The organism is Streptomyces sp. NPDC027962 (assembly GCF_055566095.1).
Genome location: NZ_JBVHTA010000042.1, coordinates 1 through 57,671 on the forward strand (window position 1 = coordinate 1; position 57,671 = coordinate 57,671).

47 protein-coding genes and 2 pseudogenes (1 of these 49 running past the window's edge) are annotated in these 57,671 nt (G+C 70.6%); 16 read left to right on the forward strand and 33 right to left on the reverse strand.

Going from position 1 to position 57,671, the window contains the following annotated elements:
* Positions 1-99: 99 nt before the first annotated feature.
* A complete protein-coding gene (locus ACZ4SA_RS29690) occupies positions 100-327 on the reverse strand; it encodes a hypothetical protein (RefSeq protein WP_468280635.1) in 228 nt (75 codons plus the stop codon).
* 58 nt (positions 328-385) lie between these two features.
* Here ACZ4SA_RS29690 and map point away from each other — a divergent pair, with 58 nt between their 5' ends.
* Together map and ACZ4SA_RS29700 are read left to right on the forward strand one after the other, a co-directional pair.
* Positions 386-1,243 (forward strand): type I methionyl aminopeptidase, encoded by an 858-nt coding sequence (gene map / locus ACZ4SA_RS29695; RefSeq protein WP_468280637.1) that lies wholly within the window; start codon positions 386-388, stop codon positions 1,241-1,243.
* A gap of 131 nt (positions 1,244-1,374) precedes the next feature.
* A complete protein-coding gene (locus ACZ4SA_RS29700) occupies positions 1,375-2,037 on the forward strand; it encodes a biliverdin-producing heme oxygenase (RefSeq protein WP_468280639.1) in 663 nt (220 codons plus the stop codon).
* Here the strand turns inward: ACZ4SA_RS29700 and ACZ4SA_RS29705 are convergent.
* Positions 2,027-2,839, reverse strand: coding sequence for a PhzF family phenazine biosynthesis protein (locus ACZ4SA_RS29705; protein WP_468280640.1), 813 nt, complete (start codon positions 2,837-2,839; stop codon positions 2,027-2,029). The genes ACZ4SA_RS29700 and ACZ4SA_RS29705 overlap by 11 nt on opposite strands.
* Positions 2,840-3,070: 231 nt before the next feature.
* On the opposite strand from ACZ4SA_RS29705, the gene ACZ4SA_RS29710 reads away from it, so the two are divergent.
* Complete coding sequence (locus ACZ4SA_RS29710; RefSeq protein ID WP_468280642.1) at positions 3,071-4,063, forward strand: SCO2278 family lipoprotein; 993 nt, start codon at positions 3,071-3,073, stop codon at positions 4,061-4,063.
* 136 nt (positions 4,064-4,199) lie between these two features.
* Here the strand turns inward: ACZ4SA_RS29710 and ACZ4SA_RS29715 are convergent, their stop codons facing one another.
* From ACZ4SA_RS29715 to ACZ4SA_RS29730, 4 genes are all read right to left on the reverse strand, one after another.
* Positions 4,200-4,958: a bifunctional DNA primase/polymerase gene (locus tag ACZ4SA_RS29715; protein WP_468280644.1), complete on the reverse strand. Its 759-nt coding sequence runs from the start codon at positions 4,956-4,958 to the stop codon at positions 4,200-4,202.
* A gap of 151 nt (positions 4,959-5,109) precedes the next feature.
* Positions 5,110-5,748 (reverse strand): TetR/AcrR family transcriptional regulator, encoded by a 639-nt coding sequence (locus ACZ4SA_RS29720; protein WP_468280646.1) that lies wholly within the window; start codon positions 5,746-5,748, stop codon positions 5,110-5,112.
* Positions 5,749-5,812: 64 nt separating this feature from the next.
* The gene (locus ACZ4SA_RS29725; protein ID WP_468280647.1) at positions 5,813-6,808 is read right to left on the reverse strand and encodes a small ribosomal subunit Rsm22 family protein; all 996 of its coding nucleotides are present in this window, start codon (positions 6,806-6,808) and stop codon (positions 5,813-5,815) included.
* 35 nt (positions 6,809-6,843) lie between these two features.
* Positions 6,844-8,181: a multidrug effflux MFS transporter gene (locus ACZ4SA_RS29730; RefSeq protein ID WP_468280649.1), complete on the reverse strand. Its 1,338-nt coding sequence runs from the start codon at positions 8,179-8,181 to the stop codon at positions 6,844-6,846.
* A gap of 478 nt (positions 8,182-8,659) precedes the next feature.
* On the opposite strand from ACZ4SA_RS29730, the gene ACZ4SA_RS29735 reads away from it, so the two are divergent.
* Positions 8,660-9,454, forward strand: coding sequence for an SDR family oxidoreductase (locus tag ACZ4SA_RS29735; RefSeq protein WP_468280651.1), 795 nt, complete (start codon positions 8,660-8,662; stop codon positions 9,452-9,454).
* 93 nt (positions 9,455-9,547) lie between these two features.
* Here the strand turns inward: ACZ4SA_RS29735 and ACZ4SA_RS29740 are convergent, their stop codons facing one another.
* Positions 9,548-10,480: a slipin family protein gene (locus tag ACZ4SA_RS29740; RefSeq protein WP_468280653.1), complete on the reverse strand. Its 933-nt coding sequence runs from the start codon at positions 10,478-10,480 to the stop codon at positions 9,548-9,550.
* Positions 10,481-10,663: 183 nt separating this feature from the next.
* On the opposite strand from ACZ4SA_RS29740, the gene ACZ4SA_RS29745 reads away from it, so the two are divergent.
* Positions 10,664-11,653 (forward strand): TerC/Alx family metal homeostasis membrane protein, encoded by a 990-nt coding sequence (locus ACZ4SA_RS29745; protein ID WP_468280655.1) that lies wholly within the window; start codon positions 10,664-10,666, stop codon positions 11,651-11,653.
* 653 nt (positions 11,654-12,306) lie between these two features.
* Here the strand turns inward: ACZ4SA_RS29745 and ACZ4SA_RS29750 are convergent.
* From ACZ4SA_RS29750 to brxD, 6 genes and pseudogenes are all read right to left on the reverse strand, one after another.
* A pseudogene (locus tag ACZ4SA_RS29750) lies at positions 12,307-12,432 on the reverse strand (IS5 family transposase); the annotation flags it as partial.
* Between the two features lie 92 nt (positions 12,433-12,524).
* Complete coding sequence (locus ACZ4SA_RS29755) at positions 12,525-12,662, reverse strand: hypothetical protein (protein ID WP_468280657.1); 138 nt, start codon at positions 12,660-12,662, stop codon at positions 12,525-12,527.
* A 51-nt stretch (positions 12,663-12,713) separates the two neighbouring features.
* On the reverse strand, positions 12,714-13,211 hold the full coding sequence (locus ACZ4SA_RS29760) for a transmembrane transport protein (RefSeq protein ID WP_468280659.1): 498 nt from the start codon (positions 13,209-13,211) through the stop codon (positions 12,714-12,716).
* Positions 13,208-13,771, reverse strand: coding sequence for an RNA polymerase sigma factor (locus ACZ4SA_RS29765; RefSeq protein ID WP_468280660.1), 564 nt, complete (start codon positions 13,769-13,771; stop codon positions 13,208-13,210). The genes ACZ4SA_RS29760 and ACZ4SA_RS29765 overlap by 4 nt, the downstream gene beginning before the upstream one ends.
* A 144-nt stretch (positions 13,772-13,915) precedes the next feature.
* Complete coding sequence (locus ACZ4SA_RS29770) at positions 13,916-16,114, reverse strand: DEAD/DEAH box helicase (RefSeq protein WP_468280662.1); 2,199 nt, start codon at positions 16,112-16,114, stop codon at positions 13,916-13,918.
* Positions 16,114-17,463, reverse strand: coding sequence for a BREX system ATP-binding protein BrxD (brxD, locus tag ACZ4SA_RS29775; RefSeq protein ID WP_468280664.1), 1,350 nt, complete (start codon positions 17,461-17,463; stop codon positions 16,114-16,116). Before brxD ends, ACZ4SA_RS29770 begins: the two co-directional genes overlap by 1 nt.
* Before the next feature lie 181 nt (positions 17,464-17,644).
* Between brxD and ACZ4SA_RS29780 the strand changes: the two genes are divergently transcribed.
* The gene (locus ACZ4SA_RS29780; protein ID WP_468280666.1) at positions 17,645-19,462 is read left to right on the forward strand and encodes a GmrSD restriction endonuclease domain-containing protein; all 1,818 of its coding nucleotides are present in this window, start codon (positions 17,645-17,647) and stop codon (positions 19,460-19,462) included.
* The gene (locus ACZ4SA_RS29785) at positions 19,459-20,505 is read left to right on the forward strand and encodes a CBS domain-containing protein (protein WP_468280668.1); all 1,047 of its coding nucleotides are present in this window, start codon (positions 19,459-19,461) and stop codon (positions 20,503-20,505) included. Before ACZ4SA_RS29780 ends, ACZ4SA_RS29785 begins: the two co-directional genes overlap by 4 nt.
* Before the next feature lie 148 nt (positions 20,506-20,653).
* Here the strand turns inward: ACZ4SA_RS29785 and pglZ are convergent, their stop codons facing one another.
* Entirely contained in the window at positions 20,654-23,575 is a 2,922-nt protein-coding gene (gene pglZ / locus ACZ4SA_RS29790; protein WP_468280670.1) for a BREX-2 system phosphatase PglZ, read from the reverse strand.
* Positions 23,572-27,459 carry a BREX-2 system ATPase PglY gene (gene pglY / locus ACZ4SA_RS29795; RefSeq protein ID WP_468280672.1) on the reverse strand — a complete coding sequence of 1,296 codons (3,888 nt, stop codon included), beginning with the start codon at positions 27,457-27,459 and terminating at the stop codon, positions 23,572-23,574. The genes pglZ and pglY overlap by 4 nt, the downstream gene beginning before the upstream one ends.
* A 110-nt stretch (positions 27,460-27,569) precedes the next feature.
* Between pglY and ACZ4SA_RS29800 the strand changes: the two genes are divergently transcribed.
* Positions 27,570-27,866 carry a hypothetical protein gene (locus ACZ4SA_RS29800; protein ID WP_468280674.1) on the forward strand — a complete coding sequence of 99 codons (297 nt, stop codon included), beginning with the start codon at positions 27,570-27,572 and terminating at the stop codon, positions 27,864-27,866.
* On the forward strand, positions 27,863-28,261 hold the full coding sequence (locus ACZ4SA_RS29805; RefSeq protein ID WP_468280676.1) for a hypothetical protein: 399 nt from the start codon (positions 27,863-27,865) through the stop codon (positions 28,259-28,261). Before ACZ4SA_RS29800 ends, ACZ4SA_RS29805 begins: the two co-directional genes overlap by 4 nt.
* A gap of 180 nt (positions 28,262-28,441) precedes the next feature.
* On the opposite strand, the gene ACZ4SA_RS29810 is transcribed toward ACZ4SA_RS29805, so the two are convergent.
* Positions 28,442-30,148 (reverse strand): hypothetical protein, encoded by a 1,707-nt coding sequence (locus ACZ4SA_RS29810; protein ID WP_468280677.1) that lies wholly within the window; start codon positions 30,146-30,148, stop codon positions 28,442-28,444.
* A 145-nt stretch (positions 30,149-30,293) separates the two neighbouring features.
* On the opposite strand from ACZ4SA_RS29810, the gene ACZ4SA_RS29815 reads away from it, so the two are divergent.
* The 4 genes from ACZ4SA_RS29815 to ACZ4SA_RS29830 all read left to right on the forward strand — a co-directional run bounded on the left by ACZ4SA_RS29815 (position 30,294) and on the right by ACZ4SA_RS29830 (position 33,396).
* Positions 30,294-30,818, forward strand: a complete 525-nt coding sequence (locus tag ACZ4SA_RS29815; protein ID WP_468280679.1) for a toll/interleukin-1 receptor domain-containing protein — start codon at positions 30,294-30,296, stop codon at positions 30,816-30,818.
* A 147-nt stretch (positions 30,819-30,965) separates the two neighbouring features.
* On the forward strand, positions 30,966-32,285 hold the full coding sequence (locus ACZ4SA_RS29820) for a helix-turn-helix domain-containing protein (protein WP_468280681.1): 1,320 nt from the start codon (positions 30,966-30,968) through the stop codon (positions 32,283-32,285).
* Positions 32,286-32,491: 206 nt separating this feature from the next.
* On the forward strand, positions 32,492-32,911 hold the full coding sequence (locus ACZ4SA_RS29825) for a hypothetical protein (protein ID WP_468280683.1): 420 nt from the start codon (positions 32,492-32,494) through the stop codon (positions 32,909-32,911).
* A gap of 95 nt (positions 32,912-33,006) precedes the next feature.
* Positions 33,007-33,396, forward strand: coding sequence for a hypothetical protein (locus ACZ4SA_RS29830; protein ID WP_468280685.1), 390 nt, complete (start codon positions 33,007-33,009; stop codon positions 33,394-33,396).
* A 24-nt stretch (positions 33,397-33,420) separates the two neighbouring features.
* On the opposite strand, the gene ACZ4SA_RS29835 is transcribed toward ACZ4SA_RS29830, so the two are convergent.
* Positions 33,421-34,212, reverse strand: a complete 792-nt coding sequence (locus tag ACZ4SA_RS29835; RefSeq protein WP_468280687.1) for a hypothetical protein — start codon at positions 34,210-34,212, stop codon at positions 33,421-33,423.
* An 18-nt stretch (positions 34,213-34,230) separates the two neighbouring features.
* Positions 34,231-35,490, reverse strand: a complete 1,260-nt coding sequence (locus ACZ4SA_RS29840; RefSeq protein ID WP_468280689.1) for a glycosyltransferase family 4 protein — start codon at positions 35,488-35,490, stop codon at positions 34,231-34,233.
* Between the two features lie 211 nt (positions 35,491-35,701).
* On the opposite strand from ACZ4SA_RS29840, the gene ACZ4SA_RS29845 reads away from it, so the two are divergent.
* The 3 genes from ACZ4SA_RS29845 (at position 35,702) to ACZ4SA_RS29855 (ending at position 40,852) form a co-directional block, all read left to right on the forward strand.
* The gene (locus ACZ4SA_RS29845) at positions 35,702-38,551 is read left to right on the forward strand and encodes a tetratricopeptide repeat protein (protein WP_468280691.1); all 2,850 of its coding nucleotides are present in this window, start codon (positions 35,702-35,704) and stop codon (positions 38,549-38,551) included.
* 350 nt (positions 38,552-38,901) lie between these two features.
* Positions 38,902-39,303 (forward strand): hypothetical protein, encoded by a 402-nt coding sequence (locus ACZ4SA_RS29850; RefSeq protein WP_468280693.1) that lies wholly within the window; start codon positions 38,902-38,904, stop codon positions 39,301-39,303.
* Positions 39,304-39,754: 451 nt separating this feature from the next.
* Positions 39,755-40,852, forward strand: a complete 1,098-nt coding sequence (locus ACZ4SA_RS29855; protein ID WP_468280695.1) for a hypothetical protein — start codon at positions 39,755-39,757, stop codon at positions 40,850-40,852.
* Between the two features lie 739 nt (positions 40,853-41,591).
* Here ACZ4SA_RS29855 and cas2 read toward each other — a convergent pair.
* The 15 genes and pseudogenes from cas2 to ACZ4SA_RS29930 form a co-directional block, all read right to left on the reverse strand.
* A complete protein-coding gene (cas2, locus tag ACZ4SA_RS29860; RefSeq protein WP_468280697.1) occupies positions 41,592-41,876 on the reverse strand; it encodes a CRISPR-associated endonuclease Cas2 in 285 nt (94 codons plus the stop codon).
* 11 nt (positions 41,877-41,887) lie between these two features.
* Positions 41,888-42,895, reverse strand: a complete 1,008-nt coding sequence (cas1, locus tag ACZ4SA_RS29865) for a CRISPR-associated endonuclease Cas1 (protein ID WP_468280740.1) — start codon at positions 42,893-42,895, stop codon at positions 41,888-41,890.
* Between the two features lie 92 nt (positions 42,896-42,987).
* A pseudogene (locus ACZ4SA_RS29870) lies at positions 42,988-43,827 on the reverse strand (reverse transcriptase domain-containing protein); the annotation flags it as partial.
* A gap of 748 nt (positions 43,828-44,575) precedes the next feature.
* Positions 44,576-45,433: a CRISPR system precrRNA processing endoribonuclease RAMP protein Cas6 gene (cas6, locus tag ACZ4SA_RS29875; protein ID WP_468280699.1), complete on the reverse strand. Its 858-nt coding sequence runs from the start codon at positions 45,431-45,433 to the stop codon at positions 44,576-44,578.
* Position 45,434: 1 nt separating this feature from the next.
* Entirely contained in the window at positions 45,435-46,697 is a 1,263-nt protein-coding gene (gene cmr1, locus ACZ4SA_RS29880; protein WP_468280701.1) for a type III-B CRISPR module RAMP protein Cmr1, read from the reverse strand.
* Positions 46,698-46,699: 2 nt separating this feature from the next.
* Positions 46,700-48,184, reverse strand: a complete 1,485-nt coding sequence (locus ACZ4SA_RS29885; RefSeq protein ID WP_468280703.1) for a hypothetical protein — start codon at positions 48,182-48,184, stop codon at positions 46,700-46,702.
* Positions 48,181-49,119, reverse strand: coding sequence for a hypothetical protein (locus ACZ4SA_RS29890; protein WP_468280705.1), 939 nt, complete (start codon positions 49,117-49,119; stop codon positions 48,181-48,183). The genes ACZ4SA_RS29885 and ACZ4SA_RS29890 overlap by 4 nt, the downstream gene beginning before the upstream one ends.
* A gap of 7 nt (positions 49,120-49,126) precedes the next feature.
* The gene (cmr6, locus tag ACZ4SA_RS29895) at positions 49,127-50,107 is read right to left on the reverse strand and encodes a type III-B CRISPR module RAMP protein Cmr6 (RefSeq protein WP_468280707.1); all 981 of its coding nucleotides are present in this window, start codon (positions 50,105-50,107) and stop codon (positions 49,127-49,129) included.
* A gap of 92 nt (positions 50,108-50,199) precedes the next feature.
* The gene (locus ACZ4SA_RS29900; protein WP_468280709.1) at positions 50,200-50,640 is read right to left on the reverse strand and encodes a type III-B CRISPR module-associated protein Cmr5; all 441 of its coding nucleotides are present in this window, start codon (positions 50,638-50,640) and stop codon (positions 50,200-50,202) included.
* The gene (gene cmr4 / locus ACZ4SA_RS29905) at positions 50,637-51,638 is read right to left on the reverse strand and encodes a type III-B CRISPR module RAMP protein Cmr4 (RefSeq protein ID WP_468280711.1); all 1,002 of its coding nucleotides are present in this window, start codon (positions 51,636-51,638) and stop codon (positions 50,637-50,639) included. Before cmr4 ends, ACZ4SA_RS29900 begins: the two co-directional genes overlap by 4 nt.
* Positions 51,635-52,699: a type III-B CRISPR module-associated Cmr3 family protein gene (locus ACZ4SA_RS29910; RefSeq protein ID WP_468280713.1), complete on the reverse strand. Its 1,065-nt coding sequence runs from the start codon at positions 52,697-52,699 to the stop codon at positions 51,635-51,637. Before ACZ4SA_RS29910 ends, cmr4 begins: the two co-directional genes overlap by 4 nt.
* A complete protein-coding gene (locus ACZ4SA_RS29915) occupies positions 52,696-54,591 on the reverse strand; it encodes a Cas10/Cmr2 second palm domain-containing protein (RefSeq protein ID WP_468280715.1) in 1,896 nt (631 codons plus the stop codon). The genes ACZ4SA_RS29910 and ACZ4SA_RS29915 overlap by 4 nt, the downstream gene beginning before the upstream one ends.
* Positions 54,592-54,924: 333 nt before the next feature.
* Entirely contained in the window at positions 54,925-55,128 is a 204-nt protein-coding gene (locus ACZ4SA_RS29920; protein WP_468280717.1) for a hypothetical protein, read from the reverse strand.
* Positions 55,129-55,607: 479 nt separating this feature from the next.
* Positions 55,608-56,234 (reverse strand): restriction endonuclease, encoded by a 627-nt coding sequence (locus tag ACZ4SA_RS29925; RefSeq protein WP_468280719.1) that lies wholly within the window; start codon positions 56,232-56,234, stop codon positions 55,608-55,610.
* 102 nt (positions 56,235-56,336) lie between these two features.
* Positions 56,337-57,671 carry the 3' portion of a hypothetical protein gene (locus tag ACZ4SA_RS29930; RefSeq protein ID WP_468280721.1) on the reverse strand. The gene runs 9 nt beyond the window's last position, so the window shows 1,335 of its 1,344 coding nt (coding positions 10-1,344); its start codon lies off the right edge, out of view; the stop codon is at positions 56,337-56,339.

Consider the following 57,671-nt stretch of genomic DNA (forward strand, 5'->3'; position numbering starts at 1 on the left):
TACGTCCAGTACGAGGATGATCCTCCGCCTTGCGATTGCACGCACCAGACGCCGCGGGCCCCGCCCTGCGGGCGGACGACGCTACTTTCGAAACATGCCCTAGTCGTCGGACGGGCGGGGCGCCCCGTCGTGCCAGCGGGGGTCGGTCTCCCACTCCAGGTTGCGTTCCTGCGCCGTCTCCATCGCCCGCGTCGCCTCCTCGCGGGACGCGTACGGCCCGAAGCGGTCCTTGGCCGGGCACTCCGGCCCCTCCTCGACCTTCTTGTGCTGCAGGCAGTAGTACCACTCGCCCGGCTTGCCCGCCGTGCGCTTCTTGAACAGGGCCATCGTCGGCTCCTTCCTCTCAGGCCATGCTGCCCCAGCAGGCCTGGTTAGACTCGCTGCCATGTCTGGCCAGTCGCTGCTCGTACCAGGGGAGCTCTCTCCCACCCGCTCCGTTCCCGGCACCATCCGGCGCCCCGAGTATGTCGGGAAGCCCGCGCCGACCCCGTACTCCGGGCCGGAGGTCCAGGACTCCGAGACCATCGAGCGGATGCGCATCGCGGGGCGCATCGCCGCGCAGGCGATGGAGGAAGCCGCCAAGCACATCACCCCGGGTGTGACGACGGACGAACTGGACCGTGTCGCGCACGAGTTCATGTGCGACCACGGCGCCTACCCGTCGACGCTCGGCTACCGGGGGTTCCCCAAGTCCCTGTGCGCCTCGATCAACGAGGTGATCTGCCACGGGATCCCCGACTCCACCGTCCTGCGGGACGGCGACATCGTGAACCTGGACGTCACCGCGTACATCAACGGCGTGCACGGCGACAACAACGCCACCTACCTCTGCGGCGACGTCGACGAGGAGTCCCGGCTGCTGGTCGAGCGCACCCGTGAGTCGCTGAACCGTGCGATCAAGGCGGTCAAGCCGGGTCGCCAGGTCAACGTCATCGGCCGGGTCATCGAGTCGTACGCCAAGCGCTTCGGCTACGGGGTCGTCCGCGACTTCACGGGGCACGGCATCAACTCCTCGTTCCATTCCGGGCTGATCATCCCGCACTACGACGCCGCACACGCGACCACCGTCATCCAGCCGGGGATGACCTTCACCATCGAACCGATGCTCACGCTGGGTACGCACGAGTACGACATGTGGGACGACGGCTGGACGGTCGTGACGAAGGACCGCAGGCGCACGGCGCAGTTCGAGCACACGCTGGTGGTGACGGCGACGGGGGCCGAGATTCTCACGTTGCCCTGAGCCCCGGGGTGGGTACCGTTTTACCGACAGGTCGTCGGGAACCCATTGACTTAGGCAAGCCTAAGTAGCAGGATCGGTGGTGGCAACAGCAGCCGAGCGTTCCCGTCCTCTTCGGTCCCTGGAGGCCCGCCTTGGATGCAACCGGCACGCCCTTCTCGACACTGATCCGTCTCGCCTCGCACGAGCGGCACACCACGGTGCAGATGTCGCCCTTCATGGACCACCTGATCGGCGGCCGGCTGGGCGTCGCGGCGTACGCCCGCTACACCGAGGAGCTGTGGTTCGTGTACCGGGCGCTGGAGGACGCGGCCGGGTCGCTGGGCGACGACCCGGTCGCCGGTCCGTTCATCAGGCCCGAGCTGATGCGCACCGCGGAGCTGGAGCGCGACCTCGTGCACCTGCGGGGCGCGGGCAGCAGCCCGGAGGATCTCGTGCCACTGCCGGCCACCGCCGCGTACGCCGCGCGGATAGAGGAGTGCGCGCGGACCTGGCCCGCCGGGTATGTGGCGCACCACTACACCCGCTATCTCGGCGACCTGTCCGGCGGCCAGGTGCTGCGCGACATGGCGGAGAAGACCTGGGGCTTCGACCGCAAGGGCGACGGCGTCCGGTTCTACGTCTTCGAGCAGATCTCCAACCCGGCCGCTTTCAAGAGGACTTACCGCGAGCTGCTGGACAAGGTGGACGCCGACGACCTGGAGAAGCAGCGCATGGTCGAGGAGTGCCGGCTCGCCTTCGACCACAACGTCGCCATACTGCGGGCGCTCGAGAGGGAGTTCCCGCTCAGCGCGTGAGGCCGGGCCCGGTCACGGCGTGGGGCAGCCGGGTCCTCTCGCCGCGCGGGAGAGTCATCCGCGGGGCCGAGGACGCGGCTGCGGCAGCGCCGAGATCGCGCCCACCCGCAAGAGCGGGCGAGACCGCGGGCGCCGCGAGCCGTACGCGACCGCCGATCTCGACGATGCCGTCAGGACCGGGGGCGGTCAGAATCTGCGACCCCCGACCTTGGGCGATGTTCAGGGCGCGGCCCAGCCGGTCGGTCAGCAGCAGCGCCGCCGCGCCGGTCGCCTCGTCCTCCACGATGCCGTCCCCGCGCCGCGGAAACGCCCTGGCCCGCACCCTGCCCGCCGCCTCGTCCTGCCATGCCCAGGCGTACAGCCACCCCTCACCGGGCGGCGGCGCGGGCAGCGCGTCGACCTCCTCCGGTGACGCGTACTGCTCGAGCCGCCGCTGCGCCGTCCATTCGGCGCGGGCGGTGATCCAGGTGAACTCGCCGTCGTGACGCGCCCACACCTCCCCGGCGGGCGGGTTGACCGCCTCGAGGTCCAGCAGCCAGGCGGTGCCGACGAGGGGGTGTCCGGCGAAGGGCAGCCGCACCGAGGGGGTGTAGATGTCGACGACGCCACGCTCCGGGTCGTCGACGAACACCGTCTCGCTGTAGCCGAGTTCGGCGGCGAGCGCCTGCCGGGACTCCCGGTCCGGGTAACGCAGGGGGTCGCGTACGACACCGAGGGCGTTGCCGTGCCGCCCGTCGCCGCCGCAGAAGACGTTCAGGACGTCGAGTACGCCGCGTACGCCAAGCGCGTCGAGTTCGTTCACACAGGCATTCAAGCATCCCGGTCCGACAACGGGCGGGCTCCCGGCGGCGGACCGGGACGGCCACGGCAGTGCCGGAACACCGCCCGCCTGCCGGAACGACCGTTGGGCCGCGGTCGCACGCAGTCGCGAGATCACGGGTGTGGGCGCTGTATCCGGTCCCCGCGCTCGGCCTGTTGCGGGCCCCGGTAGGGTTCGGACGGTCCATGGGGGTCGAGGAGCAGAAGGCAACCGATGAGAAGGCTGGGTCGGGCGGCGACGGGGCTCGCGGCGACGGCGGTGCTGTCCCTGACGGCGAGCGCGTGCGTGACGGTGCACGGGGAGCGGGAAGTTGTCCCGGCGGCGACGCAGGACGAGGCCGCGAAGGCACTCGCGGCGTTCACGAACGCCTACAACAAGGCCGACAAGGCCTACGATCCCGCGCTCGACGCGGCCCATGTCACCGGGGCCCTGGGGGCGATCAACCAGGCCGGCCTCAAGGCCCGCCAGGTCAACTTCCCGAACGGCAACCCCAGGCATGTGCCGCTGGAACTGACGGACGCGAAGTTCACGATCCCCAAGAAGGCGGGCTGGCCGCGCTGGTTCGTGGCGGACACCGACTCCAACCGCGACCAGGACGCCGGTACCGGGGACAACCGCTGGGTGCTCGTCTTCGTGCGCAACGGCGTCAAGGAGGGGTGGCAGGCCGCGTACCTGAACATCCTGACTCCCCGCCAGATACCGGCCTTCAAGACGGACAAGGACGGATACGCCGAGCCGGTCGCCCCGGACAGCGCGGCGCTGGCGGTCGCCCCCCGGAACCTGAGCGAGGAATACGCCTCGTACCTCCAGAACGGCAAGCCGGAGCACTTCAAGGACGGTCCGCACACCTCCGTGCGGCGCGACAACCGCAAGAAGAGCGCGAACGTGCGCGGCATGACGACCCAGTACATCGACCAGCCCCTGGACACGGGCGACTACGCACCGCTGGGCCTGGCCACGCGGGACGGCGGGGCGTTCGTCTTCTTCTCGATGCGCCACTTCGAGCGCCAGACGGCCGCGAAGGGTGTCCGGCTGAAGGTCGTACCGGACGTCAAGGCGCTGCTGACCGGCGAGGTGAAGTCCACGATCACCAAGGAGCGGGTCTCCAACCAGGCGGTGATCGTCCCCCAGGGCGGCGGTGAGGCCGGCCCCGTGGTGGAGGTACTGAGCCGTCTGACGGGGATGACCGCGGCGAAGGGGTCGTAGCCGTCCGGAGGCGTGACCGCCCGGGAGCCGCGACCGCCCGGGCGGTGCGTCAGCGGCCCGGGGACCGTAACCGCCCGGGAGCCGTGAACGCCCGGAGGCGCAACGGCGCGGGGACCGCGACCGCCCGGGCGGTGCGTCAGCGGCCGAGTGGCCACGCCGCGGCGTGGTGGTCCACGTGCTCGTTCTCGCCCGCGTACCGCGCGCACGCGTCCGTCAGCGTCTCCAGCAGCGTCAGCGGGTCCGGCAGCGGATGCTCGAGGCCGCGGATCCAGGCGACGTCCAGGTCGCCGTCACCGGGGAGGCGGGCGGGGGGCACGAGGACATAGCTGCCGCGGCAGTGCCAGCGCAGGCCGGGATGCTCGTCCATCGTCTCCGGGTGGCAGTCCAGTGCACAGGGCCACCACTCGTCCTCGTCCTCGGGCGTGCCGCGGGTGGCGGTGAAGAAGAGCATCCGGTCCTCGCCGGACTCGGCGACCGGGCCGACGTCGATGCCCCGCTCGAGCAGCCGGGCGAGCGCCTTGCGCCCGGCCTCCAGGGGTACGTCGAGCACGTCGTGGACCATGCCGGTGGCGGTGATGAAGTTCGCCTCCGGCTGGCCCTGTGCCCAGCGCTGGATCTGCGCCTTGTCCGTGGTGGACTGCGTCTGCCAGGCGAAGGAGATGGGGTGGGTGGCCGGCGTCGGACAGCCGATGCGCTCACAGGAGCAGCGGTAGCCGAGCGGGTGTGCGGCGGGCGCGAGCGGCAGTCCCGCGTCGGCGGCGGCCAGGAGCAGGGTCTCGCGCTGCGAGTCGTCCGCACCGCTGTCCCGATTGCGGCGGCGCAGCCACTGCGCCAGCCTGCTCTCCTTGGAAGGCCTGCCCTCCGTGCCGCGGAAGCGGCCGATACCGTCGCCCATCTATCCCCTCACACTTCACGCTCGCCCCACGCGGACACCCCATGGTCCCACCATCCTGCTCCCCGGGTGGCCACAGTCCCCAACCGGGGTGGCACCCGATGTCCTCCCGGCCGCCCGGCAGCAGCCCGGCCGCGCCGGGGCAGGGGCGTGCTCAGTCGCGCGGGGCGAGGCCGTTCACGGCGTAGTCCACGACCTTGTCCGCGTACTCGTGGGTGAGCGGCAGGGTGCGCAGCAGCCAGCGGTGCGCGAGCGGTCCGGTGAACAGCTCGAGGGCGACGCGCAGGTCGATCGCGGCCCGCACCTGCCCGGCCTCCTGGGCGGCGCGCAACCGCGTGACGTACAGCTGGAGCTGGGGCTCGAGAAGCCTTTCGACGAACTGGGCACCGGCATCGGCGTTGGCCACGCCTTCGGCGGCGAGCGCGCGGGCGGGGGCGTCGTAGACGGGGGTGTTCATCTCGTCGACGGTGGCGCGCAGGACCGCGCGGAGGTCGGCCTCGAGGTCGCCGGTGTCGGGGAGCGCGTACCCGTCGGGGCCGGCGGCCTCGGCCGCCTGCTCCGCCATGTCGAGGAAGGCCTCCAGCAGGACGGCGCCTTTGGAGGGCCACCAGCGGTAGATGGTCTGCTTGCCCACGCCGGCGCGGGCGGCGATGCCCTCGATGGTCGTCTTCGCGTAGCCGATCTCGCCGACGAGGGCGAGGGCGGCGTCGTAGATCGCGCGGCGGGAACGTTCACTGCGTCGGGTCGGGAGGAGTCGGGTGCCTTCGTCTCGGACATGGCGGCAATCCACCACCAACGAGACGCAACGTCTCGCCTGCCGGTCGGCTGCCCGGCCCCCGGGGGATCCGGTCGCAGCGTCAGTCCGTCGGCCAGGCGTCGCCCCACGCCGCGTCGCGGGCCTCCTTGTAGAGCGCCCCGTGCCGCTTGGTCACCGTGTCCCGGCGCAGTCCCTCCCTCTCGGTGCAGAGGTCGAGCAGCACCAGGCCCTTGCGGATCTGGGGCTTACGGATCACCCGGGCGCCGGCCGGTTCCACCGGGAAGCGGGTCGCGGCGACGTAGCTGAACTTCTCGTCCTCGTAGGGCAGCGAGCCGCCCTTGATCTGCCGGTGCAGGGAGGAACGGGAGACGCGGGCGGCGAAGTGGCACCAGTCGGAGCCGGGCTCGATGGGGCATGCGGCGCTGTGGGGGCAGGGCGCGGCGATGCGCAGCCCGGCGGCGATCAGAGCGTCGCGGGCCTCGATGATCCGCTGGTAACCGTCCGGGGTGCCGGGCTCGACGATGACAACGGCCCGGGCGGCGCGGGCGGCCTCGGTGACGACCGCGGCGCGGTCGGCGGGGGTGAGCTCCTTGAGGACGTACGAGACGGTCACGAGATCAGTGCTCTCGATGCGGAGCGCCGAGCTGATACGTGAGCGCTGCCAGGTGGCGGCGTTCAGGGAGGGCACGTGGGAGGCGACGGCCAGTTCCCGGCCGAGCGCGAGCGCGGGCTCGGCCCAGTCCAGCACCGTCGTGCTCGGCGCCGCCTCCCCCCACGCGTCGGCGACCGCCCAGCTCGCCGCACCCGTACCGCCGCCGATGTCGGTGTGCGTGCCGGGTGTCCACTCGGGTGCGGCCGCCCGCAGCCCCGCGAGCGCCGCCCGTACCGCCTCGAACGTCGCCGGCATGCGATACGCGGCGTACGCGGCGACGTCCGACCGGTCCCGCAGCACGGGGGCGTCGGTCGGCGTGGTGCCCCGGTAGTTGGCGATCAGCCGCTCGACGGCCTGTGCGGCCTGCGTGGGCGGCAGCCCGTCCAGCAGCCCGGCGAGGGCGCTGCGCAGGGTCTCGGCGGTGGGGGCGGCGACGGCGTTCACCGGGAGAGTCTACGCGGGGCCACTCCCCCGCCGCTTCAGACCGCCTCCGGCCTCTCACGCCACGGCCTGCACAGGAGCACGAAGCACGCCACCGCCCCCGTCGCACACGCCATCTGGACCACGGCCATCGGCACCGCCGTCCCTTCACCCGCGATCCCCACCAGCGGCGACGCGATCGCGCCGATCAGGAACGACGACGTGCCGATCAGTGCCGACGCGGACCCCGCCGCGTGCGGCGTGCGCAGCAGCGCCAGGGCGTTCGTGTTGGGCATCACAAGCCCCATCGCCGACATCAGCACGAACAGACCCGCCGCCACCGGGAACAGGCCCACCTCTCCGAAGACGCCGGACGTCAGCAGCAGCAGCGCCGTCGCCGCGAGGACGATCACCGCCAGGCCGAAGCCGAGCGCCTTGTCGAGGCTGACCCGGCCGACGAGCAGTTTGCCGTTGATCTGGCCGACGGCGATCAGGCCGACCGAGTTGAGCCCGAAGAGCAGACTGAAGGTCTGTGGCGAGGCCCCGTAGATCTCCTGCACCACGAACGGCGACGCCGAGATGTATGCGAACAGCGCGGCGAAGGCGAGCCCGCCGGTGAGCACATAGCCGGTGAAGACCCGGTCGGCCAGCAGTCCGCGCATGGTGCGCAGCGCCTCGACGACACCGCCGCTGTGTCGCTTCTCCACGGGCAGGGTCTCGTCGAGCCACTTCACCGCCACGAGCGTGAGCAGGACACCGACGCCGGTGAGCACGATGAAGATGCCGCGCCAGTCGGTGATCCGCAGCACCTGGCCGCCGATGAGCGGGGCGATGATGGGCGCGGCGCCGGAGATCAGCATCAGGGTGGAGAAGAACCGGGCCATCTCCACGCCGTCGTAGAGATCGCGCACCACGGCGCGGGCGATGACGATGCCGGCCGCTCCGGCGAGACCCTGCAGCAGGCGGAAGCCGATGAGCATTTCGGCGGTCGGGGCGAAGGCGCAGATCGCGGTGGCGACGACGTACACGAGCATGCCGGCGAGCAGCGGCCGGCGGCGGCCCCACTTGTCGCTCATCGGGCCGACGACGAGCTGTCCGAGGGCCATACCGGCGAGGCATGCGGTGAGGGTGAGCTGGACGGTCGCGGCGGGTGCGTGCAGCGAGTCGGTGACGGCGGGCAGCGCCGGGAGGTACATGTCCATGGACAGCGGGGGCAGCGCGGTGAGGCCGCCGAGGACCATGGTGACGACGAGTCCGGCCCGGCGGGCGGCAGCGACTCCCACCGCCACGGGAGCGGCGGGGGCCGAAGGCGCAGCAGGCGCGGGAGGGGGCGAGGGGTCGGATGCCGGTCCGGTGTCGGGTATGTGTCCTTGTGTGGTCTGGCCGCTCTCCGGCATCAACAGCTCCTCGTCCTCTTGTCGCACCAATGCTCTCAGCTCATCCGGACCGATCGAGACCTTTCCGGCCCGAACGCGTGAACCGTGAACAGGTGAGGGCGGGCGATGAGCAGCAGGCGGGACACGGACGCCCGACGCGGTCCCGCACCGCGTCGCGCGTCCGCCACCCGAGCGAACGCCGCCCGAGCGGGGGTCACACCTGACGACCGGTCGCACCTGTTCGAGACCGGGGTTGCCCGCCTCGGTCACGAACGAGACCGTCGTGGAGATGGGCGCGCCCGGTGTCGTGACGGCCCCGACCGTGCGGAGGTCGGCGCGCGCCTGCTGCTCGCCGAGGGTGTGCCGTGCGGCCCTCCCCTGACGGCTGTTGTCAGTCGCATTGGAGTCGGAGCCGACGAATCCACGCTGTCAAGGACACGACATCCGTATGGCGGTCGGGTGAGATCCGTGCAGGTCACATACGCGTACGCTGCGGGCCATGAACGCTGCACGAAGGGTTGCTGTGGTGACGGGTGCCGGCTCCGGCATCGGCCGGAGCGTGGCACTGGAACTGACGCGAAGCGGGCAGGACACCGGCACCGGTTCGCGCATTGGTCCGAAATGGGCCGTGGTACTCGCCGGACGGCGCAGTGCGACGCTCGAGGAGACCGCGGCGGCGGCCGGTCCGGACGCCGACTTGCTGTGCGTGCCGACGGACGTGACGGACCCTGAGGCGGTGACCGCGCTGTTCACGGCGGCCCGCGAGCACTACGGCCGCGTGGACCTGCTCTTCAACAACGCGGGCACGTTCGGCCCCGGCGGCATCCCCTTCGAGGACCTGCCGCACTCGGCGTGGCGCAAGGTGGTCGACACCAACCTGACGGGCGCCTTCCTGTGCGCGCAGGCGGCGTTCCGCCAGATGAAGGACCAGAGTCCGCAGGGCGGCCGGATCATCAACAACGGCTCGGTCTCGGCGCACACCCCGCGCCCCGACTCGGCGCCGTACACCGCGACCAAGCACGCGCTGACAGGCCTGACCAAGTCGCTGTCGCTGGACGGCCGGCCGTACTCGATCGCCTGCGGCCAGATCGACATCGGCAACGCGGCCACGGACATGACGGTGGCCATGCAGGCGGGCGTCCTCCAGGCGAACGGCGAACTGGCGCCGGAGCCGGTGATGGACGCGGACGACGTGGCGCGGACCGTACGCCACATGGCGGAGCTGCCGCTGGAGGCGAACGTGCAGTTCGCGACGGTGCTGGCGACGAACATGCCGTTCATCGGGCGGGGCTGAGCGGGCGGCGGGCAATGCCGGGCTCGCTCCGGGTCCGTACCTCCTCGGGCAGCTTCCTCGGGCACTTCCTCAGGCACTTCCTCAGGCACTTCCTCAGGCACTTCCTCGGGCGGAGGCGAGGCGCCCCTTGTCAGGCGCGGCCTCGGAGCCCTGGGCCTCGGGAGCGGGTTCCTCGAAGGCGGTCGGGAGGCTCTCCTGCTCCGGGGCTGCGGCCTGGGCGGCGGCGTGTGCGGCCTGTGCCGCCTGTGCCGCCTGCGCCACCTGGGGCGGCGTGGCCTTTTCGAGGAAGCGCAGCAGCTCGACGGGGAAGGGCAGGACCAGAGTCGAGTTCTTCTCGGCGGCGACGGCCACCACGGTCTGCAGCAGCCGCAGTTGCAGCGCCGCGGGCTGATCGGCCATCACACCGGCCGCCTCCGCCAGCTTCTTGGACGCCTGCAGCTCCGCGTCGGCGTTGATGACGCGGGCCCGGCGCTCACGGTCCGCCTCCGCCTGCCGGGCCATCGACCGCTTCATCGTCTCCGGCAGGGAGACGTCCTTGATCTCGACGCGGTCGATGGTGACGCCCCACTCGACGGCGGGGCTGTCCATCATCAGCTCCAGGCCCTCGTTGAGCTTCTCGCGGTTGGAGAGCAGATCGTCCAGCTCGCTCTTGCCGAGAATCGAGCGCAGCGAGGTCTGCGCCATCTGGGAGACGGCGAAGCGGTAGTCCTCGACGCGGATGATCGCGTCTGCCGGGTCGACGACCTTGAAGTAGATGACGGCGTCCACGCGGACCGTGACGTTGTCCCGGGTGATGCCGTCCTGCGCGGGCACCGGCATGGTCACGATCTGCATGTTGACCTTGTGCATGCGGTCGACGCCCGGGATCACCATGGTGAATCCGGGGTTGCGGATCTGGCCGTGCAGCCGGCCGAAGCGCAGGACCACGCCTCGCTCGTACTGCTTGACCACTCGCGCGGCACTGACCACGTATATGGCTGCGGCTGAGCCCACCAGGGCCAGCGTTGCCAGCAGTTCCTGGATCATGACGGCCGCCTTCCCCTGGAATGGACGCCCCGTAGACCGTATGCCCACTTTTGCCATCCCTTGACCCTCCGGGAGGCGAGTCTCTGCCGCCGGCGCTCCGGTCCCGGCGCGCCACGAGGCGAGATGCCGCACACTCCTGTATAAGGCCTGAGGCAGCCCGCGGAACCACGGTGAGGATTCAGCGTGCTCGATGTGCCGTTCTGGCTCTGGGGGGCATTCGCCGCGACCGTGGTGCTGTCGCTGGCGGTGGACCTGCTGGCCCACCGCGGCGCCCATGTCATCGGATTCAGGGAAGCGGCACTCTGGAGCGGACTGTGGGTCGGCCTCGCGATCGTCTTCGCCGTCGTCGTGTTTCTCGTCCTCGGCCCGACGGCGGGCACGGAATACACCACCGCGTGGCTTCTCGAGAAAAGCCTGTCGGTCGACAACCTCTTCGTCTTCGCGCTGATCTTCGCGTACTTCAAAGTGCCGCGGGAGTATCAGCACCGCGTGCTGTTCCTCGGCGTCATCGGCGCGCTGCTCTTCCGCGGGATCTTCCTGTCCCTCGGGGTGGCGGTGGTCAGTCGCTTCACCGCCGTACTGTTCGCCTTCGCGGCGGCCCTCTTCTACAGCAGCTACAAGATCCTCAACGAACAGGACGAGAAATTCGATCCGGGACGGAGCTTCGCCGTACGCCTGCTGCGCAAGATCATGCCGGTGAGCGAGGAGTACGCGGGCGCGAAGTTCTTCGTCAAGGAGGCGGGCAAACGCATGGCCACGCCGCTCCTCGCGGTGGTCGCCGCGATCGAGGCGGCCGATCTGCTCTTCGCCGTGGACAGTGTGCCGGCCGTGCTCGCGGTCAGCGACGACGCGTTCATCGTCTACACCAGCAACGCTTTCGCCATTCTCGGCCTGCGGGCGCTGTTTTTCCTGCTCGCGGGGCTGCTCCACCGGTTCCACTATCTGAACAAGGGCCTTGCGATCATCCTGTCGTTCATCGCCGCGAAACTCATCCTCCAGGCGTCGCACAAAATGATCAGCACCGGCATCCCGGAAATCCCCTCGCCGATCAGCCTCGGGGTGATCGGCGTGGTCCTGACCGTCTCCATAGTGATGAGCATGCGACGACCCGCCAGTCCCGAACGCGACGCCGAGCCCGCCCACGGCGAACGGCCCGAGGGCAAAGAAGAATGAAGAGACCACTGCCCGACTCGCCGGTAAGGATTTATCGTAAAGAAATGGTCAAAGTGATGCGTCAGGGCGGTACGCAGGCGTCGCACAAATGCCCCGTCTGCAAGCAGCCCGTTACGGCGACGATCAAGAAGCGCAAGTCTCTCGGGGTTTTCGTTCCCGTATGGGTCCCGGACCCGTGCGGAAATCCCCGCTGCTCCGCCCACACTTCGAAGCCGCAGTCGCAGAAGCCGGAGCATCAGCACCAGTAGGCCGACTGAACACGGCACCGACCGGGGCCGGCGGTCGGGAGGGAAGCGGCAGACGAGTCGGGCTGTACGCCGGAGAGACCGCGGCGCTATGACCTGCCCGAACGTGCGGGGAGGCCGATTCCGTGGCTTATGGCCACGCAGGCCGACACCCCCGCCCGGGAGCGGTCCGGACGGAGGCTTCGTCGTCCTCGGAGTTCAGACGGTCTGCTCGATGTGCTCGAAGAAGTCCGAGTCCGTCTCCTGCTGCCAGGCCGGAAGGCCGGCCCAGTCGGCGCGTATCCGGGCTCCGGGACTGGCCTGGTCAGCTACTTCTTGCGGTTGGTGGCCTGGTCAGCCTGCTCCGGGATCACCGTCTTGATGTTCCGTCTGCGCAGGTGAGCGCGGTTGGCGCGGGAGGACTACGCCCCGGAACCTCCGGATCACGCCCTCGAACTGCTCCCGCGGAGGCTCCGGATACGGGCCGGACGTGCCTATCGGCAGGAACGGCTCGATCAACTCCCACTCACTGTCTGTGAGTTCCCTGCGAGCCATCCCGGACCTCTGCCAGCTGCCCTGTGTCACTGAATTCTCGGGCGTGTGTCACCGAGGTCTCAGTGGTGGACCCTCGGCTCCGGGTCGGGGGCTCAGGTCAGGAGCAGGCCGCCCCCGATCAGCAGGGCGGTACCGGCCAGGGCCGCGACGACCAGGACGGTGCGCTTGCTTGCACCGCGGAGGCGGAGCGCGAGGGCCAGCGGGCCGATCGGAGGAGTCTTGTTGTCCATGTCTGTCTCCCTGATGATCTGGGTGATCTCGGCTTGAGTGACTTCGGCTGTTCAGGGGGCGTCTTGTCGCAGGGCATCCCGCAGTCGCAGTAGTTCGCGTCGGCGGCGCCGCGCCCGTACCAGGGTGAGCATCGCGGCGGCGGTGAAGACGACCCCGCCCGCGGCGGTGGCCACCAGGTCGGCGGTGCTGCCGCGGACTGCAGCCAGCGCCACCCCGGCCAGGGCGGTCACCACGGTCGCCGCCAGTGCGATCCGGGCGGACAGTACCCGGTCCCGGGCGAACAGCGGCCGACGCCTGCTCAGCACCCACCCGGCAAGGACGGCCCAGGCCAGGCCGATGGCGATCAGTCCGGCAAAGGCGGCCTGGGTACGCGTCGGCAGAGCATCCGGCTCGGTGGCCCACAGCACCGCGATCACGGCCGCGCCGCATCCCCCGGCCAGGCCCACTGCCACGTGGCGCAGCCGGGACCGCAGCGACACCTCCGTGGCCAGCGCGCGCTCCAGTTGCTCGGGCACGGCCCGCTGCGCTGCGCGGTTCTGCTCGCTCATGCCTCGTATCCCTTCTCGGCAAGGTGGTTGCGCAGCATGCGCCGAGCGCGATGCAGCCTGCTCTTGACCGTGCCGGCCGGTACGCCGAGCACCTCCGCGCAGGACGCCAGTGGCAGGTCCTCCAAGTGGAAAAGGATCAGCACCTCGCGCTCCAAGGGCGGCAGAGCGGTAAGACCTGCCTCGAACTGCATCATGGTGAGCACGCTGCCGAGTTCGTCGTCGGCGACTGCAGTGGCGGCTTCCTCCATGGCCGTCTCCGGAGCCTTGTACGTCTGTCGCAGATGGTCGGTGACCGTGCGCCGGGCGATGGTGAACAGCCAGGGGGCGAACCGCTCCGGCTGCCGCAGCCGCGGCAGACCGCGCACCACAGCGACCCACGCCTCCTGAGCAAGATCGTCCGCGAGGTGCGGAGAGCTGACCATGCCCCGGACATAGCGCCACAGCCGGGGGTGCCACATGGCCACCAGTTCGCGGAACGCCTCCCGCTCCCCAAGCTGGCAGCGCACCACCAACAACCCGTCGCCGCCCACCACGCCTCCCTGCGCTGCACCGTCCGTCACACAGAGAGTCGGCATTCCGGGCGGAAAGGTTCACGGATTCCCGAGCATCTTGATGAGCGGCGTGCGCATCAAGTGGTGACGGAGCAGTTGGGGCGGGCGCAACACCTGGCGTCCGTCTGAAGCGGCCTTGGCTGCTTTTCCGACTCAGCCGTCGCACTGAAAGCGCGCCGCCTCACCGAGCACCGAGCGGGCACTCTCGAAGTCGGCCAAGCGGGCCGCCACCGTGGCCACGGCGAGGCGTTCCGGGAGGGCGGCGGAGAACTTCAGGCCGCGTACGGCCCGGCGGTCCACGTCAGGCAGGACGAGGTGCTCGCCGACGCTCTCACGGGCCTCACGCCAGGCGGCCGGGGTGAGGTCCTCGCGCAGGCGCAGCCAACTGTCGGTGGGGCGTTGCAGAGGGTCGGTGACCGACTGGAGGGTGGTTGCCAGGGTGGCATTGGCCCGGTAACCGGCCCAGGTCCACCAACGGACGTCGGAGCCGGCACGCGTGATCAACGTGCCGCCCGGGTGGACGGTGTCGGGTGCGTCGGTTTCGCGCTGCTCGGCCAGGCACGCCTCCGCCCGCCGGGTGAGGGAGACGGGCGGGTCCGTGCCGAGCAGCACCTCGCGCATGGCACGCGTCAGGGCGTACGACAGTCCGGCGACGCCGCCGTTCATCCATTTGGCGATTCCGCCGCCGTCGGCAGGCTCGACGAAGACGCGTTTGCGCAGCCAGTCGATGTACGTGACCTGCCAGCTACGTCCACCGAGCAGCAACCGCCTGGGACCAGGGCGTTCCTCCGTGAGCACGCTCGGGTCGGTGCGGCCGATCTCCGTGCGTCCGGACAGGACGGTGAACTGCGGAGGCGCCGTGAAGGAGGCGGTGAGTTCGATGAAGTGCCGTTTGCCGAAGCGGCGTTCCGCCTCGGGGCCGACGAACAGCATCCCGCCGTCACTGTCGAGGAAGCCCTCCTCGGTGAGGAAGCGCAGGATGGGGGCAGCCGACTTGTCGAAGGGGGCCAGGCCGTTCCACTGCCGGTCCCACAACTGGTCGCCGAGCTTGTGCTGTTGCAGGGTGACGGCAAGCAATTGCTGCGCCACCAGGTGACGCGGTTCCGGCGGGGGGACGACGGGTTCCACCCAGCCCCGCGACCACAGCAGCAACAGGCCCGCCGTCTGCAGCAGTGTGGCCTTGGAGGTGGCGAGGAACAGACAGTTCCGCACCGTGCCGGAACGTCGGCCGGTTCGGCCGATGCGCTGCAGGAACGAGGCGACGGAGGCCGGTGAGTCTATCTGGATGACGCGGTCCAGGTCACCGACGTCAATGCCGAGCTCAAGGGTTGACGTGGAGACGATGACACAGTCGCGGGCCTCGGCGAACGCCTGCTCGGAGCGGGTGCGTTCATCGACGGAGAGTGAGGCGTGGGACAGGAAGACGGTCACCTCGCGCGCGCGGAGCGCCGCGCCCAGCTCCTCGACCTGGCGGCGCGAGTCGCAGAAGACGAGCCGCTTCTCTCCCCTGTGCAGCGCCGCGATGAGTTTGGCCGCGTTGTCGAGTGAACCGACGTAGTCGAGTTCCACTTCGCCCGCAGGCCTGCCGGCCGGCCCGGGGCTCGCTTTGTCGCCGCGCCCGCTGCCGTCGGTGGCCGGCAGGTGCACGCCGGGGGCGACCACCTGGCCGGTGCGGCTGCCGACGCCCGCGCCTTGCAGCCAGTGCAGCAACTGGGCCGGGTTGCCGACGGTCGCCGAGAGCGCGACGCGCTGGATGGGCCGTCGGGTGACCCGCTCCAACCGTTCGAGCACGGCGAGCAGGTGCCATCCCCGGTCGTCCCCTGCGAAGGCGTGCACTTCGTCGATGACGACGGCCCGGACGCTTCCCAACAGGCGGGCGTGGTCGGTCTTGACGCCGATCAGCATCGCTTCGAGCGACTCGGGCGTGGTCAGCAGGATGTCCGGCGCCTCGGCACGGAGGCGCTGCCGCGTCGATTCCTTGGTGTCGCCGTGCCAGAGCGCGGCCTGTCGCCCCAGCCACTGTGCGTAGGCGTCGACGCGGCCGACCAGATTGTTGAGGAGTGCCTTGAGCGGGCACAGGTACAGCACGGATGTGCCGGTCCACTTCTGCTCGGTCATCGCCGACAGCAGGGGAAAGCAGGCCGCCTCGGTCTTGCCCCCCGCCGTCGGAGCCAGCAGTACGGCGTCCTGTCCCTCCATGAGCGGCGTGATCGCCGCCCGTTGCAGGGGGCGCAGATCGGGCCAGCCGAGGGTGTTGACGATGTGGTGCAGGACGACGGGGTCGAGTCGGTCCAGTACGTCGGCGTCCTCGTCACCCTGGTCTTTCCCGGCCGGGAGTCCCGCGTCCGCCATCACAGCTCCAGGTCGATGTCATCGGCCGACGCTGAGTCTCCGGAGACCGTGGCGGCCAGGTTCCGCTCGACATCCGTGAGTTCGCTGCCGGCGACGGTGAGCCGGTAGTGCCGACGGGGGTCGAAGTCGTCGAACTGGTCCACGCGGTCGAGCACGTCCCCGACGAGTTTCTTCAGGAACAGCCGGGGAGCCACCCCGACCTTCCCGCCCAGCGCCCCGCCGACGGCCACCGCGAGGTCGGCGACATACGCGTCGTCGACGACCTTCCGCACGCGCTCGGGCACTTCCGCGGCATCGGCGTACAGGTCACGGATGGTGACGCCGAGGCCGACCAACGACTCCTGGCTGAAGCCGGGAAGCCTGATCTGCACGGCGCGAGGATTGTCGAAGCGCGGGTCGGTCGTGAAGTCGGTGGCCAGCCGCTGAGCGAGCGGGGCCAGACGCTGCACGCCCTGCTGACCTTCGTAGAAGGCCGGGGTGCCCGTGATGACCAGATACAGGCCGGGAAAGCGGCCCGAGTGCACCTCGTCGATGAGCTGCCGCAGCGCGTTGAGTGCCTTGTCACGGGCGTCCGACCGGACCCGCTGCAGCGTCTCCACCTCGTCGAGGACGACGAACAGCCCGGTGTGCCCGGAGTCGCGCAGCACGGTGAGGAGCCCCTGCAGGAAACCGAGCGCACCGAAGTGGTCGAGGTCGCCCCGTACCCCGGCGGACCGGCGGGCGGAGGCCGCGACGTGCGGCTGGCCGCCGAGCCACGCCAGGACGGCCGCAGCGGTCGCCTCGTCGCCGTCCGCGAGGGCCGCCCGGTAGCCGCGCAGAGCCGTGGCGAACGACGGGGCGTGCCGGGAGACCTCGGCGAGCCGCGCGGCGAGCAGCTTCTCGACCTCGCCCGGAAGCTCGTCCTCGGTCGCCCCGGCCGCGAGAGCGTCCTCCTCCAGTGCGTAGAACCAGGCGTCGACCACGGGCCGCAGCGCGCTGGGCGGGAAACTGGAGGTGGTGAGCCGTTCGGTGAGCCGCCGGTAGACCGTCTCCAGCCGGTGCAGCGGGGTCTCGTTCTCCGAGACCTGGATCTCGGCCACAGCGAAGTTACGGCGCTTGGCCCGCTCCCCCAGCCAGCGGGTGAAGAAGGTCTTGCCGGACCCGTACTCGCCCCGCACGGCCTTGAACACGGAGCCGCCGGACGCCACGGCGTCCAGTTCCGCGTCCAGGGCCGCCTCGAACCGGTCGAGTCCGGTGGCCAGCAGGTCGAGTCCGCTGTCGGGTACGGCACCGCGCCGCAGCGCGTCGATGACGGTACGGCGGCGGGCGGCGCTCACCTGTGCGGGGCGCTGGGATCCGGTGGTGCTCACAGGAAGCAGTCTTCCATTTCCCCGGGGACGCCCGTACGGGGACCGGAGGGCGGCCGTCGGAGGGGTCGGCTTCCCGCGGCACCGTGGCGAGGCGCCCACTTCGTCGAATCGGTTGACGGTCACCCGGAGACGCTGCTGGAATCACTCTCCGTACATACGCCAGGGTGGGAGTGGGACGAACGTGGCGGCACTCGACAATGTGAAGCTCAAGGACGTACTCGCGGACGTGGCGTCGGGCTCCTTACAGTTGCCCGACTTTCAGCGGAACTGGAAATGGGACGACGACCGGATCCGCGCCATCATCGCGACGGTGACGCTGGACTATCCGCTCGGTGTGGTGATGACGCTGCAGACCGGCGGCGCCACCCGCTTCCGCTCCCGGACGCTCACCGGAGCCCGCCCGGACGGGGATCCGGCCGCGGACCTCCTGCTGCTGGACGGGCAGCAGCGCCTCACCTCCCTCTTCCAAGCCCTGTGGCTGGACGCCCCGGTGGAGACCGCGGACGCCCGCGGCAAGCCCATCGAGCGGTGGTACTACGTCGACATCGCGAAGGCCGTCGGCCCGTCCGCGGACCGTGACGAGGCCATCCTGTCCGTCCCGGCGGACAAGGTGCTCCGCACCGACTTCAACCGCACGGTGGTGCTGGATCTGAGCACCACGGAGAACGAGTGCGCGGCCGGCCTTTTTCCCCTGCATCTTGTCTTCGACGCCCAGCGTGTGAACCAGTGGAAGAAGTCCTACATCAAGGCGGACGAGGACCGGAACTGGGACCTGTGGGGCCAGTTCGACGAGTCGGTCCTCCAGCAGGTCCGTGCCTTCCAGGTGCCAATGATCCGTTTGGGCGCCTCCACCTCCATGGACGCCGTCTGCGCGGTGTTCGAGCGGGTCAACACGGGCGGTGTGCCCCTGAACGTCTTCGAACTGCTCACCGCGACCTACGCCGGGGACCGCGAGTACGTGGACCTGACCGGGGACTACTACCAGCTCCCCCAAGTGTGGCGGGAGATCAAGCAGGGGCTGGCGGCCAAGTACCCGGTCTTCGGCCGTCTGGACAGCGGCCTCGAGAACGGGCTGAGCAGCATCGACTTCCTGCAGGCCATCGCCCTGGTACGCACCTGGGAGCGGAAGCAGGCGGGCACCGGCGCGACGGTGTCGTGCAAGCGCCGGGATCTGCTGGACCTCCCACTGGCCGATTTCGTCCGGCTGGCGCCGAAACTCGCCGAGGCCTTCGCCTGGGTGGGCGACTTCCTGGAACGGCAGTGCATCGTCCGCCCCAGCGACCTGCCGTACAAGACACAGCTCGTCCCGCTCGCGGCTGTCCGCGCCATCCTCGACACGGCGCTGGACGGCCTGGGAGCAGAGGAGAAGACCGAGCAGTGGTACTGGTGCGGGGTCCTGGGCGAGATGTACGGCGGCTCCACCGAGACCCGCTTCACCCGTGACGTCGAGCAGCTCGTCCCCTGGATCGCGCAGGACGACCGGGCGCCCGACACTGTCACGGACGCCTTCTTCTTCGCCGACCGCCTCGACAGCCTCACCACCCGCAACAGCGCCGCCTACAAGGGCATCTACGCCCTGCTGATCAAGCAGGGGGCAGTGGACTGGCACCACACGGACAGCCCGCTCAGCCCTGGCAGGCTGGACGAGTACAGCGTGGACGTCCGGCAGATCTTCCCCAAGACCTGGTTCCGGCGGGGCAACAGTGACGGCCTGCCCACGAACTCCATCGTGAACAAGACCCCGCTGTCCTACCGCGCGGCGATGGACATGACCGGGGCGCCGGCGTCCTATCTGTCCACCATGGTCGCGGCCTCCGACATGCGCCCCGAGTGGTTCGACGACGTACTCGCCACCCACCTCATCGATCCGGAAGCGCTCCGCGACAACGACTACGAACGGTTCTACAGCGACCGTTCCAAGCAGTTGCAGGATCTCGTGCACGCCGCGATGGGCAAGCGGACCATGCTCCGTGACCTCGCGGAGGGCGACGCCCGATGACGACCACACCGAGCGGGCAGGACCTCGCCGCGCTCAAGGGCAGGACCGTCCCCGTGCAGGACATTCTCGACCTGTTCCAGGTCAGGGTCCGTGACCACCGGACGGTGCACCGCATCTCGCAGGCACTCACGGACGCCGGGCTGACGACGCTGCCGGACTTCGCCGTGTGCGGCCAGCGCAGCAACGTCGACGTGGTGCCGCTCGCGTCCATCCCCGCGCAGGCCGCCCCCGCCGACGCGGAGGAGGACGAGACGGAGGAGGCCCTGCCCTCGGCCGCCCTTCCGCAGCGTCTGCTGCTCGGGGACATCCCGTCGGCGCGGCGCGGCCTGGTATCCGTCGGTCCCGGCACGCCCCTGCCACAGACGACGTTCCTGATGCGCACGAAGGGCGTCGCGCAGGTCCCGGTGACCACCGGTATGGCGCAGATCCACGGGGTGGTCACCTGGGGGTCCGTCGCCAAGATGTACGAGGCGGGCAAGCAGCCGACGCTGGACAACGCGATGGAGAAGGACTCCCTCCCGGTCGCCGACACCCGCCAGGAGTTCTTCTCCGCACTGCCGGTCATCCGCGAGCACGGGTATCTCCTGGTCCGAGGCGACGACGGCTGTCTGTCGGGCATCGTCACCGCCGCGGACGTCACGGACCGCTTCGAGGGTGCGGCACGGCCCTTCTTCATCGTCGGCGAGATCGAGTCCCTGCTGCGCCGTTGCCTGGGCGCAGCACTGGACGAGGAGACCATCAAGGCCGTTCAGACGAACAAGAAGGCCGAGCACCGCACCGGCCAGGTCTCCGACCTCATGTTCGGCGACTATCTCAAACTCCTGGACGGCGACCAGACGAAGACGTCGCTGGCCGAAGCCGCCGACGCCAACTGGGAAGCCCTGAAGTGGCCCAGCATGCCCAGGGAACAGTTCATCGGCCGCCTGAAACGAGTGAAGGACATCCGCAACCGGATCGCCCACTTCGACGAGAAGCCGCTTCCGCAAGAGATGATCGACGAGCTGACGACGTTCGCGAAGTTGCTGCGGGCGTTCGTGGCCTGAGGCGGCGGGTGGGGGTACCAGGAGAGGGGTGCCGCTTGGTGGGGCCGCCGGCGTCCGGCACCTCGCAGCCCCGCCGTTCGGCGCAGGACGCCACCAGATGCAGCCCCGGGGTGCCTCGACGCGAACGCCAGAGGCACCCCGGACGCTGTCAGCCGGCTCGGAGGGCGAACTGCTCGCGCAGCAGCGCCTCGTGGAGCCGTAGCGTGCGCCCGTCCGGCAAGGTCTCCAGCACCTGTACGCCGTCGTAGTTGAGGAGCTGCCTCAGGACCGCGGCGAAGCCGTCGCCCCGGGTGGCGGGCATGCCCGCGCGCTGGGCGAGCGCGGTCACGGGCAGGGTGCCGCCCGCGTCGAGGAGGGCGGCGAGAGCCTTGTGGACCTGCTCCTGCTGCGGCTTGCGTGCCAGACCGTCGAGCTGTACCTGATACGTCTCCGAGTCGAGCAGCGCCGTCACGAGCGCTTCGGTCCGGGAGACGAGGGTCGGGGTGAGCAGGGCGTCCTCGCCACCGGAGGTCAGCTCGACGTCGAAGAGGGCGTCGTGGGTCCGGGAGAGTTCCGCGTGCTTCTTCTGGGTCTTCGCGGTGGGCTTCTTCGGGGTGGCTACGGGGGCCGCCCCGCCGACCGCATGGGTCGTACGCTCTGCGGGCAGCGCCCGTCCGGCCTCCTCCGGCGCCCACCAGACCGGCCGCTGGTCCCCCAACTCCCGCCAGCCCCTTGGTGGTTCTGCCCCGAACGGCAGGAAGGCGAGCACCGGGATGGTGAACTCGGCGAGGGAGGCCCCGCCGTGGTAGCCGGCCTTGAGGGCGGTGTAGCGGGTGTCCGCGTCCCAGAGCGCGACGATGGACGCGCCGGGCTCGGGCCAGACCACGCGTGGCCCGGAGAGGGCGATCTCCCGTTCGCCGAGCGGGCCGCCGCCGGGCAGACGGTGGCGCGCGGACGCGGGCTCGGTGGGCGTGTCGGCCTTTGTTCCGTGCCGGTCGACGACGTGGCCGTGGTCGCTGGTGACGATGACGGCCATGCCCTGGGCCGCCGCCACCCGGAGCAGGTCGCGCAGGCCGGGTACGTCGTCGACCCGCCAGGTTCCGTCGCCGAGCTTCTGTTCCTTGGCGAGGCGGTCGTCGATGGCGTTGAGGACGACGGCGACATGGGTCCGGCCGTCGGTGAGCGCTTCCGTGAGGGCCGGGCCGAAGGTGTCGCCCGCGGTCTCGGTGCGCAGGTCATCCTTGTGGAACACGGCGGCCGAAGCCCCGCCCCACAGTTTCAGCGCGGGGAAGAGCCTCTTCTCGTCGGCCTGGGTGCCCTTCATCAGGATGCCCGTGAAGAGCGACGTCCGGGACACGGCCGTCACTGTGGGGAGGGCGGCGGCCATCGCCCGCCGACGCGGGCTGTCCTCGGCCAGCGGGTCGAACTCCGCCCAGGAGCGCCGCAGTTCCTCGCCGAGTTCGTTCGCTATGGCCGCGCTCATGCCGTCGAGCACGAGCAGCAGCACCCGCCGCTCCTCTCCGCGCCGGACGACGGGTCCGACGACCCGGTCGAGGAAGGTCTCGACGGTGAGCATGCCGCCGGGCCCGGTGCCGTCCTGCGTCCAGCCGGCCAGCGAGCGCGCGAAGGACGCGTCGATCTGCCGCCGCCGGTCCCTGACGCGCGTGCCCAGCGTGTCGTAGGCGGCCTTGAGCACGGAGTCCGGGTCGCCGCCGGCCTCGATGTGTTCCAGTGCGAGGTCGGCCCAGCCGGTCTCGGCGACGTGCCGTTGTATGGCGTCGGCGACGGTGGGTGCGTCGGCGGACGGGTCGGTGGCCAGCCAGCGGGCGAGACGCTGCCCCATGCGGGCGCGTTCGATGCGGGCGGACTCCTCCGGATCGGTGGCGAGCCTGTGGTCCGCGAGCCGCCGGACGGCCTCCGCGACCGCGGCCGTGTCGCCCGCCGCGAGGGCCTGACCGACGGCGGTGAACCGGGCTTCCAGTCCGCCGCGCAGGACGGGGCTCGCCGCGGCGGCCGCCTCCGCGCCGAACTGGCGGGCCAGCACGGCGGCCCGGTCGAGCACGATGCCGCTGGTGCGGCGCGCCTCGCGGGCCTGGTCGGCGTCGGTGCCGCCGCCCCGGTGTCCGGCCGTCAGAAGCGTGCTCACGTACTCCTCGGCGGACCGGCCGAAGACACCAACCAGGGCGTCGAGTTGTTCGCCGACGGCCGGGGGCTGTTCGCCGAAGTAGCGTTCGGCACGGCCCCGGGCCTGATACGTCTCGGGGGCGGGCTCGGCATGCTGCCAGAGGGCCTCGCATACGAGACCGAAGGCGGCGGCGTCCGCGCCGCGCTCGGCGTCGACGAGAGCGAGCAGAGCGCGTCCGGCGAGACCGGCCTGGTCCTCCTCGCCGAGGAAGCCGGTCAGCCCGGCGCGCTCGGGCCCGCGCAGGCCCAGCAGCCGCTCGGGGGCTCCGGGTCGGGTCGACCAGTGCAGCAGGGTCTGCGCGTCGAGCCGGTCTTCGCCGGGGCGTCGCGGGCCGCCCTCGGTGTCGTAGCGGCCGAGGCGCAAGCGGCGCTGGGCGAGCGCGGTGAGGGCGTACTGCCGGGACAGCCAGCCGCCGGGCACCGGCGGCCAACCGCCGGGCGGGGTGGCGTCGAGCAGTGCTTCGGCGGCCCAGTTGACGTCCTTCAGGCGCGGGTCGATCTGCCGGGCGCCGAACGCTTCCCGCACGACGTCCCAGCTGTCGACCATGTCGATGCGCTGCTTGTGGACGCGGGCGGTGATCGCCGGGTCGAGTTCGTTCTGCTCGCGGTCGGTGAGGACGACCAGGACGGCGGGGCCGGGGCGCCGGCCCGACAGGTGGTCGAGGACGAGTTCGTGGACGGCGAGCGGTGAAGGCGCCACCGCGACGCCGGCCGTCCGGCCCTCGCCCCAGGCGGGTTCGGCGGGCCCGTCCCACTGGGGCGCGGACCGCAGCAGCACGACCCGCCGCCTGCCCCCGCCGTCCGCGTTCAGGGAGGCGGCGAGGGAGGACTGCGAGGACAGGTACTGGGTGACGGTCGCGGTGTTCAGCCGCACGGCACCCGGGGTGGCGGCGACGGTGTCCGTCATTCGACGACCTTCCAGGTGATCTCGATCGTCGCGTCGGGGTGCCGGGCGGCCAGGTCGGACAGCTCCGTCTGGAGGTCGGCGGCGGCGCGCGCCGCGGTCGTACGACGGTTGCCGGCCGTCCGCGCGGAGCCGCTGCCCGAAGAGGCCGGCGCGGGATTCTCCTGCGGAGCGTAGGGGATGCGCGGGTCGCTGGATACCGTGTCCAGGGACTGGCCGTCGGCCGTGGGCTGCGGCACGACGGGCGCGGGCGGCGGGGTGGCGGCGGCCTGGCTGCGCTTCACCAGGGCGACGACCTCGCGCTGGGTGCGGGCCAGGGCGTCGCGCAGGTCCGCGGTGCGCTGGTCGTCGCGGGCCACGTTGCGCAGCGAGTCGAGCAGCGCCGCGCCCTCGGGGCCGAGTCCGGCGGCGAGTTCGAGGGTGCTCCACGGCGCGGAGGCGACGGCCTCCGCGACGCTGCGGGCCTGCTTGATGGAGGTCCCGTACCGGTCCGCACTGGTCTCGCCCAGGTCGAAGGAGGCGAGGGCCTCCACGGTCTTCTTCGCCCCGGCCGCGCCCTTGCCGGCCTCCGCCGTGAGCGCGTCCAGCAGTTGCAGGGAGCGGCGGGCGAGGGCGAGCCGTCCGGTGTCGGCGGTCTGGTCGAGGCCGAGGAAGGAGGCGTGGGCCTCCAGCTGGTGCACCAGGTCCGCCGCGTGATCCCGGTGGGCGCGGGCGGCCTCGATGAGCTGCCGTGCGAACTGGTTGACCATCCGGCCGCGCCGCAGAGCGGGAGCCTTCTGCCCGAAGATCGTCTCGAAGCGCTGCCGTGCGGTGTCCCAGTCGGGTTCGGCGGGCAGCGGCTGGCTGCGCAACGCGTCATGGTCTTTGATCGCGGACAGTTCGGGTGCGGGGTCGAGTACGGTGCCGCCGCGCACCCACACCCGGTCGTCCATCTCGGCGAAGGCGGCGACGACGAGCCGGGCGAGGAAGTCGGGCAGGCCCCGCGGCTCGGGTTTGTCGGTCCAGTCGGTGAGGGTGATCAGGGACAGGTCCCCGGTGCTGCCCTGGGCGCTGGCGAGCTGGCGGAAGTGGTCGGCCCAGTAGCGGGACAGCTCGAAGTACGCCTCCTTCTGCTGCCCGAGCCGCAGGGGTCCGGCGATCCGCTGCATGAGCTTGCGGTCGGCGGCCGGGACCTCCACCCGCCCGTCACGCGCCTCGGCGGCGGCCCGCACATGGGTGAACACCTTGCGGGTGTCGGCGGATTTGACGGCGGTGCCGGTGCCGTCGGGGTCGAGGTCGGGGTGCGCCGGGTACTGGTGGGCGAGCAGCTTGCCCGCGATGTGCCGGATGCCGTCGTGCAGGCTCTGCCCGAAGGACAGGGTGAGTCCGTCGACATCAGGCAGCGCGACGAGGTGGTCGTCGAAGTCGGGCACGACGTCGGCGGCCTGCTTCTGGGCGAGCCCGTACGCCTGCTTGAAGGCACCCTTGACCTGCTTGAGCAGAGCCTCGCGCTGGGTTTCGAGGAGGCCCTTGGCGCGGCTGCGGTTGTCGGCGTTGAGGTGGCCGGCGTACTGGGTGTCGAAGCGGTGCTCGTCGGCGAGGGCCTTGTCGATGACGACGAGACGCCGGAAGTCGGCGAAGCGCTGTGCGGACAGATGGGCGGGCAGCCAGGCGACGATACGGGACCGTTCGCCCTGCTGGCGCTCGCGCAGCAGGCGGATGCGGTTGACGTCCTCGACCGGGCCCCACTCGCCCTCGTCGAAGGGGAGGTCTATGGCGATACGCCAGCGGCCGTCCTCCTGCGGCATCAGGTCGTGATCGGGCAGCTCGTCCTCGTCGGCGACGTTGCCGAACACGATCTCGGCGGTGCGGGCGGTGCCGCGCCAGGTGAAGCCGAGCTGGTCGCTCAACTGCCCGTGCTCTACGCCCAGTTCCTCGGACAGCAGGCGGCGGGCAAGGGCGACCCGGTTACCGGGGTTGTCGTTGACCTGTGCGTTGGCGATGACGGAGTCCACGTCGACGCCGGACAGCTCCAGCCGTACGCCGGGGTTGGCGTCGGTGCCGGTCTCCTTGATCTCGGGGAACCGGGCCGCCCACTCGGCGACCTTGTTCTTGATGATGCCGACCTCGGCCCCCGGGATCGGCGCGAGGACCGACCCGTGGTTGAGGGCGCCGAGCCGCCGGATGGTCAGCTCCGCCAGGGAGGGCACGCTGGGCGCGAGCGCCGACAGCAGCAGGGTGCACACGAGCCGGTTGTCGCCGGTGAACATGCGGCAGCGGTTGGCGCGCTGCTGGTCGGTGATGCTCTCGGGCCTGGCGCGGTACTGCTCGACGTCGTCCTCGGTGAGGTCGTACGAGGTGAGGAGGTAGGGCCGCAGCTTGGTCTTGTAGAGCTTGTCGGCGGCCTCGAAGACGACCTTCAGGCTGTCGGTGAACGGCTTGTCGCCGCCCTCAGCGATCACCGGGTAGAGGTCGCCGACCGGGATGAGCTGCCCGAGCCGAATCTCGTTGCGGTGGTCGGATAGGAGCTGGCCCATCAGCTTCAGGCCGGTACGCGAGCGCTGCAGCGCGGACGAGATGTGGACGAGGGTGTCCATGAACGCCGGCGAGAACGGGTACGTCAGCCGGAACGACTCCGCATCCGCGCCGGTCGTGCCCTTCTCCGAGCCGAGGAGGGTGTCCCAGACCTGGGTGCCGACCCGCTTGGTCTGCTCGAAGGCCGCGTCGACCTGCTGGACCGCCTCGTCGTCCTTGGGCTTGAGGAGGCGTGCGTGAGCGATCTGCGGGAGGTTGCGGTCCTCCAGGGTGATCTTGTCGAATCGACCGGAGGCCAGGTTCAGGGTGTCCTGGATGGACGACTCCGCTGCGCCGGACACCTCCTCGCCGACCAGCTCGCGCAGGTCGCGCTGGCGGGCGATGAACGACACGACAGGGATGGCGCGGCGGGCGTCGCCGCCCTCCACGAAGTTCGTGATCTTGCTGGCCTCGCGGGCGACGAACCGCTGGTCGTGGATGAGGGTGGCGAGCCAGAGGATGAGTTCGTCCATGAACAGGATGAGCCCGTCGTAGCCGAGCGATTTGGCGTGCTCGGCGATGACGGACAGGCCGGCGTCCAGGGAGATGAAGCCGTGCTCGTCCTCGGCGGCGTTCCTGGTGAAGCCGGGGAGGAGGGTGGTGCCGGCGTCGTTGACCAGCTTGGCCCGCAGCTCGGCCGGGGTGGAGGGGTTGGTGAGGTTGAGCGCGGTGCCCGCCTCGTGGTTCTCCTCGGCGGCGAGCGCGGTGTCCAGGAGCTGCGGGGTCCAGGCGAAGCCTTCGCCCCACTCGTCCTCGTCATCGTCGTCCACGCCGGTGCCGAGACCCCGGATGACTGCTTCGTCGCCCATGTTGGCGCGCATGGCCCGGATGTCGGCGAAGAGGGAGTCGGTCCGGTACACCTGCGGGGTCGGGGCGTCCGGGTGCAGCTTCTTGACGTGCGTCACGTACCCGCCGAGCACCCGCTGTTCGAGGGCCTTCGCGCCGAGCATGTGGTACGGCACGAGCAGGAACCGCTTGCCGTCCGTGGTGAGCCACTCGTGCTTGGTCAGCACCGGGTCGAACTCGGTACGGGCACGGGCGGCCGGGTCACCACTGAGCAGCGCGTACAGCACGGCCATGAAGTGCGACTTACCGGAACCGAACGAGCCGTGCAGGTAGGCCGCCTTGGAGCGGTGCCCGTCGAGCGAGGACTTGATGAGCGCCAGCGCCTCGTCGAAGTTCTCCAGCAGCCGCTCGGTGACGACGTAGTCCTTGAGCGCCTTCTGGGCGCCCTCCGGTGTCGTCGCCTCTGCGAGCGACAGCACGAAGTCCGAGGTGGAGATGTTCTCCTTGATGTCGATGACATCGCGGAGGAGGGGCGGGTGCTGGGCCATTACCGGTCACGCTCTCCATCTGGCGGCTTCCCCGCCGCTTGGTACTCGATCGTGTGGGATGTCTGTTGCCGGGCTGGCTGCCCGCCCCGACCCTCGGTATGGTCGACGGTATGGCAACCAAGAAGTACACCGTGACGCTTCCGGAGGAACTCGCCGAGGCCGTCCGGGCCGAGGTCGGCCCCGGCGGCTTCAGCCGCTATGTCACACACGCCATAGAGCGCCAGCGGGAGCGGGAGCGCCTGCACGAGGCGGTGCAGTGGTGGGAGTCCGAGTACGGGGAGATCACCGAGGCGGAACTGGCCGAGGTCGAGGCCGAGCATCGCGACCTGGAGCGGAAGCACGCCGAGCGGACCGGTGCCCGCGAAGCCACTGAGCAGCCGCCCGGGCGGAAGCGGGACGCCGCGTGACCGGGAACCGGGTCTACGTGCTCGACAGCGAAGGGCTTTCGCAGTGGGTGCGCGGGGGACGTCGCATGGGCGCCTACCTGAGGCACGCCGACGATGCGGGTATCCCGGTCGTCACGACCTCGATGACTCTCATCGAGGCCTACGACCCGACGCGCCACCTCCCCAAGTGGCACTGGGCTCTCTCCAAGATCCGTGTCGAGCCGGTGACCGAGGAGATCGCCAAGGAGGCGACGGGCCTGCTCAAGGAGACGGGCCTGCACGGCCACAAGTACGCCATCGACGCGGCCCTCGCCGCCGTCGCCCTGCGGCAGCCCGGCCCGGTCACCGTGTTCACGTCGGACGAGGACGACATGCGCAGGCTGTGCGCCGACCGTGTCGTGGTCGTGAAGCTCTGAGCCGAGCACGACACGTCCCCCTTCTCGCTGCGTTCCCCTGCCGCCCCTGTCCCGAGGGGGCGCCCGTTACTGGTCAAATCGTAGGGGAGGATTTGGAAGTACGGGTGGCCGGTGACCAGGCCAACGTGCCCGCTCGCCTCCCGCCGGTCGGCGACACCAGGGAGCAACCCACGGGCCGGACTACGAAGCGGCAAGGAGGTCGTCGACCTCATGGGCCCGACGCAGGACTTCCTCGTGACGGGGGTCTTCGAGGTCGCTGAGGACTTCGGCGAGTTCGACGAGAGCGGCGAAGAGAAGCATCGTGGGCTCGTCCCATTCCTCGCACAGGGCGACCAACCGTTCGAGGACCTGGCGGGCGTCCTCGAGACGGTCGAGCCGGCGCAGGGCCCCGGCACGGTTCAGCATGATCTGCTCCGTGCCGTAGCCCCCGGGGGGTGCGACGTTCTCGGCCTCGTCCAGCATCCGCAGCACCAGAGCGGCTGCGGCCCTTGCCGAGCCACCCTGCTCGGGGGAGTGACGCAGCAGGTGCACCGCGTAGTCATTGAGGACCATGGTGAGCGCTTCGGCGTCCTCCTCGCTGCCGGTGTCCTCATGGAGGCTACGGGCGAGGGCGAGGGACTGCCGGAAAGCCTGGTCGGCCTCCTGGGACCGACCGGCGCTCTCCAGGATCGAGGCGTAGAGGTTCAGCGTCTGGGCGTGGTCGGCGTCGGACCGATTCGCTTCGATGGCGAGAGCGCGTTCGACGGGCTCCAAGGCTGCGACAGGGCCCTCGACGGCGCGCACGGCCATCGCGTAGTTGGTGAGGTACGTGGCGTGCTTGACGGCGCCCGGGTTCCCCGCCCTCGCATAGAGGCTCAGGGCTCGGCAGCTCGCCGTCAGGGCATCCGCGTCGTCGCCGCGGACGCGGTGGAAGACCGAGAGGCGGTCCATCAGGTCGGCGGCCTCCTGCAGCCCTTCGCCGTACTCCTCGGCCAGGGCGACGAGGTGAAGCACGTGGGGCCGGGCGTCACGCCACTCGGGCCAGGAGTCGTGGTCATGAGTGTCTCCCCGCAAGGCCACACTGAGAAAGCGCAGGGCGATGTTGGCCCAGCGGCGGCGCCGTGCCGCATCCAGTGTTCCTACGGGCAGCGAATGCAGCGGCTCGGGAATGCCGACCAGCCGGGTGCCGTCCCGGGAGGTCACCAGGAGCAGGCCCCGGTCGAGCAGTCGGCGCAGGGCCAGCGCCATCAGATGCGTGCTGCTTCCCAGGTCGCGCAGCGGGTCGGGGAGCGGGCCCCACGCGGCGGCGAGAAAGGAGACGGGCAAGAGGTCGGGGGCGAGCGTACTGAGCAGCGTCAGCAGATCGCGTTCGGGTTCCAGGCCGAGGTGCGTGAGGCGGCGCCATTCGTAGCCGAAATGGGCGCGGGCGAGTTCTTCGTCCCGGTCGTCCTCCCTGGTAGGGAAGCGGTCGCGCAGCGCGGCCTGCACCTCGTGATAGAGGGTGACGATGCCGGGCTCGGCCCTGGCGGTCGGTCTGGCGCTGAGCCACATCCGGCCCTCGATCTTCTGGGTAAGGTCACGCCCCCGTAGCGGGGGCTCGATGTCCCCTTCCTGAGCGGCGCCGAGTTCCTCCAGCGGAATGCCGAGCACCACGTGCAGACACCAGAGCACCAGGGCCTGGCCCGCGGCGCCGACGAGGCCGCCCGCGACGACCTTCGGAGCGGTGTCGCGGGCCTGCTGCATACCCCGGGCGAGGCGGTCGGCCAGCCATCGCCCCCGTTCCTCCTCGGTGCAGCCGTCCCGGGGGCCGAAAGGCTCGAGGACCGGGGTACGAGCCAGCGCCCGCAGGGCCTCGCTCTCGCCTTCCCGGTCGTCTCGCAGGCCGTGTACCACGGCGGTGTGGACCATGCGCAGTCCCGTCCGGAACTCCTGCCAGGTGGCGGCGAAGCCTGGGGGAACCGTGGGAAACGGGTCGGGGAGCCGCCCGCGGGAAGGGCCCGTTTTCACCTCAGGGCCGTTTTTTTCACCCGCCGCCCTGCGGTTCGATCCCGTCATGAGCACTGACACCCCCGCTTCGGTGAGCCGGCGGCAGCCGGGCGGCCGGCCCTCGACTCGTATTTTCATCAGCTACCGGACCGGCGACGAGCCCTTTGGCGCCGCCTTGATCGACACCGCGTTGTGCGCCCGTTTCGGGCCGGAGGCCGTCTTCCGCGCCCCTCGGTCGATCCGTCCCGGCGAGGACTTCGCGGACGCCATCCTGAGCGCGGTGAGGGAGTCCTCGGTACTGCTGGCGGTGATCGGTCCGCGCTGGCTCGATGCCGCCGACCGCCATGGCAGGCCGCGGCTGCACAATCCGGCCGACTGGGTGCGCCGGGAAATCCTTCAGGCGTTCCACAGCGGAGTGCGGGTGGTTCCGGTCCTGTTGAACGCCAATCTACCGCAGGAGCACGAACTGCCCCCGGCCATCGCTCAGCTGAGCAGTCATCAGTTCCTGCGGATGCATCACCGGTACGCCCCGGCCGATCTGGAACGGCTGGTCGACGAGGTCGACGCCCTGCTCGGCGGACCGCACGGATGACGTCAGGGAGCGCGCGGATCCGTCGAAGCCAGGGACGGATCCGCGTGCCGCGGTTCCTCGGCAAGCGGGGATCACCCGCAATCAGCGGACAAGTAGCCAGTTCGGCGGATATCGTCCTGACTCACCGCCTTGAGCAGGAGTATCGCCGTGCCGTCAGTCCCCTTCGGGCCAGCACTTCAGTTACACCGAATAAGGGCCGGACTGTCCTTGTCCGGACTCTCCGGCCTCGTCCACTACTCGCCGTCCTACTTGAGCCGGGTGGAGTCGGGTAAACGGGGGCCGAGCCCGCAGCTGGCCCGACTGTGCGACACGGCGCTGGGCGCCGGCGGCGAGCTCTCCGGTCTGGTGGCGCCACCTGCTCGACGAGCTGCCTCGTCCTCCGTGCCGGAAACGCGTCCGGGCGCGGAGCCGGACCTGCCGAGTACGGACGACCATGACGGCCCCCTCCCGTCCTCGGCCGTCTGCCCGGTGACGTTACCGGCGGTGGACGACGGGGAGGACGTACGGACCGCCACTCACTTCGCCGTTCACCTCGCGGAGTTGCGCCGACTCGGCCAGCGGGTGTCGCCGACGCCCGTCCTTCGGCAGGTGAGCGGCGCGATCGATCTGCTGACCCCACTGGCCCGAGCTGCAGGCACCCCGGAAGTCCGCCGCCAGTACCTGGAACTCCTCGCCTTCTACTGCGAGTTCGCGGGATGGATGGCACAGGAGTCGGGCAGCCTGCCGGACGCCGAGCGATGGATCGAGCGCACCGAGGGCCTGGCCGTCGAGGCCGGCGCATTCGACCTCGCCGACCACACCCTGATCCGCAGGGCCGGACTGGCGCTGTATCAGGGGGACGCCCGCAGGGTCACCGAGTACGCCGCCGAGGCCGGCCGACGTGCCGTGACCAGCCCGCGCGTCAGGGCTCTGGCCGCCTTTCGGGAGGCTCAGGGTCTGGCGCTGGCGGGAAGCGGCGATCTCTGTGCGGCCGCCCTGGACCGGGCAGGTGAACTGCTTGAGGCGGCGACCGGGTCCGGCTTCGAGGAGAGTCGGCGTACCGGAGGCGGGACGAGACTCGGAGCCCGGCCCTGGCCATGCGCCCTGGTCGTCGGTTCTGAGTGCACACCAAGTCTCGGCGACCTGGTCGGCGGCTGGTGCCTGTACGACCTCGGGCGGCCGGACGAGGCCGCAGCGGTGATCAGCACCGGCCTCGGCCGGCTGCCGGTTCGAGCGACCAGGCTTCGGGCCCTCTTCACCGCTCGGCTCGCCCTCGCCCTGACCGCCTCCGGCGAGCTGGACGCCTCCGTTCCGGTGGTGGACGGTTTGTTGAAAGGCTCCACGGGCCTGTGCTCCCACGTCGTACGAACCCAGCTCCGGATGCTCGCGGCGTCGCTGCGTCGTCGGCACGCCCGGCCCGGTATGCGGGAGTTGCAGGCCCGTGTGACGGCGGCACTGCACTGCGCGGGCTGCAAGACGGCCGCCTGATTTGGCAACGGGCAACGATGGTGCGGTCACCACGCCGCTCATACGCTTTTTCCGTCGCGAGGGGGCAGGGTCTGGTGTTACCCCGAAGCGAGGGGGAGACGGGGGTGGCCGGCCCTCCCCTCGCGCCGCCGTGCCCGCCGCCCCATCGAGACTCTCGCCCCGTTGGTGGGCCACCGGAAAGCCGTACACGAGTCAGAGGTCGGTACATGGGAAGCAAGCAGGCACAACTGAGCACCACACTCACGTTGAAAGAATGCGCCGAGGTGTTCCGCGTCGGTGCCCAGAGAGCACGGGGCGTGGGCTCCGTACTCGGCGGCACGGCGGCGAAACTGATGGGCAACGACCGGAGCGGATACTTCACCCCGACCAACGATTCGCCGTTCGCAAGCCTGGACGCCGACCCGCCGGACTTCATGGTGGGGGTGTTCGTGCCCAAGTTCGGGGGCGGCGGCACGGGCAACGGGACCGCCGTCCACATGTACGTGTGGGACCGGGGTACGTCGCGCTCCGTGGAACTGTACGCACCGCACGGCTTCACCGGCGGCATGCACGCCCGGAAGCTGATCACCAAGGTCGCCGACGCGTTCACCGACGCCGACCCCAAGGTTCAGGTCGTGGCGGGCTGAGACGGGCCTCGTCCCTCTCACCCTCCTCAGGTCGGCGGCGGCGCGCCGCCGCCGACCGTCGTGTTCCGTCCCTCACTCGCACATCGGAGGATGCAGTGCCACTCTTCGGAAACCGTCGTCGGCAGCACCGAGAGACACCCACGTACATCGGCCGCAAGTTCTCCTCACGGGCCGGCGTCGAAGAGTCGATCGCGAACTTCCGTACGGCGATCACCCAGCAAGAGGGGTCGGAGCCGGAGTTCTTCACCGCTGAGTGGACGGGCCCGGACCCGGCGCCCGTGACGGTCGTCGGTGCCGCCCCGACCGGGCGGTGCGAAGCCGCCTCGTACCTGGCGCTGTGGGCGGACGACGCCATGTACTTCGTCGCACCCGACTACGCAGTCAGGCCGACCCCGCCGCTGGTCGGGATGTGGAAGATACGAGACACCTCGCTGACGGGGACCGGGAGCGTGGAAGCCGGCGAGTTCGGAGTCAGAGGCCGGTAGCGGGGACAGCCCGGCACCCCGGGATCAAGCGGGGGCCTCGAAGGCGGCGGCGGTGACGTCGCCTTCGAGGCCGGTGCGCTGGAAGCCATAGGTGGCGATGGACGATACCCGGACGACCAGGCAGAACCGGTCGATCGATGAGACGACCTCGGCCAACTCCGTATGGGCACGCTTGAGGAAGTGGACGGCGGCGTGATTGGCCAGCGAACTCTGGCCGCAGACCAGGAACACCGGACGAGTCGACTCCGGAGGCGTGAACTTGGCGACGAGCGCGTACTCCTCGTTGCCCCGGTCCCACAGGAAGCGATTGTCCCCGACCACGATCGCGTTGGAGTCCGGTCCGGGCCCGAACGGATGCCACGCGACTCCCGGGACATGGGCGGTCAAGTGGCCACCCGTGCGGAGGTTGGAGCCGCTCCACGGGCCGCCGATGCAGAACTCGGTCCGACCGTCGTTGCCCGCACGGAAGGCGTTGCTCGACTCCACGGACACCTGGCAGCCCAACTCGCTGACCAGGGCCGCCACTTCGATCATCGCACGCACGTCCCGGTGGGCGGCGCTGCCGGGCCGGTCGTACTTGTCGTTCATCACGATCAGGCATTCCCCGCCCGGCGCGATGCCGAAGAACGCCGCCTTCCGCCGCAGGGCGCGAGCCTGCTTGCCACGCTGCCACAGCCACACGCAGCTGCCGCTGATCACACTGGTCACGAGTCCGACCGCGATGTTGACCATCACCGACAGAATCTCCGCCGCCTCCCCCCGTACGCCGGCTCCGGTGGGGTACATACCCGCGTCGCCGGCGTCCAGACCTCGCATCGAGGGTCCGCGGTCGGGTCAGACAGGACGTACGGGGAGGGCGGGGCGAGCGGGTGCCGTGTCCGCGGCACGGTCGACGGCGGCGGCCAGAGTACGGGCGGTGTCGCGCCAGTCGAGCCGCCCGACCATGCGCGTCCGTACCTCGTCGGCATACTCGAAGGCGGCGTCGAGGTCGGCTGTCACCTTGGCGACCGCGTCCCTCCACCGACGGATGTCGGTCTTCTCGTCGTCGGACATCTCCACGATCATCGGCTCCGCCATACGCCCCAGTATCTCGCGCAGCAGTTCGGCGGCACCGCTGCTTCCGCTCACCAGTACCGGCGTGCCCGCGGCGATCGCTTCCAGGGCCACCAGGCCGAAGCCTTCGACACGGGAGGGCATCAGGCACAGCGGGGACCGGGTGAGGTCCCGTCGGAGTTCGGTCGGGTCGACGGTGTAGGGGCGGACGTCGACGCGTTCCCGGGCCAGCCCGGACAACTTCACAAGAGTCCTGTGCAGTTTGTCGCACTCGTCGGCGTAGGCGCCTCTGACCAGGAGGGTCAGCGGCGGGCCGGACAGCACCGGGACGTCGGCGACGGCACGGGCCGCGATGTCCAGGCCCTTGAGACCGATGTCCTCGGTGCGCCCGAGCACCAGCACGTGCCGCCTGGCGGGCGGGCGCCGGGAGGTGGAGGTTGTCGGCGTGATGCCCGGGTCGAGCCGGACGACGCCGCCGATGTCCATCGTGTTCTCCCAGGCGAGCAGGTCGGCCGTGCAGCGGGTGATCCGCGGGCCGACGGCGGCCACGACATCGGCTGCCGCGCCGACCTCACGGATGATCCGCTCCCGTTCCTCGATCCGGGAGGTGGCCCGGCCCGAGTTCTTGTAACGCTCGATCTCCGCGGGCACGGTGTGCGCGATGTACACGAGCTGGGCGGATGTGTACTTCCGGGCGTAGGCCCACGCCTCGCAGCCGCTGAACCGGTCGTGACCCACGATCACATCGGCGCCGAAGTCGACGGCGGACGCCGCGGGCAGCAGGAAGTCCGGCCCGGCCGGGGTCCTCTCGGCGGTCAGCAGCGTCACACCGCACTGCCGCGCGTCCTCGTGATCCTCGGCGGTGGCGCTCTTCACCAGGCACCCGGTCCGGTGTCCGGTCTCGGCCATCGCCGTCGCGAACGAACGGTTGAACGCGGGCACTCCGCCTCGGGCCGGCGCCCACATCGGGCAGAGAAAGAGGTACGACCTCGGCGTTCCGGGGCCGTGCGACTCGTGCTCGGTACGCGGTTGCACTGTCATGCTCTTCGCCGTTCTCGCTGCCGGTCCGCGCCCCCGGCCGGCAGGCCGGGAGCTGGTTCGCGTTGCGGGCCAAGCGTCCGTTCCAGACCGCCGCCATCGGCCGAACTCTGGAACGGGCGACGAAGATAGGGCCGTTCCCGCAGGTGAGCAGGGTGTGGCAGCGACCGCTGCGCTGGAATCCACTGGAAGAATCACGATGGGAGGGCGGGACATGACCGACCCGCAGAAACGCGCACTGGGCAGTGAGCTGGAGCGGTTGCGCAAGGAGGCCGGGCTCCGCCAGGTCGACCTGGAGAAGCCGACCGGCAGAACGGACGCCACGATCTCGGCGATCGAACGCGGCCGGTGGAAGCGGGCCTTCGACCGGTCGTTGGTGGAGCGGTACGTCGATCACTGCCTGGGGGTCATCGGCGGGTCGAAGGGGGTGTCGGCCGAACGTCGCCGGTATGTGCTCGGTCTTTTCGACGCCCTCGAGAAACTCTCGGCCGCGTCCGACATCGCGTCCCAGATACCACCGCGCAACCAACTGCCGCGGGACACACCCCATTTCACCGGCCGTGAACGGGAGCTGAGCCAGCTCACCGACGCGGTACGCGCGGCCAGGATCCAGGACAGGGTGATCGCCGTGCACGCGGTGGACGGGAAACCGGGCGTGGGCAAGTCGGCCTTCGTCACCCACGCCGGTCACGCACTGCGCAGCAGGTTTCCCGACGGGCAGCTGTTCGTGAACCTGCACGCCTTCTCGACCGAGCGGCCCGTGCCGCCGGCGGACGCCCTGGCGGAGCTGCTGTCCGCCGTCGGTGTCCCGCCGGGACGACTGCCGAACACCCTGGAGAAGCGGGCGACGCTGTGGCGGACTCTGATGGCCGACCGCCGAGTGCTGCTGGTGCTGGACAACGCGCTGGACGACGCACAGGTCCGCCCGCTGCTGCCGGGCTCACCCTCGTCCTTGGTCCTGGTGACGAGCCGGCACCGGATGACGGGCCTCGACGCGGTGACCATCGCCCTCGACGTGCTGGCACCGGACGAGGCGGCACGGATGTTCCGCCGGACGGCCCAGCGTCCGCTGCCGCCGGGCAGCCCGGTCGGCGAACTGATGGAGCTGGCCGGGCACCTTCCGCTGGCCATCGCCCTGCTCGGGGGGCGTATGAGGAACCGGAAGGCTCTCACCGTGGAGCATCTGGTGGCGGAGATGCGCGACGGAGTGAACCGCTTAGCGGCGCTGCGCGTCCGCAACGTCGAGGTGGCGGCCGCCTTCGAACTGTCGTACCGGGCCCTGCCCCCCGGCCGGCAGGAGTTCTTCACCATGCTGGGTCTGCACCCGGGCCCGGACCTGGACGCGTACGCGGGCGCGGCGCTCACGGCGGGCACGCCGCGCGACACCACCCGGCAGCTGGAGGCCCTGTACGACGACAACCTGCTGGACGAGCGAGTCCTCGGCCGCTACGAACTCCACGACCTGATCGCCGAGTACCTGCGCGGTCTGAACGAGGACCGGGATCCCGGCCTGCGGCGGGACGCAGTGGACCGGCTCCTCGACTACTTCCGGGACGCCGCCCTCAGCGCCGACCGCCTGCTCCGTGAAGCGGCGGCCCCCACCCCGCCCGCATCCGCGGCGGCGGCCCGCACGGCCCGTGATCACGACGGTCTTCCGCCGCTCGCGGACCGGAAGGCGGCGATGACGTGGATGGCGGCGGAACGCGGCAATCTGCTCGCCTGCCTGCGCACCGCGTCGGACAGCCCGCCACGGGTGGTCACGCTGACCGCCGCCATGTCGCAGCATCTGCGTCTGAGCGGCCCGTGGGACGTCGCCGCCCGACTTCACGAGGACGCGGTGACGGCGGCGCGGGTCGTGGGCGATCCGGTCGCCGAGGCCACCGCCCTGCTCGAACTCGGCAACGCCCACCGGAACCACGGCGAGTATCCACGGGCCGAGACGGCCGCGGCCGCCGCCCTGGAGGCCTTCTCCGCGTCCGGCGACGAACACGGTCGGGCCTCCGCCCTGCTCGAACAGGGCTCGGTGTGCTACCTGACCGGCAGAAGCGATGACGCCGCGGACCGGTTCCGCCAGGCGCTGGACCTGGGCCGTGCTACGGACAACCGGCTGGGCGTGGCGGACGCGCTGGTCGAGCTGGGCACCCTGGCCTACCTCAGGGACAACTACCCGGAGGCAGAGCGGCGGCTCACCGAGGCGCTCGCGCTCCACGAGGAGCTGAACAGCGTCCTGGGCCGAGTCACGGCGCTGAAGAACCTCGGCAACACCTACTACTTCATGGACCGTTACGACAACGCCCAGGACGCTCTCGGCAAGGCGCTCGCGCTGTCCCGGGAGCTGGGCATCGCTCTCGTCGAAGCGCAGACGACGACCAAGCTCGGCAGTGTCCTGCGCTTGATGGGCAGGTACGAGGAGTCCGTCGAGATGTTCGTCAAGGCCCGGAAACTGGCTGTCAGGCTCGCCGACCGTGCCCTGGAGGCGGAACTTCTCATCGACTACGGTGCCGCGTTGCACAAGCTCGGGAGGGACGGCGAGGCCGAGGACGCGTTCGCCGAGTCCCTGGCTCTCTTTCAGGCGATCGGCGAAGAACTGGGGATGGCATGCGCGTTCAAGGAACTCGCCGACATGCTGCTGGACACCGGGCGGTCAGACGAGGCACGAGAACGCCTCGGCCAGGCGCACGACCTCTACAGCAAGCTCGATGAGCGCCTGGGTCTGGCCGCGACGAACAACTCGCTGGGGAAGCTGGAGCTGTCCGTCGGACAGCCTGCGGCGTCCTCAGCCGCGCACGAGTCCGCCCTGGACATCGCCCGCGGTCTGGGCAGTCCCCTCGAAGAAGCGGAGGCACTGGTCGGGCTCGGCCGCGCCGCCGAAGCGGCAGGCGACATCGACACCGCTCGAGAGCGGCTACGCCAGGCGCTGCGCATCCAGCGGGCCATCGGCGCCGCCGGGGCGACCGCCACGGCCGCCCTGCTGGACGAACTCGCCTCCGCCGAGTCCGTGGAGAGCGTCCGTGTACCCGGAGAAGGTGACGGTCTCGCTCCGCTGAGTCCGCCATCCAACTGATCGCTCGACCACCGTTCCCGCCGAAGGATCCAGCCACATGCGTTTTCCTTCAGAGATCCGCACCCGGCCGCACGGCGCCCCCGCCTGGCGTTCGCCGGCCGGTCATCTGGCCATCAACCCGCGCAGTCCCAACAGTAGTCCGACGAGATCACTCGCAGAAAGCCCGCCGAACAGCCATATGGGCTGGTTGAGGAGGAAACGGCGGTCCTGGCCGGTGACTTCGAGGAACACTGGCGTTGGTCCGTTGCCATGTGGAGTCATGATGGGTGCGTCCACGCGTCGCCTGACCTCGTAATGCAGGCAGGCGCACCGGCCGCACCGGCGTCGATCAGCGCGAGCGGCTGCACTGGGTGGAGCACATACGCGCGGCCGCGGCCCCGACGCGGGACGACCCTGCGGTCCTCCCACCCACCGTCCTGGGGCAGCTGCCGCTCTTCCCGGTCCGCCGGATGCTGTCCATCGACGTCTGCCGGCGCATTCTGCAAAGGCCGCCCGCCGGCTACCGCAACGTCGTCGAGCACACCGCGGCGTTCGCGGCGGAGACCGGCATCGGCAAGCCCATGCAGCGCAAGCTGCACGAGATGCTGCGCCTCGCGCTCGCCGTGCGCGACGCAGACGGCGACGACCTCGTCGACGAGCTCGTCCTCGACGACATCCCCAACTACGCCCGCTCCGTCCGGGCGGTCCTTCTACGGGCAGAGATGCTCAGGCTCTTGCCAGAACCCCGCGAACCTGGCCGCCCCGGACGATGACACCGAGGTCCTGCCAGCAATGCGGCTGCTGGTTCACTGCGAAGACGAAGGTCACCTGCGAGCCCTGCTCGGCCTTCGCCTTCCGGAAGAGAGGCAACCTCGCAGTCTCCACTGGAGCGTGCGACCGCTGCCACCGGGTCGCCCTACCGCTCGCTGAAGGCCACTGCCGCGGATGCCGCTGGCAGGTAGCCAACTACGGCCCAGGGGACATCGCCCGGTTCGGAACGCAGCTGTGGCTCGGCTCACCGGTCCCAGCACCCACAAACCTGCGTCACTCGGACGTGGCCCCGCCTGTCCCGCGCCGCCCTGTATCCGAGCACGTGGCGGCCCCTGGACAGGGGAGGCTGTTCGAGCTCCGGCGAGACTGGCGTCCGGTGACCGAGTCGCCGCGGCAGGATCTGCCGACGCTTACGGGCTCGGCCAAGCGGCTGCTCGCCGACCTCGACAGCGGATGAAGCAGGAGATGTGGTCCACGGTCACCCGAACCAAGACCCGACACACGCTGACCGTCTTGGTGTCCTGGCTCGGCGCCGATGCCCCGCTGCTGGAGACTGACATCCGGGCGCTCGTCGACAACCGTGCCCGGAAGTTCAGCGGACGGCGGGTCACACAGTTCCTTGAAACTCGAGGGCTGCTGATCCCGGAGGCCGAGTTCCGCCGGGACGCGCACCAGAAGCGATTGGAGGCCGAGCTCGCCGCGCTGCCGGAGACGATCGCGCAGGAACTCTCGGTCTGGATCAAGGCCGTGCGCGCGGAAGGCAAGTGGGAACGCACAGGCCGCACCTACCAAAGCATCGCCCGCTACTGGCATGTCCTCAACCCGATCCTCAAGGGGTGGCTCTCGGACGGGATCGAGAGCCTGCGCGAAATCACCCACGACGACGTCAAGAGGGCCATCGCCACCCGCAAGGGAACACCGGCCCGCTCGATCCACATCGTCCTGCGGAACGTCTTCCGTGCCCTTCGGCAAGAGGGCGTGATCTTCCGCGATCCCACCCGCGGCCTGGTCTTCGCCGGGATCAACAAGACTCCGCCTTCCGTGCCCTCGGACCGACTGGCCGGCGTCCTCAGCCATGCGCAGAACGACTTCCAGCGCTTCGTCATGGTGTTGGTCAGCATCCATGCGCTCAGCGGCACCGACATCCGCCGGCTGCTGCTCACCGACCTCGACCTGTCCCGTGAGCGGCTCATCGTCCGGCGTCCCGGCAAACGGCACATCATCTACCTGGACGAACTCACCTACCGCTGCGCCTCCGCGTGGCTCCGTGAACGTCACCGCCGCTGGCCGGTGACGACGAACCCGCATCTGCTGATCAACCGATGGACCGCGGTGGACACCACTCACTCGCCCATCGGCACCACATTCACCGCCATCTTCCGGCCCACCGGACTCACGATGCCGACGCTGCGGCAGGACCGAATCCGGGACGAGGCATTCGAGGTCGACGACCCGCTTCACCTGATGCGCCTGTTCGGCATCTCCTCTCACACCGCAACGCGGTACATCACCGCGGCCCACCCCGAACGGACCGCGAAGCTACCCCGATGAGGCGAGCGCAGGCCACCGACCGCCGGGCAAGCGGGCCCAGTCGACGCCGCGCGGAAAGATCAATAGGCTCGACGCGCACTTCACCTTCTTATTGTTGGGAAATGCTCAAGTCGCTCACCGAAGCTGTCGGAACCGTCTGCGGATCTACCATGATCATGACACTCTCCGTCTGCGTTTCCATGCCCTAGCGGGCGTTGTTGGGAAATTTCCGGCCGGCACCAAGCTGAAGGTGGTCTGCGCCTCAGACGTTTCCATTCCCTTTGAGCGGGCGTTGTTGGGAAATGATGCTGGGCGCGGCCGGTGGCGACCGCGAGACGGTTCGTTTCTATGCCCTTTGAGCGGGCGTTGTTGGGAAATCTTCCGGGGACATCGATCTGGTGGACGTGGAGTAAACCGTTTCCATGCCCTTTGAGCGGGCGTTGTTGGGAATTCCGCAGAAGACGCCAAGAAGATCGACGCCCTCACGGTGAGATCGAGGTTTCCATGCCCTTTGAGCGGGCGTTGTTGGGAAATCCTTCGCCGATCTTACCCGTGCTGGCCTGCGATGACGCTGTCCGTTGCGCAGGAACCCGCCTACAGAGGCGGCAGATGGAATGATTTGGGTCACAATAGGCCACCTTGTGTGGTGTGGCCTGGGCGGATGTGCCGCGCGGAAAGTGGGGTCCCGGCAGGTGGTGGGCTGAGGGCGGTTACAGGCTGGTCAGGGGCCTGGTGGAGATGCTGTGGAGGAGGCATGGGGTCACAGGATCCAGTAGTCGGCGCGTTCTTCGAGGCGGCGGTTGCCGAGGATGACGAGTTCGTTGAGGACGGGCGCGGGCAGCCGGTAGAGGCGGATCTGGTCCTCGTCGCGGTCCATGCGGCGGCGGAGGGTGCCGCGCAGGCGCTGGACGTCCTTCTTGGTGGGGAGGGTGACCTCGAAGACGCTGTACTGGACGCGGGCGCCGTGGGCGGCGAGGAGTTCGGAGATGTCGGAGCGGCGGTCGTCGTCGGGGATGTCGTACGTGATCAGGTACGTGTAGGGCATGGGGGACGGCGTCACCTCCAGCCGACGGGAAGGTAGGCCGGTTCGCGGCCGGTGATGACCGCGGCGAGGTGGCGGACTTGGACGGTCAGGGCGGTGCGATACGAGGTGCGGCGGCCCGCGTGCGGGTGGTGGGCCAGGGTGAGCATGCGTTTCTCGTACGCGGCGAGGAAGACGCGCAGCGTGTCGCGGTCCATGCGGCAGCCGCGGCCTCCCTCCTCGTCGGTGGTGAAGCCGGCCGGGCTGAGCTTGCCGCTGGTGCACAGGCGGATGACGGTGTGGTCGACGATGACCGGGCGGAACTCCTCGATGAGGTCCAGAGCCAGGGACGGGCGGCCCCGGTGGAGTTCGTGGAGGAAGCCGACGGCCGGGTCGAGTCCGGCGAGTTCGCAGGCGGCGACCGCGTCGCGGGCCAGGAGGGTGTAACCGAAGGAGAGGAGGGCGTTGACCGGGTCGGGCGGGGGTCTGCGGCGGCGGTGGGTGAAGGCCCAGGCCGGACCGAGGATGGCGCCCAGGGCGGTGAAGTAGTCGCGGGTGGCGGCGCCCTCGTGGCCCATCAGGGCGGCGGGCGAGGCCGCGGTGGCCGCCGTGTGGCGTACCGCCAGGAGTCGGGCGGCTGCCGGTTCGACATCCGTCAGCTTGCCCGCGCGGGCCGCGCGGAGCAGGCAGGTGCGCATGTTGGCGATCTTCGCGGTGACGAAGGCGCAGGCCAGTTCCAGGGAAGCGGAGTCCCTGGCGGCTACACGATGCTGGGCATGGCGCAGGGCTACGTCGGTGCCGGCCGGGCCGGTGAGGCGGCCGAGGTATTCGCCGCTCTCCTCGGTGAGGACCAGGTCGATTCCGTGTTCCAGGGCGCGACGCAGGAACGGGCTACTGAGAGTGACGGGCGCGGTGCATACGATCTGCCGGACGCGGTTGTAAGGCACAGACAGCAGTTGCTTGTCGCGGTGGACGACGCGCAGGCGCTGGCCCTTGGTGCGCAGACTGGCGCCCGGCTCGGTGACGTAGAGGGTCGATTCCAGCGGGGAGGGGCGTTCCTCGGAGCAGGGGCCGGAGCGGGCGGTGGTGGTCTTGCCGAGGAAGTCCCCGCCTCGTCGAAGCTTTCGATGCGTGACTTGGCCTCATTGAGCTCCAGATCGAGGCGGCGCAGGGCTTCGGTGGCGAGGTCGAGGACCTGCTCGCCCTGGTGGTGGGTGGCGACGGGGATCGCGAAGGCGTCGCTGTAGCGCAGGACCCGGCGGCCCGAGCGCAGCAGATCGCGGTCGAAGGCGTCGAGGTAGAGGTTGGTGAGCACGGGCGAGAGCGAACTGCCCTGGTGCAGGCCCTTCCCAGAACGGATACGGCGCGCCGCCGGGCCCACACCGCGCCGGTTGACCAAGAGCTGGATCAACTGGCAGATCTCCGCATCAGGGACGACCTCCCGTAACCGTGCCACGGCCGGCCAGCGCGGGATCTGTTCGAAGCAGTCTTTGATGTCCGCCCGCACCACCCACCGGGCGCCCTCGTCCCGGGCGGCGGCCAGGTCGTGCAGCGCGTCCTTGACGCTGAGCCCCTTGCGGTAGGCGTAACTCCAGGGCAGGAGCACGGCATCGACGTGCTCGTCGACCACCTCCATCACGGCACGCTCGACGATGCGGTCCTCCACGGCGGGCACCGCGAGCAGCCGGGTACCGCCCGACCGCTTGCCGATCTCCATCGCGTACACAGGGCCCGGCCGCCACGTCCCGGCCTTCAACTCCCTCCCAAGGCCGGTGAGCCGAGCGAGAACACCCCGCGCGTACGCAGCCACCTGGTCACTGACCTTCCCGTCCTCCAGATCGTTCGCCTGCACCTCCTGCCAGGCGGCAAGGAGGGACGCCTCGGATATAGCGCGGTACAGGAGATCACCCACGGGGTCCCTTTCCGAACAGCGATCCATGGAACTGCGACAAGGTAAAACATTAAACCTTTCCATGCCCTCAGGTCGGGCGCCCTTCGGGAATCTTCGGTCTCGGAACCGAACTCGGCAACCTCATCGGCGTTTCTATGCCCTCAAGTCGGGCGCCCTTCGGGAATACCTGATGACGCTGACCGACCTCAACGGTCTGCTCGGAAGGTTTCCATGCCCTCAATTCGGGCGCCCTTCGGGAATACGTTCTGCTCGCGCTGCTCAAGCGCGTGCGTGAGCTGGAGTTTCTATGCCCTCAAGTCGGGCGCCCTTCGGGAATCCGAGCGGCGGCAAGTACTGCGACCGCGGTGAGATCAACATGTTTCCATGCCCTCAAGTCGGGCGCCCTTCCGGAATCAACCAGCAGCGCAACGGTGGCACGACCAACGGAGCGTTTCCATGCCCTCAAGTCGGGCGCCCTTCCGGAACCGGGGGGAGAGCTTTGGTGAGAAGGGTAAGGAGCACTACTAGTTTCCATGCCCTCAAGTCGGGCGCCCTTCCGGAACACGGCAACAGCTACGACCGCTGCAAGCTCACGGAGTCCGACCAGGTCGTTTCCATGCCCTCAAGTCGGGCGCCCTTCGGGAGTGCTTCCCTAAATCCACCAGTCGTGACCTGGGGCAACGATGCCCGTTGCGCGAGATCACTTGCCACCACTTCCCGCACGCTGTGACTCACGGCACATCTCTACTTTCTGTGGGGTCTGACGTGCGGAAACGTCCTGCGCAGGAACGGTTCCCGAAGTGCCGCCCGAGTGGTGACCGGTAACGGGGCATTACTCCTTGTTTGTAACCTCAGGAGTGCTGGAGGGTTCTTGCCCGCTGGCTGCCGGTGGTGGTGGCCGTCCGCGAGGTGCACCAGGCCGGCGGGGGTTCTGGCGGGGTGGTGTGTCGGTCGGGTTGCCGGTGTCGGCTCTCGGCTTGCTCGTTGTCGCCCCGAATCCGTGTGTGGTTCCGGCGCCGGTGCCCGCGTAGGGGGCGAAGCGGGCCAGGGTGGCCAGCAGGTGCTGGAGGTGGGGTGGGGCGGTGCGGGTGAGGCGGAGGGTGAGGGTGCCGGTGAATCCTGCGCGGGGGTGGCGGTAGCCGGAGTCGCGGCTGGCGGTGGTCAGGTTCAGGTGCTCGACGCGTAGGGCGTGGCGGAGTTCCTGCCAGGGGCTGTCGTCGATGTGGAGGGGGGAGTCGGGGCCGCCGACGCCGGTGTTCCAGGCGCGGCGGTGGCCGCCGAGGATAAGGGCGGGGTCGGGGGTGAGGTCGGGTTCGCCGTTGCGGGAGAAGTAGGTGGGGGTGTGGAAGGTGAGGGTGACGCGGGTGGTGCCGCCGCCCGCCGATGCGAGGGCGGCGAAGGACTCGGTGTGCAGGTGGGTGTGGGTGACCTGGCAGCGGGTGTTGCCGAGGCGGAGGAGGCCGGGGGTGAGTGCGGTTCGGGGCAGGTCGCCGGTGCCGTACCAGGTGGCCCGCAGGCGCAGCGCGGTCGGGGAGTGCGGGCTCGGCTCCTGGATGGTGAAGGTCTTGGTCTGTGCCGTGTGGTCGGCGTTCTCTCCTTCGAACAGCCGGCAGGCCAGTCCGTGCAGTTGGCGTGTGTCCGGGGTCCATGCGCGGATGGTGCGCAGATTCAGGGTGAGGGTGGCGGGCACGTCAGCGTCCTGTGCCGGTGCGGACGAAGGTGCGGCCCGCGCGGATGGCGTCGAGCCAGGTCGTGGCACGGTCGTGCAGGTCCTGATCGGTGGCGGTCAGGTGGCGCGTGCCGAGGTGGACGGCCGGGCCGTCGCCGTTGTGGCTGGTGGCGGGGAGGAAGGTGCCGAGGAAAGCGTAGGAGAACAGCCCGCAGGTGTTGCCGTCGCCGACGATCTTGAACCACACGGGTGAGGCGCGCCGCAGGGTCTCGCCGCCGTCGCGTACGTCGACGGTGTCCTTGTTCCTGGTCTGAGGGTCGTAGAAGGTGATGGGCAGTCCGAGGGTGCCGAGGGGGAAGTGGCTGCCGCCGCCGCGGATCACGTCTCGGTACTCGGGGGTGTGGGCGCGGCCGGTGTCTGGGGAGTCCTCGCTGGCGCGGAAGTGGCGCCATTCCCGGCCGGCGGTGGCGAGGAGGGCGGGCCAGGTGGCCCGCGACGGATGCAGGGCCGTGGCGGTGTGCTCTGCGAGGACCGGGTAGGTGGGCCGGGTCGTGGTCCAGGGGGCGGGGCGGGTGGTGAGGTCGGCCGGTGACGTGTCGAGGGCGGCGAGCCATGCGCGGTGGTGGGCCAGGATGCCGTGGTCGGCGGTGAGGTGGGGGAGGTTGTTGTAGTGGGGCAGGCCCGGGGTGGTGAGGTCCTGCGGTGTCCACTGTCCGGGCAGGGGGCCGTCGGCGCCGGTGATGCGCAGTGCGCCGAAGCCGCGGCGGACGCGTGCGCCGAGGCCGCCGTAGGCGCACAGCAGCCACAGGGAGGCGAGGGCGAGCTGGGCGGCGGCTTCGCTGGTGCCCGGGGTGAAGCGGATGTCCAGGTGGAACTCGGTGTCGGCGGGGACGAATGCGCGGGTGAGGCCCTCGCGGGCGGGGCGGCGAGGCTGGCTCTTGTCTTGTTGGACTCGTTCGTACAGGCCCTGGCCGAGGAGGTAGTGGAGGTGTTCGCCGCCGTTCTTCATGTCGAGGAACTTCGCCTCCTCCTTCCCGGCCGACCGGGGCGGGTCGGGGACGCGCAGGATCAGGGGGGACTGGCGGTCGGTGGCGCCGAACACCTTGGCTTCGAGGTCGGCCAGGAGGTGCGGGTTGTCGCCCGCGACGGTGCCGGCGAGGGCGCGGAACCAGTAGCGCATGGCGCCGCGCAGGGAGGGCACGCGGACGCCGGCGGCGCCGTCGCTTTCGTGTCCGCGGTTGAAGACCGGGGTGACGGTTTTGAGGGTGAGGGTCGTCCAGGGCACGGTCAGCCTCCGTCGTTCCAGGTGAGGTGGGCCAGGGGGGCTGTGATGGGCCGGTCGTCCCACAGGATCTGGGAGAACACGCCGACGGTGAGCGCCCAGGCGGTGGCCAGAGTCAGGGTCTGCCACGCGAGGCCGGTGGTGTGCCACAGCTGGGGCAGCGGGATGCGGCCGGGGCCGTCGGGGTCGGCTTCGGTGTAGGTGGCCGCGATGCCCACCAGGACCACCAGGCTGAGGAGGAAGGCGTGGGCGGCTCCTGCGAGGAGGACGCCGAGGGAGCGGGCGAGGGCTTGTGGTCCGCTCACGCCGTGGTTGCGGACCTCGACCACGAGGTATCCGTACGCGCCCGTCACGAGGGCGGTGGCGGCGAGGGCCCAGCGGGGATGGGGGTCGGACCACCAGTTCACGGGCAGGGCCAGCAGGGCGAACAGGCCGAAGGCGGCGGCGGCCGGGAAGCGCAGCAGCCAGCAGGCCGCCCACAGCGGGCCGCGTCTGACGACTCCGGTGATCAGGGTGGTGTAGGCGAGGGATGCGAGGGCCGCGGCGGTGTGGAACCACCAGCCCGTGGTGAACCCGCCGACGGCCGCCGTGCCCACTGCCGCCGTCGCAAGGAGGAGAACTGCCGTGTGCCAATGGTCGTGCCGGGTGGCGGGCACCAGGCGTGCGGTGTGCAGGAGCCGGAAGCGGGGCAGGAGGTGGCGCTGGAGGACCTCGGCGAGCACGGCGTCGTCACGCACAGTCGGTGCGGCGGGCTTGTCGAGGGCGTGGTGGGTGCTGGAGAAGCGGTGGCGGTGGGACCAGGTGTCGGCGACGGTGAGGACGAGTTCGGCGTCGAGTTCGTCGGTGGACAGTTGCTGCAGGAGCGGGATGCTCTGGTAGGTGTTCAGAGCGGCCAGCCAGTCCCGCCGGGCCTGTTCGGCCCTCAGCACCAAAAGCGGCCAGGACTGGCGGCCGAAGGCGTTGCCGCAGGGGTCGGAGGATTCCGCCGGCCTGAGCCGGCTCGCCCAGTCGGGGTCCTCACGGTGCCTGAGGGGTTCGCTGAGTACGAGGAAGCGCAGGCGGCGGGCCAGTGGCCGCATCAGGTGCGCGTCCGCTGCGGCGCTGGTGCGCAGGCGGCGGTCGGCCGCCTCGGTGATCCAGCACATCCAGGACCAGATGCGGGCGGGCTGGGGGGTGTGGCCGGCGGCGGCGATGGCGGCGGTTATGGCGGCCAGCACGTGGTTAGGGCTGAACAGCAGGGTGAGCAGCTGGCCGCGGCGCAGCACGACCTGGTCCAGGGCCGCCTCGACCGCATCCGCGGTCGTGTGTGTCCTGCCCTCCAGTGCCAGAAGCGGTTGGAGCAGGGGTATCACGGCCGTCGCGGGGAAGGCGTCCGTGTCACGTTGTGCCCAGTCGTCAGGGCGGGTGGCGCGTGCCGCGGGGAGTGCTCCGCCGGTCAGCCGCTGGTGGAAACCGGTGAGTGCGGCGGGCAGGTGTGGGGCGGTGCTCATAGCGTCAGGGGTTCGTCGGGGCGTCCGATAAGGGCCATCAGCCCGGCGCCGAAGGCGGTGAGCTGGTAGTCGCCGCTGTCGGTGAGGTCGTAGGCGTAGCCTTCGAGGACGTCGTTGTCGGGGCGCAGCGGGGTTCTTCCGGTGGTGCGGAACGGGGCGAGCACCTCGTGCAGGAGTTCCAGCTTCATCCGGCGCAGCGGCAGCCTGATGGCGCTGCCCTGGGTGTCGCGGTGCAGCATGAACGCTTGCACGCTGCCTGTTCTGGGCAGGGACCGCAGGCCCTCGGCGAGGCCGATGAGGTAGGGGACGGCGGCCTTGTAGCCGCCGGAGAGGTGGAAGAGGAAGTCCTCGTCCCCCGATGTGGCGACCTGGGAGATTAGGGTGCGGCCGAGTGTGCCGAGCCCCTCCATGGCGCGGGTGAAGTCTCCTTCCGTGCGGGCGTCGAGTCCTGGCACGCGCGCGATCAGGGCGCGCCCGCGGGGGGTGGCGGGCAGCGTGGTGGGGCCGGGCAGGTATGCGACGCGGGCGAGGTCGCCGCCGGTCAGCGCGAGGGCGTTCCACAGGGCGGAGGTGAGGCCGTTCACGGTGTCCGTGGCGAGCAGCACGGCCACATCGCCGGGGGCCAGGTGCCGCCGCCCGCCGGGGGCCCGGGTGAGGGTGTCGAGTTCGGCGCTGCATCCGCTCGGCCAGCGTCCCGGGGCGACCTCGCCGGCAAGGCGCGTCAGGTGCTGGTGGCGGTCGGTGCCGGGGGTGAGGCAGGCGTCGAGTTCTGTTGCCGCGGCCTGGCTGTCGGAGCCCGCGGCGTCGCTGAGGACGCGGGCGGGCGACTCCTCGCGGATGGCGTCGGCGAGGTCGGGGTCGAGTCCGGGGATCGTGCTGGCGCTGTCCAGCGCGTCGAGGAGGTTGGAGCCGACGGAGACGATGTGCAGGGTCATGTCCGGTTCAGTCCTCCGCGGCAGGTGTGCGGTGCGGTTCCCGGCCGGGGCCGGCCGGGCGTCCTGCGGTGCCGTGCGGCCCGCCGGGGTTCAGCGGCCAGTCGGGGTCGGGCTCGACCTTCAGGTAGCCGTAGCCGGCCGAGGTCTTCGCTCCCGCGCCCAGTTCGTCGGCCGCGTCGGCCAGCCAGCCGGCAGCCGCGCGCACGGACTGGGCGTCGCGGCCCACAAGGTCGACGGCGAAGGTCGCTTTCTCCACGGTCAGAAAGGTCACGGGCACCGGATTGTGGTGCTCCGCCGGAGCTACGGCTGCCACGTCCTCTCCGTTCCTGTGCCGCTCCGCCGCCGTGTAGTACGGCTGCGCGTGCGGGGTTAGCACGTCGCGCCGCACACTGGCCACGCCGGTGGGGAACGCGTCGAGGAACAGCACCCCGCCGCAGAAGGCCCCGTCGTGCGCGCCGCTGACGGTGCTCGCGGTGTCCTCGGAGGCCGGCGGGTGGACGCCGTGTCCCCCGGCCGGGGGCCGGGGTGTGCTGACGTCTGCGGGGCGCGGTGTGCCGAAGACCGTGTCGAATGCCGCGGTGTCGGTGACGTTGCGTGCCGCCCAGGCCGCCGTCATCCCCTTCAGGCCGCTCCCGGGCAGTACGGGCCAGCCGTATGTGCCGTGCAGGGCGATGCCGATCTCGTGGGCGTTGTCCTTCGCACCCATGCCGACGGTCAGGCGCCACTGGACGCGGGCGTGCAGACGGACCACGGTGTGGCCGCCGTCGGTGAGAGCGCGCAGGGCGCGGGCACGGCGGGCGCCGACCTGCTTGATGAGCTGGCCGTCCTGGCCGAGGTCGGCCTGGTCGGCCCAGTTCAGCAGCCTGCGCCCGGCCACCTTCATGTCGATCTCGCAGCGCTCCTGAGACCAGCTGACGAAGGCGGTGCGGCGCAGGACAATCAGCGCGTTCGCGCCCTTCCCGCGGCCTGCGCTGCCGTGGGTACGCAAGCCTGTGCCGTCGCTGAGTGAGACGGCCTGTGCGAAGGGGCCCACGGGGATGCTCGCCGGGTTGGTTGTGCGGCCCGGGCCCGCCGGGCGGCTCACGTGGTGCCCTGCCCGGAGGGTTCTGCTGCGCCGGAAGCGGTCGCGTCGGCGGCGTCGCGGTAGCGGGCCTCGGCGAGGCGGCTGAGCCATCCGGCCAGCGCGGTGATCTCCGCGGCCGCTCGGGCGTAGGCGGCCCGGTCGGCGGTGGCCAGTGCGTCGAGGAGTTCGCGGTCACTGCCCCAGTGGGTGCGGCGGTCGATGAGCGCCCGGTCGCCGATGTGGCGGCGGATTCCCTCGGCGACCCTGCGGTAGGCGACTCCGATCGCGCTGTCGTCCCGCTTGGCCAGCACGTACGCGTACGTGGCGGCCAGTCCCGCGGTGTGCAGCATGACCGGCAACTGCCGGTAGCGGGTCCGCAGACGCGCGTCGATGGTGTCGGGCAGCATGGCGGAGGCGGCCAGCGCCATCGCCTGGTCTACCCTCCTGGCCGGGCTCACGCGTCACCCTCCCCGCTCCGGTTCCCGTTCCCCGTACCCCCGCCCCCGTCGCCGACGAGGCGGCACCACACCAGCCCCTTGCCGATGGTCTCGTCGCCGCCGACCTGGATCTGCCGTCCGTGCAGGAGATCCGTCAGTTCCCCCGCATAGAGTTCGGACAGTTCGGCCGCGCGCAGGGTGAGGGAGGCGACCAGCAGCGTCTCGGCGGGGAGGTACTCGCTGTAGAAGGGGCCGTTCGCGACGGTCTTGCCGCTGTTGAGCTGGACCCGTGCGACGACTTCGGTGCAGTCCCGGTTCAGGTCGGGCATCACGTCGTCGTCGACGACCAGCAGATCCCGTCTCAGTTTGTCGGCGAACGGCCTGAACTCGGCTTCCTGGCCCACGCCGTCCTCGGCGATCCGCCCGGCCCAGGCTTTCACGCGGGGGTCGGGTTCCTCAGCGAGCGGTACGACCAGGGGACCGAGAACCTCGTCGCGGCCCTGACCGCACCACCGGCGGTCCGCGGCCAGGGCCGTACCGCCCACCGTGCGCTCCGGCAGGGGCAGCCGGTCGCGTGTCCCGTCGGGCAGTGCCAAATACTTGCGGGCCAGCCGTCCCAGGGCCAGGTCGGAGGTGACCCAGGCGAAGGTGTCCTGCAGTGTGGGTACGGGCAGCGCGAGGAGCTGGGCGTCGCCGACGGCGAGCAGTCCGGCCGTCGTCACGCCCCGCGGCGCCCCGTCATCTGCGGGCCTGCCGCCGTTCCCGCTGCCTGCGACTGGCTGGTCGGGGTCGGGAGGATCCGAACCGAACACCTGCCGCAGAATCTCCGTGTCCCACTCGGCCTCGCGGGCGGCCTGGCGCAGTGCTCCCTTCAGGCTCTGGCCCCACACCACCGGGTACCCGGTGCCCGCCTCGCGCTGGATGGGCAGGTCGATCACCCCAGAGGCGTCGGCCGCGCCGGCGTGCAGCGGGGACTCCGCGTACAGGTACAGCAGCCACTCGTACTGGGCACCGCTCACGTCCACACTCCTGTCAACACCACTCCGAATCCCGCCGTGCGCAGCCGGTCGTCCCGCTCACGCCCGTACGCCGTGCCATGCCCTTGCTCGCCCAGGGCCCACGCGCGTGCCGCGGCGGCATCCGGGAACCGCAGGAGGTACACCGACCCGGCCGGCACCGCCCAGCGCAGCACCCGGCCGGTCAGGTGCCCGCCGCGCGGCCCGGGGGTGGCCGTCGCGACCGGCAGGGGGCCCTCGACCGCGGCCGCCACCAGTTCCGCCCCCGGCGGCAGCGGCAGCCGCCAGCCGTCGGGCCACAGGGCGGGAGTGGCCGTGTACACCGCGACCCGGCCACCGGGGAACGCCTCCCCGTTCGAGGGCGCCGCGGGCCATCGCACCGAGGCCGCGACCTCGCCCCACGCCTGCCGGCCGCGCCCGCCGAACATCACACTGGCCCGGGGCCGGGCGTCCCACTCGTCCGGCACGACGCATTCGGCGAGGAACCCCCAGCCGTCCGCCAGCCGCAGATGGGAGGCGTGGTAGAGGAATCCGGTGCGCCCGGTGCGTTCGGCGGTCCGGGCCAGGCCGACATGCGGCTCGTCCGCCACGGGGGCCTGGGGCAGTCTGCGTATGGAGCCGGCGGGCGCCAGGCCCGTGACGAGACTGCCGGCCAGGTAGCGGCGCATCTCATCGCCCGGCAGCCAGCCCGCCCAATGCCGCCCGGTACCCGCCCGGCCCCGTGCACCGAGCCAGTACGGCACCGTCCCCAGGTCGGTGAGGGCACCGTCGGGACCGTCCTGCGGCGACAGCCTGACCACCTCGTCGGTATCCGGAACCTCCACGAGGTCCGCCGGCACGGGGAAGTACGGTGTCCACCGGCCCGCGCGTGAGCGGCGGGCCAGCACCGGGCCGCGGACCGCGTCAGGTTCCCGGCCGAAAGCGGCACCGACCGCTCCCGCGATGGTGCCCGGGTTCGGCCACACCGCACGGGCCTCGTTGTCCGCGCCCGCCTCGAACAGCCGCCCGTCACGGATGAACAGCGTGTCGCGGGGCGTGAACGCCAGCCACACCGAACGGCTCATGCCGTGCCTCCCGCGCACTCCTGCCGCAGGAACGCCGCGACCTTCACCGGCTCGGCGAGCCGGGGGCGCCGGCCTTCGGACGGCGGGCCGCTCGACTCGGCGGCCGCCAGCCGCACCAGAGCGTCCGCCTGCCCGCGCGTACCGCCGTGCCGGGCCACCAGGCGCCGCATCTCGGCCGTGAAAAGATCCTCGGGCAGGCTGACCAGTTCCGTCTCGTCGCGCAGACAGTCCTGCACCAGCCGCAGCGAGAGCCGCCTGCCGGAGGTATCGCCACGGCCGGACCCGGTGCCGGTGAGGAACTGCGCGAAGTCCTCGACCGGCCCGCCGACGCCCGCACGGCGCGTCCACGCCTGCACGGACTGCTCACGCACCCCCGAACGGCGCAGGTAGCTCACGGCGAGAGCGTTCTTGCCCTCGACGCTCTCCTTCGCTGTCTGAAGCAGCCGCTGGACCTCGCTGACCGCCCGCCGCAGCGGTGAACGGTGGTGGAAGAACAGCACGGCCGTACTCGCGGTCGGCAACACCGCCGGCACCGCGTCGCGGCAGGCCCGGGCGGCGGCCAGGGCATGCTCGGCGGGGCAGAAAGCCAGCAGGTCATCCCCGCCCGCGTAGACCGGCACCCCCAGGTACACGTCCCGCTCCAGCGCCTGGCACGTCTGGCGGGCCACCGTCGAAAGCCGCTCGGACACCTCCCGGTGCCACGCCCGCGTGACCACTCTGCGCTGCCTGCTCCCCGCGATCTCGCCTCCCAGGAACCGGCCCATGCCGTCCAAGTCCTGCGCGATGACCGCGAGATAGGACGCCGCAGGGCCCGCGCCCTGGTCCCGCACCACCTTGTGCAGCTCACGCGCCGCCCGGGCCCCCCGGGCAGCCGCCGCCGCCCGGGCGCCGGCCGCCACGGCGGGGAACTGGCGGGCCAGCACGTCCTCCTGCCACACGTCGGTGTAGAGCCAGCGGCCCGCCGACGCGGCCAGCCACCGCTCGTCGGCGCTCGCACCCGCGGCCGGCCGTAACGCGGCCAGCGGGTGCTCCCGACCGCGGTCCAGGACCCCGGCCGCCTCACGCAGCACCGTCACCGCGGCGGCCACCGCGGGATCGTCGATGAGCACAGCCACCGCCTCACGGAAAGGAGCGGACGCGATCGCGCTGGTCGACGGGAAACCGGCCGGCATCCCCGGCGGCTCGTCCCTGCCCGAGCCCCGGCCGGTGATGTGCCGATAGCGGCGCTTGACCCAGTTCGCGGCGGCGAGCCGGTCCCGCTCATGCTCCGGCACGCCCTTGGGCGGCCCGGGCTCGGCCGGCCACCGGGGGCTGAGCGAGCACAACTCCCCATCCGCCGCCTCGACCGGGTCGAAGGACCGCAGACGTTTCCGGGCCATCAGCAGGCGCTGCGCCGCGTCCCACTGCTGCCCGTAGTCCCCGGCCGTCGCGGGCACACTGACCCACTGGACGCTCGGCATGCCCGGTGTCGCGACATGCGCACCCATCACCCTGCGCACCAGATCAGCCCAGTCCCGCCGTACGGCGTCGGCGGCGACTGCGGCAATCTCGCCGCCCGAGCCCGAGGGCGCGAGCGCCACGATGCGGTTGGGCACCACGGAGACACCGATCCCGTCACCGGACTCCGACGCCAGGAAAGACGCTTGACTCCCGTCCGCTCCCGGGCCGGCCGGGAACACCAGACGGGCCCCGTGCTCCACGCACGCACGCGCGGCACGCGTGGACAGCCGCTCGACGATCGCGCTGCCCGCGCTCAGGTCGGACGTGGTCCGCGACTCACTGATGAACTGCTGCACCCCGGAGACCGAGATGACGACCAGGTCACCCCCCGAAACGTCCCTGGCCTTAGGCTCGCCGACCGCCGCGTCCGATCCCCCATGTCCCCCGTGCACTTCGCCTCATGCCCCCTCCTCGCGCCGCGCGTCCGCCACCGCGCCCCGGCCCGCCTGCACGTAATTGCCCCCACCCAGGCACAGTTCCCGCCGACGGCTCCAAAACCACCCCGAACGGAACACTTGTCGCGTGGCGACCAGTAATAGCAGAGCGAAGAGGCCACACGGCAAGCGTTTCCTGGAAAAGGTATCCACTCAAGGCATATGCATGAAGGATGAGTTGCGAGGGAGGCGACGGTCGGGTCGCCTCGTACTCTCTGGATGGCATGCCCCGGACCGAGCCGGGCGGGTGGAAGATGATCCGCCCGCCCATGCGTTGAGCTGGGCTCCGGTTCAGGTCGCGGCCGAGAGAATCTGCCCCATGGCCCGGTGGCCTTCCACACCGTCGTGGTCGCCGAGCCGGTGACGCTCCAGCCGGATGGCGTTCGAGGTGCCGGGCCCCGTAGGTTTTCTGGCGCCACGCAGCGTTCTCGGACTGGTCCAGGGACTGTAGGTGTCCCAGAACGCGGTCCGTTCGTCGGGTCTGGCCGTGACCATGCGGATGGTCCAGTCAGCCGCAGGGTCGCCCCATTCCGTACGGTCGAAGTCGTACGGCGGAGGGTCCCAATGATGCGACCACCGGGGCCCTCCGCTGCACCCCGGCTCCTGAGCGGGCCGCAACCGCTCAGCGTTTTTCCGCGAGAACTACTGGGACCCCACGACCCCCGCGAGTTCGCGAAAACTGAAGGCACTTCGACGGGAACCCGCAGGTCCGATGCCCTGATATTAGGGGGTGGACCCGTGGGTTCGCGGTGAAGTCGCGGGGTCGGTCTCCAGCGGCCGTTCCAGGGGAGCGCGGGCGGAGTTCGCGTAGCAAATCGCGCGGCAAGGTCCCCAGCCCGCGTGACGTGTACCTGGACACTGAGGTCGCACGGCTGTCGTACGGGCAGGCCCGCGCTCTGCTGGACGTTCCCCGGTGCCTGAGCTGGGACTACGGGGCCGTGCGGATCCGGTTCATGCGTGACTGCGGCCGGTCATTACAACATCCATGGGGCGGGGCCGGTGCGGGTGGCCCATGCGGCCAGGACGGTTTCATCGAAGAGCCGGATGCCGTGGTTGTCTGCGTACTGAGTTGCTGGTTTGGTGAATACGGAAGTAGTGACGACGACGGCGATTTGGGCGTTGTGGACGCTGTAGCAGGTGCCGCCGAACCTCTGGAGATCGGGGCTTCCGACCTTCGTGGTGGGCCCATAGCGCTTGCACTGGATGACGATGCGCCTGCCGTCGGGGGTGGTGGCGATGACGTCGGCGCCGAGGTCGCCTGCTCCGCCGACGACGCGGGCACCATGGCAGCCATCGCGCTCGCAGAGGTACGCGATGGCTATCTCGAATTCACGGGGGTTCATGGCGTGGTAGCGGGCGATCTCTGTGGACTGGATAGCGCGGACTCTGCGCAGCTCTTTGTCGTGCTTAGCCAGTCCGTGGGCGTAGAACGCACCCGCGCCGGCAATGAGCGAGAAGAGGATGCCAGGGACGACGAGTCCGTCACTCCACGTCCCGATGGCCACGAGCCCGGCGATGACGGCGAGTGTGATGCCGCAGCCAACGCCGCAGCCGCCGCCTGAATCGGGCTGTATTTCTCTGCGGCGTGCAGGTGTGGCCATGAGTCCCCCAGGGGTTGTGCGTGGTGAGGATGTTATCGGCCTGGTGGGGTGGAGCGACTAACGACGATCACGCTGCCCGTCAGCGCAGGCGCCAGGGGCACATCACGGCCTCGACGGCGCAAGGTCGTTGGTCTCCAGGGGCCGTTCCAGGAGAGCGCGGGCGGAGTTCGCGTAGCGGATCGCGGTCTTCTCGTCCAGGCCGAAGACCTCGGCGAGATGAAGGGGGTCGGGGCCGTGGACCAGGGCTTCTTCGAGCCGGCGGTCCATGCGAAGCCGTTGCAAGGTGGCGGTCTGGCCGCGGAGGGGTTCGGAGAGGGTGACGCCGCTGGTCGGGCCGGTGCCCAGGGCGGTGATCTTGTTGATCAGCAGGTGCGGGTTGGCGGTGTCGGGCCAGCGTCGGCGCCGGAACTCCAGCCACTCGCGGGCAACGTGCAGTGTGAGGTCGTCCAGTCGCCGGGTGCGGCCGTCGATTGTGATTTTGCGGTTGCCGAGGTCGATGTCGTCGAGCTGGAGGCGGCGGATCGCTCCGGAGCGTGCAGCGTGCACTGCGGCGAGGGCGAGGACCAGGCGGTCCGCGGGTCTGGTGACCGCGGCGACCGAGTTGTCGATGTGTCTGGGCTCCAGGGGCTGGAGAACGCCCTCTTCGCGCTGACCGACGCGGATGCGGCTGGTCGGGTTCTTGAAGATGGTGCCGTTCCTCTTCGCCCGGCTGAACAGCGACCGCAGCACGATGAGGGTGTGCTGGCGCTGACTGCCGTGGAGGGTGTCGAGCTGGGCGAGGACGTCGTCGCGGGTCACCTCGCGCAGGTGCTCGTAGCGGACGGACCACGCCAGCAGCACGGGCCGGGATCCGGTTGAGGTAGTTCCAGACCGTGGCCTCGTCGCGGGCCTTGGATCGGGGGCCGCCGTCGTGCAGGAGCCGGGCCCAGTGCTCAACGTCGCGGCGGATCCCGGGGCGATGCCGTCGAGCTTGCGCTCCAGCCACTGCTCGAACGACGGCGTCCGGTCGTCGTGGAAGACGCCGATCTCTTCGAGGACCTCGATGGTCAGCTCCATGTTCAGCCGCCGGGGTTGCAGGGCCGGGTAGAGCTCGGAATGGCGCACGACATCCCCGCCGACGTGCCGGGTCATCAGGATGATCAGGGCCTGGTCGATGGCGAGACGGATATTGCGGGGCCAGCCGCGGGCCTCGCCGAGGCGGTGGGCGGTATGCCGAGCCCAGGCCAGCCACGGATTGTCCGGTCCCGTGTGCTCGGCGGGGTCGATGCGGGTGAGGTCGCGGCAGACCGGGAACAAGGAGGGCTGGAGCCAGCCGCCGGGCGGCGGCGCCGGAGACGGGTCGGGCTTGCGGGGGCGTCCCCGCCGTTCGTACTTCGCCGGCCGTGGCCGTGGGGCCCGCTCCCACAACGGGGCCATATGCGCGAAGAACAGCTGGTG

What these genes read in the sequence shown, in the direction of transcription:
- ACZ4SA_RS29690 (WP_468280635.1), bottom strand. Translation starts at nt 327, where the DNA reads ATGGCCCTGTTCAAGAAGCGCACGGCGGGCAAGCCGGGCGAGTGGTAC.
- map (WP_468280637.1), top strand. Translation starts at nt 386, where the DNA reads ATGTCTGGCCAGTCGCTGCTCGTACCAGGGGAGCTCTCTCCCACCCGC.
- ACZ4SA_RS29710 (WP_468280642.1), top strand. Translation starts at nt 3,071, where the DNA reads ATGAGAAGGCTGGGTCGGGCGGCGACGGGGCTCGCGGCGACGGCGGTG.
- ACZ4SA_RS29715 (WP_468280644.1), bottom strand. Translation starts at nt 4,958, where the DNA reads ATGGGCGACGGTATCGGCCGCTTCCGCGGCACGGAGGGCAGGCCTTCC.
- ACZ4SA_RS29730 (WP_468280649.1), bottom strand. Translation starts at nt 8,181, where the DNA reads ATGCCGGAGAGCGGCCAGACCACACAAGGACACATACCCGACACCGGA.
- ACZ4SA_RS29735 (WP_468280651.1), top strand. Translation starts at nt 8,660, where the DNA reads ATGAACGCTGCACGAAGGGTTGCTGTGGTGACGGGTGCCGGCTCCGGC.
- ACZ4SA_RS29740 (WP_468280653.1), bottom strand. Translation starts at nt 10,480, where the DNA reads ATGATCCAGGAACTGCTGGCAACGCTGGCCCTGGTGGGCTCAGCCGCA.
- ACZ4SA_RS29755 (WP_468280657.1), bottom strand. Translation starts at nt 12,662, where the DNA reads ATGGACAACAAGACTCCTCCGATCGGCCCGCTGGCCCTCGCGCTCCGC.
- ACZ4SA_RS29760 (WP_468280659.1), bottom strand. Translation starts at nt 13,211, where the DNA reads ATGAGCGAGCAGAACCGCGCAGCGCAGCGGGCCGTGCCCGAGCAACTG.
- ACZ4SA_RS29770 (WP_468280662.1), bottom strand. Translation starts at nt 16,114, where the DNA reads ATGGCGGACGCGGGACTCCCGGCCGGGAAAGACCAGGGTGACGAGGAC.
- ACZ4SA_RS29785 (WP_468280668.1), top strand. Translation starts at nt 19,459, where the DNA reads ATGACGACCACACCGAGCGGGCAGGACCTCGCCGCGCTCAAGGGCAGG.
- pglZ (WP_468280670.1), bottom strand. Translation starts at nt 23,575, where the DNA reads ATGACGGACACCGTCGCCGCCACCCCGGGTGCCGTGCGGCTGAACACC.
- pglY (WP_468280672.1), bottom strand. Translation starts at nt 27,459, where the DNA reads ATGGCCCAGCACCCGCCCCTCCTCCGCGATGTCATCGACATCAAGGAG.
- ACZ4SA_RS29800 (WP_468280674.1), top strand. Translation starts at nt 27,570, where the DNA reads ATGGCAACCAAGAAGTACACCGTGACGCTTCCGGAGGAACTCGCCGAG.
- ACZ4SA_RS29810 (WP_468280677.1), bottom strand. Translation starts at nt 30,148, where the DNA reads ATGGTCCACACCGCCGTGGTACACGGCCTGCGAGACGACCGGGAAGGC.
- ACZ4SA_RS29815 (WP_468280679.1), top strand. Translation starts at nt 30,294, where the DNA reads ATGAGCACTGACACCCCCGCTTCGGTGAGCCGGCGGCAGCCGGGCGGC.
- ACZ4SA_RS29825 (WP_468280683.1), top strand. Translation starts at nt 32,492, where the DNA reads ATGGGAAGCAAGCAGGCACAACTGAGCACCACACTCACGTTGAAAGAA.
- ACZ4SA_RS29835 (WP_468280687.1), bottom strand. Translation starts at nt 34,212, where the DNA reads ATGCGAGGTCTGGACGCCGGCGACGCGGGTATGTACCCCACCGGAGCC.
- ACZ4SA_RS29840 (WP_468280689.1), bottom strand. Translation starts at nt 35,490, where the DNA reads ATGACAGTGCAACCGCGTACCGAGCACGAGTCGCACGGCCCCGGAACG.
- ACZ4SA_RS29845 (WP_468280691.1), top strand. Translation starts at nt 35,702, where the DNA reads ATGACCGACCCGCAGAAACGCGCACTGGGCAGTGAGCTGGAGCGGTTG.
- ACZ4SA_RS29855 (WP_468280695.1), top strand. Translation starts at nt 39,755, where the DNA reads ATGAAGCAGGAGATGTGGTCCACGGTCACCCGAACCAAGACCCGACAC.
- cas2 (WP_468280697.1), bottom strand. Translation starts at nt 41,876, where the DNA reads ATGCCCTACACGTACCTGATCACGTACGACATCCCCGACGACGACCGC.
- ACZ4SA_RS29885 (WP_468280703.1), bottom strand. Translation starts at nt 48,184, where the DNA reads ATGAGCACCGCCCCACACCTGCCCGCCGCACTCACCGGTTTCCACCAG.
- ACZ4SA_RS29890 (WP_468280705.1), bottom strand. Translation starts at nt 49,119, where the DNA reads ATGACCCTGCACATCGTCTCCGTCGGCTCCAACCTCCTCGACGCGCTG.
- ACZ4SA_RS29910 (WP_468280713.1), bottom strand. Translation starts at nt 52,699, where the DNA reads ATGAGCCGTTCGGTGTGGCTGGCGTTCACGCCCCGCGACACGCTGTTC.
- ACZ4SA_RS29920 (WP_468280717.1), bottom strand. Translation starts at nt 55,128, where the DNA reads ATGGTCACGGCCAGACCCGACGAACGGACCGCGTTCTGGGACACCTAC.
- ACZ4SA_RS29925 (WP_468280719.1), bottom strand. Translation starts at nt 56,234, where the DNA reads ATGGCCACACCTGCACGCCGCAGAGAAATACAGCCCGATTCAGGCGGC.